45 protein-coding genes and 2 rRNA genes (2 of these 47 running past the window's edge) are annotated in these 57671 nt (G+C 36.0%); 27 read left to right on the plus strand and 20 right to left on the minus strand.

What is annotated here, in order from left to right:
- Positions 1 to 534: ribosomal RNA gene (locus tag AC1RNE_RS11970) — 23S ribosomal RNA — on the plus strand; it begins 2293 nt to the left of the window's first position.
- A gap of 105 nt (positions 535 to 639) precedes the next feature.
- A 5S ribosomal RNA gene (rrf, locus tag AC1RNE_RS11975) occupies positions 640 to 751 on the plus strand.
- Between the two features lie 561 nt (positions 752 to 1312).
- Here the strand turns inward: rrf and AC1RNE_RS11980 are convergent.
- Positions 1313 to 5092 carry an SNF2-related protein gene (locus AC1RNE_RS11980; RefSeq protein WP_492801188.1) on the minus strand — a complete coding sequence of 1260 codons (3780 nt, stop codon included), beginning with the start codon at positions 5090 to 5092 and terminating at the stop codon, positions 1313 to 1315.
- A 145-nt stretch (positions 5093 to 5237) separates the two neighbouring features.
- On the opposite strand from AC1RNE_RS11980, the gene AC1RNE_RS11985 reads away from it, so the two are divergent.
- The 10 genes from AC1RNE_RS11985 (at position 5238) to AC1RNE_RS12030 (ending at position 16172) form a co-directional block, all read left to right on the plus strand.
- Positions 5238 to 7397, plus strand: coding sequence for a ComEC/Rec2 family competence protein (locus AC1RNE_RS11985; protein WP_492801189.1), 2160 nt, complete (start codon positions 5238 to 5240; stop codon positions 7395 to 7397).
- Positions 7398 to 7506: 109 nt separating this feature from the next.
- The gene (locus AC1RNE_RS11990; protein ID WP_492801190.1) at positions 7507 to 10068 is read left to right on the plus strand and encodes a zinc-dependent metalloprotease; all 2562 of its coding nucleotides are present in this window, start codon (positions 7507 to 7509) and stop codon (positions 10066 to 10068) included.
- Between the two features lie 84 nt (positions 10069 to 10152).
- Positions 10153 to 11061 carry a DUF72 domain-containing protein gene (locus AC1RNE_RS11995; protein ID WP_492801191.1) on the plus strand — a complete coding sequence of 303 codons (909 nt, stop codon included), beginning with the start codon at positions 10153 to 10155 and terminating at the stop codon, positions 11059 to 11061.
- 373 nt (positions 11062 to 11434) lie between these two features.
- Positions 11435 to 12022: an imidazole glycerol phosphate synthase subunit HisH gene (gene hisH, locus AC1RNE_RS12000; RefSeq protein WP_492801192.1), complete on the plus strand. Its 588-nt coding sequence runs from the start codon at positions 11435 to 11437 to the stop codon at positions 12020 to 12022.
- A gap of 97 nt (positions 12023 to 12119) precedes the next feature.
- Positions 12120 to 12482: a four helix bundle protein gene (locus AC1RNE_RS12005; RefSeq protein WP_492801193.1), complete on the plus strand. Its 363-nt coding sequence runs from the start codon at positions 12120 to 12122 to the stop codon at positions 12480 to 12482.
- Between the two features lie 91 nt (positions 12483 to 12573).
- On the plus strand, positions 12574 to 13296 hold the full coding sequence (gene hisA, locus AC1RNE_RS12010) for a 1-(5-phosphoribosyl)-5-[(5-phosphoribosylamino)methylideneamino]imidazole-4-carboxamide isomerase (protein ID WP_492801194.1): 723 nt from the start codon (positions 12574 to 12576) through the stop codon (positions 13294 to 13296).
- Between the two features lie 216 nt (positions 13297 to 13512).
- Positions 13513 to 14283 carry an imidazole glycerol phosphate synthase subunit HisF gene (gene hisF / locus AC1RNE_RS12015; RefSeq protein ID WP_492801195.1) on the plus strand — a complete coding sequence of 257 codons (771 nt, stop codon included), beginning with the start codon at positions 13513 to 13515 and terminating at the stop codon, positions 14281 to 14283.
- A gap of 126 nt (positions 14284 to 14409) precedes the next feature.
- Positions 14410 to 15009: a bifunctional phosphoribosyl-AMP cyclohydrolase/phosphoribosyl-ATP diphosphatase HisIE gene (gene hisIE / locus AC1RNE_RS12020; RefSeq protein WP_492801196.1), complete on the plus strand. Its 600-nt coding sequence runs from the start codon at positions 14410 to 14412 to the stop codon at positions 15007 to 15009.
- Positions 15010 to 15041: 32 nt separating this feature from the next.
- Complete coding sequence (locus AC1RNE_RS12025) at positions 15042 to 15386, plus strand: phage holin family protein (protein WP_492801197.1); 345 nt, start codon at positions 15042 to 15044, stop codon at positions 15384 to 15386.
- 285 nt (positions 15387 to 15671) lie between these two features.
- Positions 15672 to 16172 carry an energy transducer TonB gene (locus tag AC1RNE_RS12030; protein WP_492801198.1) on the plus strand — a complete coding sequence of 167 codons (501 nt, stop codon included), beginning with the start codon at positions 15672 to 15674 and terminating at the stop codon, positions 16170 to 16172.
- 1 nt (position 16173) lies between these two features.
- Here the strand turns inward: AC1RNE_RS12030 and AC1RNE_RS12035 are convergent, their stop codons facing one another.
- The 5 genes from AC1RNE_RS12035 to AC1RNE_RS12055 form a co-directional block, all read right to left on the minus strand.
- Positions 16174 to 16560 (minus strand): hypothetical protein, encoded by a 387-nt coding sequence (locus tag AC1RNE_RS12035; protein WP_492801199.1) that lies wholly within the window; start codon positions 16558 to 16560, stop codon positions 16174 to 16176.
- A gap of 115 nt (positions 16561 to 16675) precedes the next feature.
- Entirely contained in the window at positions 16676 to 17821 is a 1146-nt protein-coding gene (locus tag AC1RNE_RS12040) for a methionine aminotransferase (RefSeq protein WP_492801200.1), read from the minus strand.
- A gap of 118 nt (positions 17822 to 17939) precedes the next feature.
- Entirely contained in the window at positions 17940 to 19073 is a 1134-nt protein-coding gene (gene nagA / locus AC1RNE_RS12045) for an N-acetylglucosamine-6-phosphate deacetylase (protein WP_492801201.1), read from the minus strand.
- A gap of 25 nt (positions 19074 to 19098) precedes the next feature.
- The gene (locus AC1RNE_RS12050; protein ID WP_492801202.1) at positions 19099 to 19953 is read right to left on the minus strand and encodes a YybH family protein; all 855 of its coding nucleotides are present in this window, start codon (positions 19951 to 19953) and stop codon (positions 19099 to 19101) included.
- Positions 19954 to 19956: 3 nt separating this feature from the next.
- Positions 19957 to 21615, minus strand: coding sequence for an amidase (locus AC1RNE_RS12055; RefSeq protein WP_492801203.1), 1659 nt, complete (start codon positions 21613 to 21615; stop codon positions 19957 to 19959).
- A 138-nt stretch (positions 21616 to 21753) separates the two neighbouring features.
- On the opposite strand from AC1RNE_RS12055, the gene AC1RNE_RS12060 reads away from it, so the two are divergent.
- Complete coding sequence (locus AC1RNE_RS12060; RefSeq protein WP_492801204.1) at positions 21754 to 22191, plus strand: hypothetical protein; 438 nt, start codon at positions 21754 to 21756, stop codon at positions 22189 to 22191.
- A gap of 307 nt (positions 22192 to 22498) precedes the next feature.
- A complete protein-coding gene (locus tag AC1RNE_RS12065) occupies positions 22499 to 23008 on the plus strand; it encodes a D-glycero-alpha-D-manno-heptose-1,7-bisphosphate 7-phosphatase (RefSeq protein ID WP_492801205.1) in 510 nt (169 codons plus the stop codon).
- A 46-nt stretch (positions 23009 to 23054) separates the two neighbouring features.
- On the opposite strand, the gene AC1RNE_RS12070 is transcribed toward AC1RNE_RS12065, so the two are convergent.
- The 4 genes from AC1RNE_RS12070 to AC1RNE_RS12085 form a co-directional block, all read right to left on the minus strand.
- The gene (locus AC1RNE_RS12070; protein WP_492801206.1) at positions 23055 to 25442 is read right to left on the minus strand and encodes a ribonuclease R family protein; all 2388 of its coding nucleotides are present in this window, start codon (positions 25440 to 25442) and stop codon (positions 23055 to 23057) included.
- Positions 25443 to 25546: 104 nt separating this feature from the next.
- Positions 25547 to 26422, minus strand: coding sequence for a transglutaminase family protein (locus tag AC1RNE_RS12075; protein WP_492801207.1), 876 nt, complete (start codon positions 26420 to 26422; stop codon positions 25547 to 25549).
- On the minus strand, positions 26412 to 28985 hold the full coding sequence (locus AC1RNE_RS12080) for a circularly permuted type 2 ATP-grasp protein (protein WP_492801208.1): 2574 nt from the start codon (positions 28983 to 28985) through the stop codon (positions 26412 to 26414). Before AC1RNE_RS12080 ends, AC1RNE_RS12075 begins: the two co-directional genes overlap by 11 nt.
- A 73-nt stretch (positions 28986 to 29058) precedes the next feature.
- The gene (locus tag AC1RNE_RS12085; protein ID WP_492801209.1) at positions 29059 to 29736 is read right to left on the minus strand and encodes an alpha/beta family hydrolase; all 678 of its coding nucleotides are present in this window, start codon (positions 29734 to 29736) and stop codon (positions 29059 to 29061) included.
- A 225-nt stretch (positions 29737 to 29961) separates the two neighbouring features.
- Here AC1RNE_RS12085 and AC1RNE_RS12090 point away from each other — a divergent pair, with 225 nt between their 5' ends.
- Positions 29962 to 30834, plus strand: coding sequence for a glycerophosphodiester phosphodiesterase family protein (locus tag AC1RNE_RS12090; RefSeq protein ID WP_492801210.1), 873 nt, complete (start codon positions 29962 to 29964; stop codon positions 30832 to 30834).
- A gap of 118 nt (positions 30835 to 30952) precedes the next feature.
- Here AC1RNE_RS12090 and AC1RNE_RS12095 read toward each other — a convergent pair whose 3' ends face one another.
- The 4 genes from AC1RNE_RS12095 to gatB all read right to left on the minus strand — a co-directional run bounded on the left by AC1RNE_RS12095 (position 30953) and on the right by gatB (position 38585).
- Positions 30953 to 34357, minus strand: a complete 3405-nt coding sequence (locus tag AC1RNE_RS12095; protein WP_492801211.1) for a transglutaminase family protein — start codon at positions 34355 to 34357, stop codon at positions 30953 to 30955.
- Positions 34358 to 34820: 463 nt separating this feature from the next.
- Positions 34821 to 35642, minus strand: coding sequence for a pyrroline-5-carboxylate reductase (proC, locus tag AC1RNE_RS12100; RefSeq protein ID WP_492803635.1), 822 nt, complete (start codon positions 35640 to 35642; stop codon positions 34821 to 34823).
- A 132-nt stretch (positions 35643 to 35774) separates the two neighbouring features.
- Positions 35775 to 36914 (minus strand): redoxin domain-containing protein, encoded by a 1140-nt coding sequence (locus AC1RNE_RS12105; RefSeq protein ID WP_492801212.1) that lies wholly within the window; start codon positions 36912 to 36914, stop codon positions 35775 to 35777.
- A gap of 213 nt (positions 36915 to 37127) precedes the next feature.
- Positions 37128 to 38585 carry an Asp-tRNA(Asn)/Glu-tRNA(Gln) amidotransferase subunit GatB gene (gatB, locus tag AC1RNE_RS12110; RefSeq protein WP_492801213.1) on the minus strand — a complete coding sequence of 486 codons (1458 nt, stop codon included), beginning with the start codon at positions 38583 to 38585 and terminating at the stop codon, positions 37128 to 37130.
- Between the two features lie 357 nt (positions 38586 to 38942).
- Here gatB and AC1RNE_RS12115 point away from each other — a divergent pair, with 357 nt between their 5' ends.
- The 6 genes from AC1RNE_RS12115 (at position 38943) to AC1RNE_RS12140 (ending at position 43119) form a co-directional block, all read left to right on the plus strand.
- Positions 38943 to 39473, plus strand: a complete 531-nt coding sequence (locus tag AC1RNE_RS12115; protein WP_492801214.1) for an RNA polymerase sigma factor — start codon at positions 38943 to 38945, stop codon at positions 39471 to 39473.
- Positions 39474 to 39475: 2 nt separating this feature from the next.
- Positions 39476 to 40111 carry a hypothetical protein gene (locus AC1RNE_RS12120; protein ID WP_492801215.1) on the plus strand — a complete coding sequence of 212 codons (636 nt, stop codon included), beginning with the start codon at positions 39476 to 39478 and terminating at the stop codon, positions 40109 to 40111.
- 5 nt (positions 40112 to 40116) lie between these two features.
- A complete protein-coding gene (locus AC1RNE_RS12125; RefSeq protein WP_492801216.1) occupies positions 40117 to 40659 on the plus strand; it encodes a hypothetical protein in 543 nt (180 codons plus the stop codon).
- Between the two features lie 5 nt (positions 40660 to 40664).
- Positions 40665 to 41048: a hypothetical protein gene (locus AC1RNE_RS12130; RefSeq protein WP_492801217.1), complete on the plus strand. Its 384-nt coding sequence runs from the start codon at positions 40665 to 40667 to the stop codon at positions 41046 to 41048.
- A 157-nt stretch (positions 41049 to 41205) separates the two neighbouring features.
- Positions 41206 to 42495: an LVIVD repeat-containing protein gene (locus AC1RNE_RS12135; RefSeq protein ID WP_492801218.1), complete on the plus strand. Its 1290-nt coding sequence runs from the start codon at positions 41206 to 41208 to the stop codon at positions 42493 to 42495.
- A gap of 15 nt (positions 42496 to 42510) precedes the next feature.
- Positions 42511 to 43119: a hypothetical protein gene (locus AC1RNE_RS12140; protein ID WP_492801219.1), complete on the plus strand. Its 609-nt coding sequence runs from the start codon at positions 42511 to 42513 to the stop codon at positions 43117 to 43119.
- Between the two features lie 77 nt (positions 43120 to 43196).
- Here the strand turns inward: AC1RNE_RS12140 and AC1RNE_RS12145 are convergent, their stop codons facing one another.
- Positions 43197 to 43583, minus strand: a complete 387-nt coding sequence (locus AC1RNE_RS12145; RefSeq protein ID WP_492801220.1) for a MerC domain-containing protein — start codon at positions 43581 to 43583, stop codon at positions 43197 to 43199.
- Between the two features lie 343 nt (positions 43584 to 43926).
- On the opposite strand from AC1RNE_RS12145, the gene AC1RNE_RS12150 reads away from it, so the two are divergent.
- Both AC1RNE_RS12150 and AC1RNE_RS12155 read left to right on the plus strand, forming a co-directional pair.
- Positions 43927 to 44427, plus strand: coding sequence for a tetratricopeptide repeat protein (locus AC1RNE_RS12150; protein ID WP_492801221.1), 501 nt, complete (start codon positions 43927 to 43929; stop codon positions 44425 to 44427).
- 63 nt (positions 44428 to 44490) lie between these two features.
- On the plus strand, positions 44491 to 45069 hold the full coding sequence (locus tag AC1RNE_RS12155; RefSeq protein ID WP_492801222.1) for a tetratricopeptide repeat protein: 579 nt from the start codon (positions 44491 to 44493) through the stop codon (positions 45067 to 45069).
- Between the two features lie 162 nt (positions 45070 to 45231).
- On the opposite strand, the gene AC1RNE_RS12160 is transcribed toward AC1RNE_RS12155, so the two are convergent.
- The 3 genes from AC1RNE_RS12160 to AC1RNE_RS12170 form a co-directional block, all read right to left on the minus strand.
- Positions 45232 to 46170, minus strand: coding sequence for a glycoside hydrolase family 43 protein (locus AC1RNE_RS12160; protein WP_492801223.1), 939 nt, complete (start codon positions 46168 to 46170; stop codon positions 45232 to 45234).
- A gap of 24 nt (positions 46171 to 46194) precedes the next feature.
- Positions 46195 to 46848, minus strand: a complete 654-nt coding sequence (locus AC1RNE_RS12165; protein ID WP_492801224.1) for an HAD family hydrolase — start codon at positions 46846 to 46848, stop codon at positions 46195 to 46197.
- Positions 46849 to 47426: 578 nt separating this feature from the next.
- Complete coding sequence (locus tag AC1RNE_RS12170) at positions 47427 to 48914, minus strand: type III PLP-dependent enzyme domain-containing protein (RefSeq protein WP_492801225.1); 1488 nt, start codon at positions 48912 to 48914, stop codon at positions 47427 to 47429.
- A 251-nt stretch (positions 48915 to 49165) separates the two neighbouring features.
- On the opposite strand from AC1RNE_RS12170, the gene AC1RNE_RS12175 reads away from it, so the two are divergent.
- The 3 genes from AC1RNE_RS12175 to AC1RNE_RS12185 all read left to right on the plus strand — a co-directional run bounded on the left by AC1RNE_RS12175 (position 49166) and on the right by AC1RNE_RS12185 (position 52120).
- Entirely contained in the window at positions 49166 to 50527 is a 1362-nt protein-coding gene (locus AC1RNE_RS12175; protein WP_492801226.1) for a UDP-N-acetylmuramate--L-alanine ligase, read from the plus strand.
- 76 nt (positions 50528 to 50603) lie between these two features.
- Positions 50604 to 51383 carry a tryptophan synthase subunit alpha gene (gene trpA, locus AC1RNE_RS12180; protein ID WP_492801227.1) on the plus strand — a complete coding sequence of 260 codons (780 nt, stop codon included), beginning with the start codon at positions 50604 to 50606 and terminating at the stop codon, positions 51381 to 51383.
- Between the two features lie 95 nt (positions 51384 to 51478).
- Entirely contained in the window at positions 51479 to 52120 is a 642-nt protein-coding gene (locus tag AC1RNE_RS12185) for a transposase (protein WP_492801228.1), read from the plus strand.
- Between the two features lie 45 nt (positions 52121 to 52165).
- Here the strand turns inward: AC1RNE_RS12185 and AC1RNE_RS12190 are convergent, their stop codons facing one another.
- Together AC1RNE_RS12190 and AC1RNE_RS12195 are read right to left on the minus strand one after the other, a co-directional pair.
- Complete coding sequence (locus tag AC1RNE_RS12190; protein WP_492801229.1) at positions 52166 to 53704, minus strand: YifB family Mg chelatase-like AAA ATPase; 1539 nt, start codon at positions 53702 to 53704, stop codon at positions 52166 to 52168.
- A gap of 233 nt (positions 53705 to 53937) precedes the next feature.
- Positions 53938 to 56748 carry a M16 family metallopeptidase gene (locus AC1RNE_RS12195; protein ID WP_492801230.1) on the minus strand — a complete coding sequence of 937 codons (2811 nt, stop codon included), beginning with the start codon at positions 56746 to 56748 and terminating at the stop codon, positions 53938 to 53940.
- Positions 56749 to 57026: 278 nt separating this feature from the next.
- Here AC1RNE_RS12195 and AC1RNE_RS12200 point away from each other — a divergent pair, with 278 nt between their 5' ends.
- Positions 57027 to 57671: the beginning of an ethanolamine ammonia-lyase subunit EutB gene (locus tag AC1RNE_RS12200; protein ID WP_492801231.1), read on the plus strand. 681 nt of this gene lie beyond the right edge of the window; the window shows 645 of its 1326 coding nt (coding positions 1-645); the start codon lies at positions 57027 to 57029; its stop codon lies off the right edge, out of view.

Below are 57671 nucleotides of genomic sequence, written 5' to 3' on the forward strand. Positions count from 1 at the left end.
GACATACAAGTCGATCAGGTACGAAAGTAGGATATAGTGATCCGGTGGTTTAGTATGGAACAGCCATCGCTCAAAGGATAAAAGGTACTCTGGGGATAACAGGCTGATCTCCCCCAAGAGCTCACATCGACGGGGAGGTTTGGCACCTCGATGTCGGCTCGTCACATCCTGGGGCTGGAGAAGGTCCCAAGGGTTCGGCTGTTCGCCGATTAAAGTGGCACGCGAGCTGGGTTCAGAACGTCGTGAGACAGTTCGGTCCCTATCTGTTGTGGGCGTAGGATTATTGACAGGTTCTGACTTTAGTACGAGAGGACCGAGTTGGACTGACCGCTGGTGTATCAGTTGTTCTGCCAAGAGCATAGCTGAGTAGCTACGTCGGGACCAGATAAGCGCTGAAAGCATCTAAGTGCGAAACTGACCTGAAGATGAGTAATCCATATAAGGGCGGTCGTAGATGACGACCTTGATAGGTTGCAGATGTAAAGGTAGAAATACCAAAGTCGAGCAATACTAATTACCCAACAGCTTTATTAATACAACCGTATGATATATAATCTTTATAGTTCTTACTCTTCAACATCTTTCACAATATTATATGAATTACTCATAAAGAAATAGAGCTTAATAGCTCAAAGAATTTATGGGGTTGATAGGACTGGTGTTCACCTCTTCCCATCTCGAACAGAGAAGTTAAGCCCAGTTCCGTTGATGATACTGCAATCACATGCGGGAAAGTAAATAAACCCCAAAAATATTAGAAAAGAGCTACCAGAAATGGTGGCTCTTCTCGTTTTTAAGAACTGCAGGACTTGAAGACTAAAGGATTAAAAGACTATAAGACACAAGATAAAAGACACAAGACTAGGTAAGTACATGTAGGGGCATATTGCATATGACCTTTTGAGAAGAAGAACAAAAAAATAGCAGAGCTACATCTTATTTATGGTGTGGCTCTGCTATTTTCACTTAAGGGCTGACTTAATTGCTATCGATTACCCGCAAGTATATAAATAGCTGATAATCAAGGTTTTTATTTCTAGCGAGTGACTTAAGTCCCTCGCTAGAAATAAATGATTCAAGTAGTCAGGCTGTGACATGAGGAGACCAAAGCTCAGTTTGAAAGGCGATTTAACCCTATTTTAACCCATTTTATCAATAATTACATCTTGATTTCAACTTTTTAAAAGATGTGGGTAATCAGTAGGACTTAAGTCATCCCCTAATAGGAAGGTTTCGTAAAAAAGACTTAAAAACTGTAAGATGATAGCCATCATAAAGTCTTCAAGTTCTAAAGAGTCCTCAAGAAAAACACCTATGAGAATAGATCAATAATATCATCCTGCGATAGTTTTTTCAAGAAACCATCTTCGGTACTAATAATATCTTTAGCAATGTCTCGCTTTTTATCTTGAAGCAATAATATTTTCTCTTCAATGGTATCTTTACAAATCATTCTGTAAGCAAATACACTCTTCTTTTGCCCAATTCTGTGCGTTCTATCGATGGCTTGTTGCTCTACCGCAGGGTTCCACCAAGGATCTACTAGATAAACATAATCTGCTTCTGTAAGGTTAATACCAACCCCCCCCGCTTTCAAACTCATCAAAAATACCCTACAAGTTTCATCATCTTGGAAATGATTTACTCTATCCGCTCTGTCAGTCGTTTTACCATCTAAATATTCGTACTTGATGTTATGCTTTTCAAGATGTTGTTTAATTAAATCCAACATTTTTAAGAATTGGCTAAAAATCAAAATCTTATGATTTCCAGCATTCTCTTCAATCTCACGAATGATTTCTTCTAGCTTAGCTGAATTAGTATCATATTCTGTATCATCGTTTAATAGCGCTGGGCTATCACATATCTGACGAAGCTTTAATAAACCCTCAAGAATCAAGAATGCAGCTTTTTCCCTGCCATCTACAGACATTTTATCCACCAATTTCTGGCGATAAATCTCACGGAAAGTATCATATACCTTTCGCTGTTTCTTGTCCATTTCGCAATAAATAATACTTTCTGTTTTTTCAGGTAAATCCTTTGCTACTTCCTCCTTTGTTCTTTTGAGCATAAAAGGATACACAATTTTACGTAATTGCGAAGCCTTCTCTTTGTCTTGGTTTTTATCAATAGGGTTTGAAAATTCAGCCTTGAAAAACTCGCCGCTACCTAATAAACCTGGATTGATAAACTCCATTTGAGAATATAAATCAAAAGTATTGTTTTCAACAGGCGTTCCTGTCATCACTAAACGGTTGCGTGACCGAAGTAATTTAACCGCTTTAGAAATCAAGGAGTCTGGATTCTTGATAGCTTGCGACTCATCAAGAATTATATAATTAAAATCAAACTCACGAAAAAGCTCAATATCCGAGCGTACCATTCCGTAAGTCGTTAAAATAATGTCATATTCTCGCCAGTGATCATTGATTTTTTGTCGAGTACCTCCACGGTGAACAAACAGTTTTAAATCTGGACAGAATTTTAGCGCTTCAGCTTGCCAGTTGAAAATTAATGTTGTTGGCAAGACTACTAAATTTACTCCTTGTGGGTTACGATTTTGTTGTTCTTGAAGAAATGTAAGCATTTGAAGCGTCTTACCAAGCCCCATATCATCGGCAAGGATGCCACCCCAAGAAAATTCATCCAAGAAATTCAGCCATTTAAAGCCTTCTACTTGATAGTCGCGTAGTTGAGCATTGATGTTTTTAGGCAACTCAATCTCTGCCATTTCTTTGAAATTGAGCAGCTTTTGTTTTTTCTCATACAATTCCTGCTCAAACTCAAAGCTATCAATGTCTTTGCTCAATTCATCAATCAGTGAAAAGTGCATTTTCGAAAGCTGTAACTGATCACCTTTTACTTTCCCTAGCTTCAATACACTTTCATATCGCTTTAGCCATTCTTCTGGTAGCATTCCTAAAGAACCATCTTTTAATTCAACGTAGTTTTGTTTTTTCAAAACTGCTTTTTGAATTTCTTTGATACCAATCACTTGGTCACCAAACTGTACTTCTATTTTCATATCAAACCAATCGATACCCGAACCTGCTTTGATATTAAATGCTGCTTTGTGTGGATTATACCTGAATTTCTTTAAATCTTTAAAACCCAAAATCGTGATATCATGGGCTTTCATGGCTTCGAAAAACTTATAAAGCCAGCCGTCTTTCAACACATTATTGAATGAAAGGAAGAAGAAAGGATATTGACTTTGATTTTCAAAAGAAGGATGCTGTTCTTTTATAAGACCATAATAGTTTTTCTCAGCATCATAGTTTCTATGCAGAATAGTTATTTTTTCGTTCTCAAAATTTATCTTGTTTGTTTTTTGATCATGAGAAAACTCTACCCCGTTTTCATATTCATACATAGGTACAAAAAGCAAATTACCATCGTCTTCTTTGAGATAGATTTTTATCTGCTGATAATTCACGTATTGATTTTCAATTTCCTGATTGATTTGTAAATCAACGGTGAATTTATCGGCAAGAGGCAACACAAAGTCTTGAAAAAAACCACCAAAATTAGATTTCTTTACTTTCAGTACTCCATTTTTAGGAAGATAACTTAATAAGTTGGCGACCTCAGGATTTGCCAATTTATACAAAACATTGCCGATACTACGCACCCAATAACTATTAGGATTGACCAACGATGCAAGCTTCGTTTTTTTCTGATTAATGGTAGTAAAACCTTCTAATACAATAAAATCGTCTTCTTCCGACAAGGTAAAGGCGGGGAATATACGTTCTCTACCAATTTTTATTTCTTCCACATCAACTTGACTGCTCACAAAAGAAGTCTTGCTAGTATGAACTTGTTTGTCGGTTAATAAATTAAAAATTCTATCAAGTTTTTTGTTAATATATTCTTCTACAATCGGTAAGTCGTTAGCAGATACTTCATCACGATTCAGGTAATCATAGAAATAAGGCAAACGTAAATCTTTTTTCTTACCAAAAGCTTTCAGTCCATCATCCTTAATGCTATTGATTAAACCTATCACTTGGCTATCAGCATCGGTCAATACTGGAAAACTTTCGAAGTCACTATCTTTCAGCGAACGGATATAGGCCATTTTGCCATTTGCTCCTGCTTTATAGGAATAGGTATCAATCGCTACATCGTTTACAAACTCTATTCCCTTGAAACGAAGGACATATAAAATTTGTCGAAGCTCTCTATCAACGTCATCGTTGTTGATTAAATAAGAATTCTCAGGTGTACGAAAAATACGATTATTGATATTTCTCCAGTTCTGAAATTGACTGATTTTTTGAATACTTTGGTCGATACGAACTAATTGAACAGAGCCATCTGCCTTTAGTTTAAAATCAAATTTATCTTGTAAATCATCTTCTAAAGTAAAGCCATATTCAGATAATAGTTTGTTTTTTTCTATAGTATAATCACGCATTCTATCGAATGGATTATTCGGACCATAGGTATCACGGATAGCAATCAAGGCACCAATTTTATGAATACATAATTGGTTTTCGATATCTTGCGCACAAGAACAAGAGGTGGCTACTTCGCTATTGAAACGGAGCTTTTCAAATTTTAGGTGAAAAATCTCTTTTTTATATTCTACATCTACAATGGCGATGCCATCAATTGCTGAAATAATTTGTACATTTTGAACACTAGCCCTATTTTTCCAATCATCTAAACTAGAATGGCTTTTCAATGACCAGTCGTCGAAAGTACTAATTCTGATAATGTGGTATGATGTAGGATATGTTTTCTTTAAAGGAAGTGTTTGTATAACAGTTGGTTTGCGGGTAAGTAAATCTTGTTCTAAAAATAATAAGGCTGCTACTCTGTGTTTACAAATACCACCCCAGTCGTAATCGCAAGAACAACTTGAGCTTACAATGGCTGTGTTCCAATTGCGAATATGAACGGTATAAAATTTTGAACTAGAATCACTTTTTACTTTAATAGTAGCTTCGCCTTTATCAGTGTAGGATATCTTTTCAAATGTAGTACCCCCTTTTTGATAAATAATCTTACCACGAGAAACACTTTGCGGTAAGGCATTTGATTTGAGGTATTTTCTTAATTTTTCTGCAAGGATTATTGACATTTTTCTGAATGCTTTGTTTGAAATCGGCTAATCCGCAAAGATACAGATAAAAGAAGTGGAAAAGTTAATTAAAAGAGAAAAGGTCAATAATTTACTTTTCATATAAATTTATTAATTTAGGATACTATACCTTAAGTCGCTATAGATGAACTACTTCTCCACATTCCCATTTGTTCGTTTTACAATTGCCTTGATTTTGGGCATTGTGATTTACAATTTTTTTACTCCTTTCAATATCAAGCTTATATTTGGGCTTTGGCTCTTGCTGATATTAGCTTATATAGCCTTATATCTTTTCAGGCAACAAATTAAGAACCATCTACTTACAGGCATTTGTGGGTTAACCACCTTAGTTTTCACGGGTTACCTGCTTGCTTTTCATTCAACCGAAAATAATTATCCACAGCATTATTCACACTATGTTTCAAGACTTAGTCACTATGAGATAATTGTGGATAACTTGGTCGAAGAGAAAGAAAATTCATGGAAAGCTATCGCTGAGGTTCGTTCGGTGATTATCGATAAGCGTATATTATCAACTTCTGGGAAAATACTGCTCTATTTTGATAATCAAACTGTGGAAAAACCAAAGTACGGAGACATCTTTTTGATTAAAGGAATACCACAGGCAATTTCAGCACCAAAAAATCCCGAAGAGTTTGATTATCGTCAATACATGGCTTGGCAAAATATAGGTTTTCAACAATATTGCCGTGCTTCAATGATTGAACAAGTATGGCACTTGGAACAAAATATCATAAAGGCCTTAGCCATCAAAACCAATGTATTGGCTGATTCTATTTTAACCACCTTTGTAGAAGGTAAACAACAGTATGGAGTAGCAAATGCCATGATTTTGGGTCAGCGAGATGATATCGATAGCAATTTAATGCAAGCTTATTCAGCTACAGGTGCAGTACATGTATTATCTGTTTCAGGTTTACATGTAGGTATAATTTATGGTGTTTTGGTTTTCATACTTAGCTTTTTAAAGAAATGGGGCAAAAATGGAAAACTCCTTATACTAAGCATTACTTTAATCACCCTATGGTTTTATGCTTTCATTTCAGGATTGTCGTCGCCAGTACTCCGTTCTACCTTTATGTTTTCCGTGATTTTAGTTGCCAGAACGTTTCAAAGGAAGGATAATGCCTATAATACTGTAGCTTTCTCGGCTTTCTGTTTGTTGTTGATAAACCCTTTTTTTCTATTTAATGTAGGTTTTCAATTATCGTATTTAGCCGTTTTTGGTATGATTTATTTTCAGCCAAAACTTAGTCCTTTTATAGTAATCGATAAAACAGAAAGTTGGCTACATTGGCTTGGTTTTCATCTTTGGCAAATAAGCACCGTTGCCATTGCAGCACAAATTGCTACTTTCCCAATTGCTATTTACTATTTCCACCAATTTCCTAATTATTTTCTGTTGGCTAATCCGTTAGTAATCTTACTTTCTTCATTCGTGCTGATAGCTGGGCTATTCTTTGTGTTTTTAGCAAAATTGCTATTAGTCTTTCACCAACAGGAAATTATCTATGTTTTAGGTCAAGGTTTTAAGTTTTTGATTTTAGCATTGAATAAAACAGTATTATGGTTTGAAGGTCTTCCTTTTGCCATTACTAAGTTTTTGTGGATTTCACAGTGGGAAATGTACTTATTATATGCGCTTATTTTTGCCCTGATAGTTTTGTGGAAAACACAGTTGTTTAAGTGGGTACGCATCAGTAGCCTAATTGTTGGCTTATTAATAGTGTTTATTATCAGTAAAAATATGAGACAACGAAGTCAAGATTTTTTAATAATTCATGCTATTCCAAAGCATAGTGCTTTTTCAATCATTAAAGGTAAAAAAGCAATAGTATTGGCAGACAAATCACTTTTAGAAAGTAGAAAAGACATTGGTTTTAGGTTGAATAACCTGTGGGCGAAATGTGGAGTAGTGGATACAACGAAAATAAACTTAATGGACAATCAGCACTTAAAAGATTTCGACATAATTTCCCAAAGCAAAGATTCAATAACAATAATGGCTTGGCACGACAAGACCTTTTTATGGATAGGGAAAAATTTAAAGAAGAAAGACTTTGATGTTCAAAATCAGTTTTTCGATTATGTGATTCTTGCCAACAAATCTGTAGTTGATTTAAATCAGCTTGTGGGTAAAGTGCAATTCAAGCACTTAGTCATTGATGCTTCTTATACAGATTGGTATGCTGATAAGCTGAGCAATCAGGCAAAACAATTAGGGATAACTTATATTAATTTGCGAAAAAATAATGCGTATCAAGTGGGCATTGGCGATTAATACGACAAAGTATTAAGTAAAGTATTACCACTCATCAAACAAAATTTCCAAAATAGAGCTTAATCACTTAATTTAGACCCCTTAAAATTCTTAATAATTTAAAGTCATCATGCTAAAAACTCAAACAAAACTTTCTCTGATTGCTTTGTCATGTTTTGCTTTTACAGTAAATGCACAAGACAAAAAAGGAGATACTAAAGCCCCAGCGGCCGCCACGACAGCAACAACTCCTAAACCAGCAGAAGCGCCAAAGACTGGCCCTAAGCCTTATAAGGAGGTAATTACGGATAAAGCAAAAACTTCAAAAGGGCTTTTTACGGTTCACAAAATTGAGGATAAATATTTCTTCGAAATTCCAGACTCATTGATGGGAAAAGAAATCATGAGTATTACGCGTCTTGCTAAAACAGCAACGATTCCAGGTACTTATGGTGGTGAAATGTTGAACCGTCAAGTAATTCGTTTCGAGAAAGCACCAGAAAATAAAATTTTCTTGCGTGCTGTTCAGTACATCAATGTCTCAGCAGATTCTACAGCACCCCTTTACAAAGCTGTTAAGAACTCTAACGTAGAGCCTATCGCTCAGGCTTTTGATTTAAAAGCTATCAAAAAAGATTCTGCAAGCAAAACGAGTGCTTCGGTTATTGAAGTAACAGACTTTTTTAAAGGAGATAATCAGATTTTTTCTTTACCTCCTTATGCAAAAACAACGTATAAGTTTACATCAATAGCCCTTGATCGTTCTTATATTCAGTCAATCAAGTCGTATCCAATCAATACGGAAATCAGAACGGTTAAAACATTTAATGCTGTTCCGCCAATGCCAGGGGGCGCACCAAGCCCAATTCCTACGGTAAATATTCCAGCGGCAGCAGCTACGGGAGCGGTTACGATAGAATTGAATACGTCGATGATTTTGTTGCCAAGTACGCCAATGAAAAAACGTTATTTCGATAACAGAGTTGGATACTTCGCTACTGGATATACTGTGTTTGATGATAATTCACAACGTACAGACGACCAAACTTTTGCGGTTCGTTGGAGATTAGAGCCTAAAAATGCAGAAGATGCTGCTAAGCAAAAAAGAGGAGAATTGATTGAGCCTAAAAAACCAATTGTATATTATATCGACCCTGCAACACCAGAAAAATGGCGTAAATATTTAAAGTTAGGTGTGGACGATTGGCAAAAAGCTTTTGAAGCGGCTGGTTGGAAAAATGCTATCCGTGGAGAAATCTTGACAGATAAAGATACAACGATTAGCTTAGAAGATGCTCGTTATTCAGCGATTCGCTATTTCGCTTCTGATATCGAGAATGCTTATGGCCCTAACGTAAATGACCCTCGTTCTGGAGAAATCCTAGAAAGCCATATTGGTTGGTACCATAACGTAATGAAGTTATTGAAAAAATGGTATATGACTCAAGGTGCGGCGGTTGACCCACGTGCTAGAAAAAACAAGTTTGATGATGAGCTAATGGGTGATTTGATTCGTTTTGTATCGTCACACGAAGTTGGTCATACTATCGGTTTACGTCATAACTATGGTTCAAGCAGTACTATACCAGTTGAAAAACTTCGTGACCCGAAATGGATTGCAGAACATGGACATACTCCCTCAATCATGGACTATGCTCGTTTCAACTATGTAGCACAACCAGAAGATGGTGTGAAAGATTTATATCCACGCATTGGTGAATATGATACTTGGGCTATCAAATGGGCATATCAAACATTAGAGGGTGCAACGCCTGAGGAAGACCAAAAGACACTTAATAAACAATATATTCAAGAGTTTGCTAAAAACCCAAGAATTTGGTTCGGAACAGAAACAAACCCTTATGACCCTCGTACGCAAAGCGAATGTTTGGGCGATGACAATATGTTGGCAAGTGATTATGGTATCAAAAACTTGAAGAGAATTGTACCAAACTTAACAGAATGGACAAAAGAAGAAGCGCAAGATTATGATATGTTGGCGGAGTCTTATAACGAAATAGTTACGCAGTATCGTCGTTATATTGGTCATGTAAGCAAAAACATTGGTGGTGTTTACGAAACTCCTAAAACGATGGATCAACAAGGAGCAGTATATGAACCAACGCCTAAGGCTGTTCAGAAAAGTGCTGTATTATGGTTGAACCGTCAGGTTTTTGATACACCATCTTGGTTATTAGATGATAAAATTATTACAAAAATTCGTCCAGACTATGGTGTTGATGCTATCAGCCGCATTCAGGAAGCTACTTTGAATAATTTATTTACTTCAGACCGTCTGCAACGTTTGGTTGAAATGAATGCTAAGAACCCAGCGAGCTATGGCTTAGATGAATTCTTTACAGATGTTCGTTCGTCTATTTGGTCTGAAGCACGTACACACAAAGCAACAGATGTTACACGTAGAAACTTACAAAAAGTGTATGTTGAAAAAATGGTTAGCATCTTAAATGGTACTGCTATAGGTGGACAAGCGGGCTTTAGCTTTAGAGGAACTGTTGTTCCTGCTGCGGTTGATCCTCGTAAAACGGATATTACTTCAGTAACTCGTGGACATTTATTGGCATTGAAAAGTGAGTTGAAAGCAGCGTTGCCTTTAACAACCGACAAAATGACGAAATACCACTATGAAGATGTATTATTCAGAATAGAAAAGGGATTAGATCCGAAATAAGGATAGACCATTTGTCTTGATAATGAAATCCTGCCAGTACTGGCAGGATTTTTTTATTACCTTTAAAAATTAACAATTAAGCAGATGGATTTCGGTAAACTTCCTATACAAGAAATAGACAAAGTAAATTTTACCTTTCAGGCAGACAATACTTTCAATGAAAAAGTATTGGGTAATACACCTGTCAAAAAACCTATCGTACACGTTGGTTGTCCAGTTTGGTCAAACAAAGATTGGAACGGAAAAATTTACCCACACTCAGCCAAAACGGTTGACTATTTGTCGCTTTATTCTAGACAATTTAATACGATTGAACTGAACGTTACTCACTATCAAATTCCAAGTGAAGAAACAATTGAGCGATGGAAAGAAGAAACAGCAGACAACTTTACTTTCTGTACTAAGTTTCCTCAAATTATTTCGCATGATAAAATGCTTCAAAAGGCAGAAAGCTTAACAGAGGCTTTTTGTAGGAAAATATTGGATTTGGATGAAAAACTGGGAATGCCATTTTTACAATTAGCGCCTTACTTTACACCAAAACAATTTTATGCATTAGAAAAGTATCTTAAAGATTTACCTGCTGAATTGAGAATAGCAGTAGAGTTTCGTCATGAGGATTGGTTTAAAAATGAAAAAATCTGGCAAGATGCTTTGTCATTGTTAAATCATTATGGGCATGGCACTGTTATAACGGACGTAGCAGGAAGGAGGGATGTAGTACATCAGAGTTTATCAAACAAAGTAGCAACCATCCGTTGGGTAGGTAATGAACATTCTTCCGACCGCCAGCGAGTAGATGAATGGATACAAAAATTAAAAATGTGGTTTCATCAGGGTTTAGAAGAAGCCTATATTTTTGTACATATTTGCGAAAGTACCTTTGCACCAGAATTAGCCCTTTATTGGATTCAGCAATTGAATAAGCATTGTGGTTTAACCCTAAAAGAACCAAAGTTCTTACCAAAGGTGGAACAGATGAGTTTGTTTTAGTTGTGAGCAATGAGCTGTCAGCAATGAGCCTTTTTTGTTTTAACTCAACCATTATTTAAAATTAAAAACTCATAGCTGATAGCTCAAAGCTCACAGCTAAAGAAAATTTTATCCTATTTCACACTAAATACCAAATGTTTAGGAAGTAAATTTCAAAATAATAACTATTTTTGCATCATGATTTTCAAAGGCACACATCATTACCATCATGTAATTTCCTAAACAGGGAAGGCTGATGAGTATTGTGCCAATAGCAACGACACAAGTATTCGATATAAATAGAAGCCTGATTCCTGAAAAGAGTCAGGCTTTTTTTGTGCTAACCGCTGCTTTTAACGAGAAAATAACAGCGATTTACCCTTAATTCTGAAAAATGAAAACAGTAATAATCAAATATAATGCAGGGAATGTTCAGTCGGTAATGTATGCCTTGGATAGAATAGGGGTAAATTATCTCTGGACAGATGATGAGGATGAAATCCGTTCGGCTGATAAAGTTATTTTTCCGGGTGTAGGCGAGGCAAGTACTGCGATGGCTTATCTGCGTGAAAAAGGATTAGATAAGGTCATCCCTTCATTGAAACAACCTGTTTTGGGTACTTGTGTGGGTATGCAATTGATGTGTCGCCATTCTGAAGAAAACGATACTACCTGCATGGGAATTTTTGATATTGATGTAAAACGTTTTGATGCTACATCCTTCAAAGTACCTCATGTTGGTTGGAATAATATTTACAACCTTAAAAGCGATCTGACAGATGGCTTAAAGGAAAGTGCTTTTATGTATTTTGTGCATAGCTATTATGCTGAAATCAGTCAATACACTGTAGCAGAATGTGATTATGTTCAGCCTTTTTCAGCAATGCTCCATAAAGATAATTTCTACGCCGCCCAATTCCACACTGAAATCAGCGGGAAGGAAGGGCAGAGGATTATTGAGAATTTTTTGAAGATTGATTGAGACTTTAGAGGCAAGATACAAGAGGCAAGAATAGTAGTTGTTGCGAGTATGAATGAAAGAGTTGATAAAGATTTTATAACCTTAAAACTTTCAAAATATGCTTTTACACAATTTTAAAGAATTGAAAGTATGGCAACTGTCTATTGATTTTGTAAATAAAATATACGAGAAGTCTGCTACATTTCCACAATATGAAATTTATGGTCTTACTTCTCAATTACGTAGAGCTGCTTTATCTATTCCTTCAAATATTGCAGAAGGTTCAGGAAGAGGAAATAAAGAGTTTGTTCGATTTTTATCTATAAGCATTGCTTCGGCTTTTGAAGTAGAAACACAGTTGATTGTAGCTAAAAACTTGAATTTTATCTCAGTGAGCGAATTAGAAATACTACTAAATCAAATACAAGAAATACAGAAAATGATACATGGATTGAGCAGAAGTTTGGAAGCAAAAATTTGAATAATAAAATATTTGATAGGTAAATATCTTATTGTTCTTTTCTAAAATCTTGTCTCTTGCTTCTTTCATCTTGTATCTAATAATTAAAACAATGATTCAAATAATACCAGCCATAGATTTAATTGATGGGAAGTGTGTTCGTCTTACGCAGGGCGATTATGCTCAGAAGAAAATCTATAATGAAAATCCATTAGAAGTAGCCAAGTCGTTCGAAGATGCTGGCATTCAGCGTTTGCACTTAGTTGATTTAGATGGAGCAAAACAAAAACGTATTGTTAACCACAAAGTATTAGAACTGTTAGCGACCAAAACCAATTTGCATATTGATTTTGGAGGAGGTGTACAGTCTGATGAAATGATTGAAATTGCCTTTAACTCAGGAGCGAAGCAAGTAACAGGCGGAAGTGTAGCCGTAAAGAACCCTACTTTATTTGAAGGATGGCTACAGAGCTACGGTGGCGAAAAAATTATTTTAGGTGCCGATGCTCGCAATGAAAAAATTGCCATTTCAGGTTGGGAAGAAGCTACGACTACTTCTGTATACGACTTTGTGGGAAACTATATAGAAAAAGGAGCAAAATATGCTATTTCAACCGATGTCGCTAAAGACGGATTATTAGAAGGACCCAGTTTTGAATTATATAAAAATTTACAAGACCAATTTCCATACTTACACATTATTGCTAGTGGAGGAGTTTCTGTAATGGATGATATTTTGAAATTAGACGAAATGAATATTTTCGGAGTGATTGTCGGCAAAGCAATTTATGAAGGAAGAATCAGCTTAAAACAGATTGCAGCATTGCATCAATAGCTGTGAGCTTTGAGATGTCAGCTTTCAAATTTTTCTTTATTTTTTAAGAAGGAAATATTTTCCACCCGCAGATTTTCACAGAAAAAATACGCTGATGTTGCAGACTATATAAGTCTAAATTACTATTAATATCCTTTAGTCTTAAAGTCCAGTTTTGTCTTAAAATCCAAATAAAAAAGGCTCAAAGCTCATTGCTCAAAGCCGATAGCTATAACAATGCTTACAAAAAGAATAATACCTTGTCTTGATATAAAAGATGGTCGTACGGTAAAAGGTACCAACTTTGTGAACCTGCGTGATGCTGGTGACCCCGTAGAATTAGGAGCAATTTACGCTGAACAAGGAGCAGACGAATTGGTGTTTTTGGATATTACTGCTACCGTGGATAATCGAAAAACATTAATAGATTTAGTAAGGAACGTAGCCAGAAATGTAAATATACCTTTTACGGTAGGCGGAGGTATTTCATCTATCGAAGACGTATCAGCATTACTCAATGCAGGAGCAGATAAAGTATCTATTAATTCCTCGGCTGTTCGCAGACCAGCGCTGATTGATGAGTTGGCTTTACAGTTTGGCTCGCAATGTATTATCGTGGCAATTGATACGCGCTTTGTTGAAACGGATAAAGGTATTACTGAACATATCGTACATACGCATGGCGGGAGAAAACCAACAGAATATCGTACTTTAAATTGGGCGAAAGAAGTAGAAAATCGTGGAGCAGGCGAAATCTTGTTGACATCAATGGATACGGATGGTACCAAAGCAGGTTTTGCCAATGAATTAACGGCGACCGTCTCGGGTAATTCTTCTATTCCTATTATTGCCTCTGGTGGGGCGGGTACTATGGAACATTTTAATGAAGTGTTTACTATCGGTAAAGCTGATGCTGGATTAGCCGCTAGTATTTTCCATTTCAAAGAAATTGATATTATTGCATTAAAAGAATACTTGAGAGATAAAGGTATTTCGATGAGATTATAATGAATGATATTCATTATTTACTAAAGTTCAAGAGAGAGTAACTGGAGTTGTTTTAATTCTTTTAGGAATTAGGATTGCTATTATTTCAAGAAAATAACCATAAAGAACCAAATTGGTTTGAAAAAAATGAAAGTAGACTTTGAAAAACAGGGTGGACTAATCCCTGCTGTCATACAAGATGCAAAGACAGAAAAAGTATTAATGCTTGGTTATATGAATCAAGAGGCTCTGGAAAAAACAGCGCGTGAAGGAGTAGTAACTTTTTTTAGTCGTTCTAAGCAACGTTTATGGACTAAGGGTGAGACTTCTGATAATTTTTTACATGTTGTAGAAATTCTGAAAGATTGCGACGAAGATACTTTGTTAATTAAGGTAAATCCTGCAGGACCTACATGCCATACAGGAGCCGACACTTGTTGGGGTGAAAAAAATGAACCTGGACAAGCAGGATGGTTGAATCACCTAAAGGCTGTAATTCGTGACCGCAAAAATAACCCTTCAGATAAGTCCTATACTGCAAGTTTATTCGAAAAAGGAACTAATAAGATTGCTCAGAAAGTAGGAGAAGAAGCAGTAGAATTAGTGATTGAAGCGATGGATAACAACGATGAGCTATTCAAAGGGGAGGCTGCGGACTTATTATTTCATTATTTAGTCCTATTAGAGCAAAGAGGACTTGACTTTGATGAAATTATTGATGTACTTCGTTCGAGACATTCAAGATAAATGAATTTTTTAAAAACAAATTAAATTGTAAAATGATAAACTTCATTATCAAGTATTTAGTCCTTGCCATTGTCATAATGTTTAGTACTAGATATATAAATGGAATTTTTATTGATGGTTTTCAGACTTCCTTTATAGTTGTATTGGCAATGGGTTTTGCCAACACCTTTGTGAAGCCTATTTTAAAACTTATCAGTTTCCCAATTACTATTCTTTCATTGGGTTTGTTCTTGTTAGTCATCAATGTAATAGTAGTATATATAGTAGATTATTTTATTGATGGCTTTACAGTAAGAGGTTTTATTCCTCCTCTGATTTTTAGTTTTGTGTTATCAATTACCTCTACCATTTTAGGGTGGTTTTTTGATAAAGATTAATATTATATAAGTATTTTATATTACCCGAATTATGCTATAACCATTTGTTTTCCAATTATATATAAAATTTCATAGAAAAATTTATATATAATTGGAAACATCAAAAAAACATTTAAATTTGTACTCTCAAATCTTATCATAAGTTAATAAAACAGTTGAACGAGAGACTTTAATTTGACTGCCTTAAATATTAAGTATTATTGGATTGTTTGTTCAAAAAAGTACCCTGAGAATTAATAGAGATTAGCCTGTTTTTAAAATTATAAAATTCCTAAGTAGACAATTATGAAAACTTTTACACTATTGGGATTAGTCCTTTTATTAGGGATTAATAGTGCCCGAGCACAAAAAAGTACCATCTCGTCAGCTTCTTTTTCAGAAAAAGATAGAAATCTTATTGCCAGTGTTTTAGAAACACATGTAAGTCTTGTCAACAAAAAAGACAGAGATAATAGGTCTTATTTTGAGAATATGACCCTTGATTTAGACTCAACTTATTATGAAGTTGAAACGCTTGCAAAATTCTCTGAAAGTAATGATGAATTAAATAAATTTGTTTATCAAAACTTAGTACGTCCAACGGATGCTAAAGGAGAAACTGTTTTAGTAAGATTTAAAGTGGAACGTTTTGGTGAAATCAGTAAGATTCACGTGTTGGATACAGGTATTTCTCCGACATTAAGTGCTGAGGTAATAAAACTAATGAAGAAAATGCACAATTGGATTCCTGCTCAGATACGAGGAATATCGGTTGCTTCATTTTATGTTTTGCCGATAAAGTTTTAAATTATTCCTCAGGCATTCCTCGTTGAAAATTTACTTCTGTAGCCATACCCATAGCACTGAACCTAACAGCCATCATTTGTGCAGTAGATTTCTTTTTGACGTCATTACAGTGGTTGCCAGGTTCTAAGAAATAAATATAGTATTCTTGGCTACGGTCTGCTAATTGTTGAATATCGGGCTTGCCTAAATAATCATCAATATCATTAGAGCTTACGCCTTTTATTTCGTCTTTTAAAGATTTTAGTTTTTCAACCATTTTCAATCTGTCGCCTTTACAACCACCACGATCAGCGCACCATTTTTCAAGATCCAGACCATCTAGTTTAGGCTGTTTGGTACAGGCAATGCAACTAACAAATAGTAATATTATATAAATTGAATGTTTCATGTTTTTGGAAAATCAGTTTAACTTAAAAATTTAACACAATCTAATCACCAGCCCAATTATAAAAAAGTGCAATGCCCATTAATTAATTATCGGAACTTTATAGCCGAGTAGGTTTTTAAAGTTTCGATAATTTCTCACCAGCCTTCTCTAGTGTTTCATCATCTTTCGCAAAACAGAATCGTAATATTTTAAAATCATTTTTTTGATTATAAAATACAGAAACTGGAATGCTAGCAACACCAATTTCTTTGGTAAGCCTAATCGCTAATTCATAATCGTTTTCATCCGTAATTCTTTCATAATTTACACATTGAAAGAAACTGCCATTCGCAGGTGTAAAGGTAAAGCGAGAATCTTTAATACAAGTTAAAAACTTATCACGCTTTTCTTGGTAGAATGAAGGAATCGAAAGATAGTTTTGAGGTTCTTGTAAAAAATCAGCCAAAGCGTATTGAATAGGCGTTACCGTAGAGAACGTTAGCCATTGATGTACTTTCCTGAATTCATCGCTCAATTGTTTGGGAGCCAAACAATATCCCACTTTCCAGCCCGTCACATGAAATGTTTTCCCGAACGAACCACAAATAAAACTTCTTTCTTTTAAGATAGGATGGCGAAGCAAAGACCAATGAGCAAGTCCATCGAAAATAATATGTTCGTAAACTTCATCGCCAATCAGGAAAATATTGGTGTCTTTAACGATTTCAGCCAAACTGTTTAAATCTTCTTGAGAAAGAACTGTCCCTGTAGGATTATGAGGCGTATTCAGAATAATTAATTTTGTTCGTTCATTAATCTTTCCTTTTACAATATTCCAATCAATCTTATAGCCATTTTCAGGAGTTAAGGTCACATACACAGGAACGCCACCATTTAAAGTAATGGCAGGGGCGTAGGAGTCATAACAAGGCTCAAGCAGGATAACTTCATCGCCTTGATGAACTACCGCCGTAATGGCAGCATACAGCGCTTCTGTAGCACCACAAATTACGGTTACTTCACTGTCTGGATGGTAGTGAACCTGATATAAATCGCTTACTTTCTGGGCAATTACTTCACGAAGTGCTTGAATACCCGCCATTGGGGCATACTGATTCATCCCTTTTTTAAGGTAATGATTCACTAGTTCTGTTAACTTAGGAGAGCAATCAAAATTAGGAAAACCTTGTGATAAGTTCAAAGCTCCGTATTCGGAAGCTAATTTGGACATTACCGTGAAAATAGTAGTACCTGTATTGGGTTGTTTAGAAATCAAATTCATTTTTAAATGCTTTCGGTATTCGGCTTTCAGATGTCAGATTTTATCTTATTTGTTTTGATATACAAAAGAGAATGGCAATAATCACTAAATCACAATTCACTCACTCATTCACCATTCCCTAAAACCACTCTAAGCACCCATTTTCAACTAAGCCTTTAATATTGAGGGAATCATCAAAGATAATCATGTTGGCTTGATACCCATTTTTGATTTGTCCCAAAGAATGGTCTAGTTCTAAGACTTCGGCTGGATAAGTAGAAGCCATGCGGAGGGCTTCTTGTAATGGAATATTTACTTTTTCAACACAATTGATAACAGCTTGAATCATCGTTAAGGCAGAACCTGAAAGCGTTCCTTTTGTATCGGTATAATGTGTACCAGCGTGAATAAATTTATAATCGCCCGAAACATCATTCGTTACTGCATCGGTAATGATGAATAACCTTTTGCCCATTATTTTTTTAGAGATTTTCACACTGGCAAAATCAACATGAATGCCATCAGGAATAATACTTGCCCAAGCTTCAGAATCATAAGTGGCACCCACCAAGCCAGGTTCACGTCCTTGAAAAGCTGACATCGCATTAAATAAATGAGTTACTCTATTAATTCCCTTGTTGAAAGCATATTTAGCTTGCTGATAAGTAGCCGAACTATGACCAGCCGCAATTTTAATATCGCTTTGTAAGAGTAAGTCTAATTGTGTATCTGTAAATTCTTCAGGTGCGATGGTCATGTAGGTAGGCAGACCCACACAAGCTTCAATAATAGTTGTTAGTTCTTCGTCGGTGGGCTTTCTGATAAATTCAGCGACATGCGCACCCCTTTTAGGAAAGCTAAAAAACGGGCCTTCTAAATGTAGTCCTACTAATCCTTGTCCACCGTTTTTGATATAACTTTTAGCTACTTCTATTGATTCAAGAATTTTATCAAGAGGGGTTGAGGAAAGCGTAATCTGAAAGTTCGTAGTACCAGCTTTACGAATTTCTAGATAAGTATTATGAATGGTCTCTTCCGTTGTTTTTGAATTATATAAACTTCCTCCACCGCCATAAATCTGAATGTCAATCAATGCAGGAGCAATATTGAAGCCTTTTAAATCAATAAGTTGAATTTCGGGAAAAAGATTGTCTAAGTCTTCAATGTCTTCTTCATCCAATATTCTTGCAATTTTATTAGCTTCTATCACTAATATCTTATTGTTAAGGATTTCTTCAGAAGTAAATATCTGGCAATTTTTTAAAGCGTACATAATGGGTAAATTGAAATATGCTAAATTAAATACTAACGATTTCTAAGGTGATTTTCCAAACGCCCTTTGCTTCTTGACGCCACATTCTTAAATAACTTCCTGAGGTGCCTTTTCCCGATACTGTTCCATACACACAGACTAAATCGCCCGACGCTGAGGCAATCGCTTTTAAGCCAGTATAGATAAGTTTTTTATCATAGCTTTTTTTCAGAAAGGCACTAGCAACATCTTTTCCTATAATTGGCAATTGGCTATTTCTGTAAACCCTAACATTTTGAGATAAATGAGGCTCAAATGGATTGAGTGCTGTCTTCGCATTTTTCCAAAAGAAATGATCCTGCATAAAAACAAAACGTTCGGCTAAGGTAGCAGGATTTTTTAAATCGGCAGGTTTAAAAACAGGATAATTCTTGATGATTTGCGTGCTTTTACTCGCATTATCTGCATGGCTTACGCCAATATCAGCGGCAACTTTCCAAGTATTATCACTTTGCTTTTTCCATAAAGTAACGAAGGTACCAAAACCAAAAGATTTTCCGTCTGCTGTTTTATCATGAATTTGCCAATTCCCTGCGGTATAACCTAAATCGGCAGCACCTGAAATTTCTGCGAAATAAGGTTGCCAAGTCAAAACTTGCTGAAAATCCAGATTTTGCCATTTTTCCAGTCCATTTATGGGCATACCTTTATCAAAAACTATGGCATCTTTCCCCAAAAAGGCTAAAAAAGCATTTTTTGTGCCTTTATCGATAGATGTTTGTGCAAAGGCTTTTTCACTTTCTACCATTTTTTGTAGTGCCTCTTCTTGCTTAACATCTTGCGAGAAGGTGGCTAAGGGAAAACCCAAAGCCACTGATAAGAACAATCGTTTAAAGTACATATCTTATAATTTAGGATGCTTCAGATGGAAATCTGTGGCATCTTGATAAATTTTTGCTACTTGTAATAATTTGCCTTCGCCAAATAGTTTACCCATAAATGTAATGCTTGTAGGGCGACCTTCTGCACGAAAACCATTGGGCAATACTACACATGGGTGACCTGTAAGATTCGTCATTGTTAAATTTCTACTCGCGAAAGCTGGTGATAAGTAAACGTCAATTCCTTTCAGCCTATTGTTGAATTCTTGAATCAATAAAGTTCTATGACGATTCGCCTGTAAATATTCAACGGCAGGGATAAGTCGGGCAGACCTGAAAGCATTTGGCCAAGCATTTTTAACTTGACGAACCATTAAATCATCTTTTCCAGAACGTGTTAACTCATCAAAAGCCGCTGCTGCTTCTACGCTTAGCAAGAAACTAATGTCGTTAGAGGGTAAGTTTGGTAATTCTAAAGGAATTAATTCTGCTCCCAATTTTTTCATCACGACCAAGGTAAGTGAATCTTGCTTCTTATTAGGATATTTCCCTTCAAAATCTTTTTTCAAGTAGGCTATTTTAATGCCTTTCAAGTCATTTTTGTTACCATCAAACTGAAACGGTGCATTTATCACACTTTGGTCTTGGTCGTCTTTTCCGAGAATAGCATTAAATACGATGGCACAGTCTTCAACGGTTCTACAGATGGGGCCTAATTTATCCATACTCCAACTTAAAGCCATCGCACCCGTGCGAGGTACGCGTCCGAAAGTAGGACGTAAACCTGTATCACCACATTCGGAAGAAGGAGACACAATAGACCCTAACGTTTCTGAGCCAATGGCAAAGGGCAATAAACCAGCCGACACTGATGAAGCAGAACCAGCCGAAGAACCAGAAGAACCACGCTTTAAATCCCAAGGGTTTTTGGTAGTTCCTCCAAACCAAACATCACCCATGGCTAATTCTCCTAATGTTAGTTTGGCACATAAAACAGCTCCGGCTTTTTCTAAACGTTGAATCACTGTGGCATCGTAATCCAATACTTGGTCTTTGTAGGGTACAGAACCCCATGTAGTTTTATAACCCTTTTTTGCCAATAAATCTTTTGCTCCATACGGAATGCCGTGTAATAAACCTTTGTATTTTCCAGCAGCTATTTCAGCATCTGCTTTTGAAGCCTGTTTCAAGGCTAAGTCTTCAGTAAGGGTGACTACACATGCTAACTGAAGGTCATACTTTTTCAGCCGTTCTAAAAAGAATTTGGTCAGTTCCAAAGACGTAATTTGTTTACTTTGAATCAAAGCAGCCAATTGCCTTACCGAATAAAAAGCCAACTCATTTTTATCTTTGGGCAAAGAGATTTTTGCAATACTAGATGCTTTGAAATAGGAAGCACCTTTTTCAAACTCGAATCCTTGGGGTAATGGATTAAAAACAAGGGCAGGAACAACCTCATTTTTTAACTCCACTTTTCTGTTTTCTTCAAAATTTTTGCGTGTGGTAGTAAGTTTAGCAAGCATTGAATCGGCTTCGGACTGAGTAAACTCTAAACCAATAATTTTTTCGGCTTTTTTTACGATGTCAATCGTGATGGCTTCATTTTCAAGAGATTTAGTAACAAATGCACCTAAAGCCATACTCCCGAGGCAAAGGGCTGAAATAAATAAAGTTTTTTTCATGAAATATTATTTTGTGGGATGAAGTGAGGAAAATGGGTAAGCTAAAGTTCTTAATGATGTTTTTATAAAATTACACTATAAACGAAATCTTTGTTTATTATCTTTGGGAAAAATTGGCAATTCAAAATCCTAAAATTTATGTATGAAATTTTTCAGTTAATCCATAAGACACTTTTCTTTGTCGTAATCATTCTTGGGCTAGTCGTTTTAGTACGTGCAGCGATGGGACTCACTTCAAAAAGTGAATTCACGGACACAGACCGTAAGTTTGGTCTTTTCTTCCTTATCTCGAACCATACTCAACTATTAATCGGTTTAGTATTGTATTTGTTCTTGAGCCCGTTTGGTATCAAAGCATTTACAGACTTTGGTTCAGAAGTAATGAAAATTGCTGAATACCGTAAAATTGCTGTTGAACATATTCTGACAAATATCATTGCGATTGCTTTGATTACAGTAGGATACTCAAAGAATAAACGTGCTACTGATTCAATCGTTCGTCATAAAAATGCATTGATTTTCTTTGGCTTAGGCTTAATTTTATTGTTAAGTCGTATTCCATGGGATAAGCTGTAGTATTGGCTTTCGGCTGTCAGCTATCGGCTTTCAAATAATCAATTGCTGAAATCCGAAATCCGATAGCTGATACCCGCAATCAATAAATTCTTATATTTCTAATAGATTTTTTGTTAAAAACGCAGACTTATCAGAAAGTCTGCGTTTTTTTGTGAAAAATCTGAATACTATTTCATTAGATAAAAAAATAAAACTAATTGTGCAAAAAAATAACAAAATAGTTATATTGTGTGATAGTTTTAGCTTTGAACCAAATCATCCTGATTTTCAAAGCCGTTTTGTTATCTATTGACTAAATTTATAAGTGATGAAGAAATGTATTTTTTTAGACCGTGATGGCGTATTAAACATAGACCGTGTAGATTATGTGTACCGACTTGAGGATTTGATTATTCCCGATGGCGCCATTGAAGCATTGAAAAGATTTAAAGAAGCAGGCTACTTATTAATTGTGATTACCAATCAATCAGGAATTGCCAAAGGAATTTATACGCGCGAGGATGTATGGAAATGTCATAACTATTTTCAAGAGCAATGTGGGAATTTATTAGATGATATTTACTTTAGCCCACATCATGAAAAATTTAACTCGGCATCATTGACGCGTAAGCCAGATTCATTAATGATAGAAAAAGCGATTGCTAAATATAAAATAGATAGGGATTCCTCTTGGATGATTGGCGATGCTCATCGTGATATTAAAGCAGGAAAAAAAGCAGGCGTAAAAACGATACATTTAACGGAAAAACCAGAAGAATCATTTTCAGAACTAACAACCAGTAATTTGTTAACAGCAAGTGAGTTGGTTTTACAATAAATGCAAAGAGATAGCCAATGGCTATCTCTTTGCATTATCAATTATCTTATCTTTTTTTCTTTCTATCTCTGCTCTCTCCTCCGCTACCTTTTGTGCGTCTATCGCCTCTTGGTGCCGATTTAGCATTTTTAGATTTATGTCTTGAGTCTCCACGGTGCGACGGCTTTGTTTTTCTTTTACCATCACCGTCATTGCCTACTAAAGTCAAATCCATGCTTCTTCGACCTAAATTACATTCTTTTACTTTTACTTGTAATTTGTCTCCAAAAGTAAATACTCGTCCATTTCTTTGTCCAACAATTCTGTAGTTATCGCGGTCGAAATCATAGAAATCATCTTTCAAATCATTCATTCTGATTAGGCCTTCCGAAGCAGTTTCGGTAATTTCTACAAAAATTCCGAATTCAGTAACGCCCGAAATAATACCATCCCATACTTTGCCTTCTTCCATCAAGCTCATAAATTCTACTTGCTTGTATTTAATAGAAGCACGTTCAGCTTCAGCCGCCATTTTCTCCATCTCAGAACTATGCTTACAACGGGCTTCCCAAGGAGCACGTTCTAAAGGCTGTCCGCCATCTAAATAATGTTGGAGCATTCGGTGCGCCATCATATCTGGATAACGACGAATAGGGCTGGTAAAATGTGAGTAAAAAGGAAATGCCAAACCAAAGTGACCGATTGGGTCGGTGCTGTATTTTGCTTTAGACATTGTTCGTACCGCCAAATTCTCCAGAATATTCTGTTCAGGTTTACCTTCTACATCATGCATCAAAGCATTGAACGAAGTACTTATCTGCGATACTTCCGTTTGTACGTTGTATCCAAAACGTTTGGCAAATGTCGAGAAGTTTTTCAGTTTTTCTGGGTCCGGTGCGTCGTGTGTACGATACACCATCGTATTTCTAGGTTCTGTTTTACGCAAATTGAATACATATTCTGCTACTTTCTTATTGGCAAGTAGCATAAATTCTTCAATAAGCTTATGAGAATCCTTTCTGATTTTCTGATAAATTCCTAGCGGTTTCCCGTTTTCATCTAAGTTGAATTTTACTTCAACAGTTTCAAAATTTACGGCTCCCTTGGCAAAACGTTCGTCACGAAGTTTATGTGCTAATTGATTCAGCGTTAAAAGCTCTTTAGGGAAAGTCGGTAAGGAAGCAACTTCGGCAGTTTTCGTTTTACGTCCTTTTTTCTTAGGCTCTTCTTCGGATATTTCAACAGGTTTTGCATCCTCTATAGCAATAGTTCCGCCTTCTACTTTATCTAAAACCTCTTGAGCTTCTTCGTAAGAGAACCTTCTGTCAGAATGGATAACTGTTCTACCAAACCATTCGCCAACTACTTTGGCATCAGGAGTGATTTCAAAAACAGCCGAGAACGTCAATTTATCTTCATTAGGACGAAGAGAACATAACCCATTAGATAACTTCTCAGGCAACATCGGTACTACTCTATCTACCAAATATACCGAAGTAGCTCTTTTAAAAGCCTCTACTTCAAGATTAGATTCTGGTAGCACATAATGAGTAACATCTGCAATATGTACACCCACTTCATAATTACCATTTTCTAAGAAGGCAAAACTGAGGGCATCATCAAAATCTTTGGCATCTACAGGGTCAATCGTGAAAGTGGTAGTTTCTCTAAAATCACGACGGTTTTTGATTTCTGCCACTGATATTTTTACAGGAATATTTTCGGCTTCTTCTTCAATATTTTTAGGAAAACTAATTGGTAAGCCAAATTCTGCTAAAATAGCATGCATTTCAGTATTATTCTCACCAGCTTTTCCTAATACCTCTATTACTTGGCCTTCCATTTTGCGCTCTTTTTCGGCCCACGTAGTAATTTTTACAATTACTTTATCGCCGTTCTGAGCATCGCCAACATCATACTTTGAAACAAAAACGTCTTGGAATATTTTCTTGGCATCAGGAGTTACAAAAGCATAGTTTGGTAAAATTTCAATAGTACCTACTAATTCTTTTCTACCTCTTTCTATAATCTCTACTACTTCGCCTTCTGCACGAGTTGTTCCTTTTTTATTTTTTGGAAATACCAATACTTTTACGGTGTCGCCATCTATGGCTCCATTTAGTTCACGGGTATTAATCCAAATGTCATCTTCTCTGTCTTCAACCACTACAAAAGCAAAACGAGCATTTACATGGTCGATTCTACCGACTACAAATTCTGTAACAGTGTCTACTATATAACTTCCGTTTTGTTGACGAATGATTTTTTTATTTTTATGAAGTTCTTCAAGCAATTCTCCATATAAAGTTTTTGTACTACGGTCACGAACGGCAAAGGCTTTATGTACTTGGTTTAACGACCAAGCTGTATCTTCATTTAGGCGAAAGAACTCAAGAATTTCTTCTTTTATCCTATCACGAAAAGTTTGTTCTTTAGATTGTTTTGGTTTAATCATTTAGCAATTAATATGTTTTTCTCAAATATACGCAAAAACAACCCGAATTCTCAGGAATAGCAATAATACTATATTTATGTATAATGATTAAAATGAAATGTATATCATGGTTCAAATAAGGGTATTACATCTACAGAAACGGATAAAGTATGTTTGCCAGAGCTAAAAATAATGCCTTTTAGGGGTGGTACGTCACTATAATCTCGTCCATAGGCTGTAATGATATGCCGTTCTTGAGGAACTAAATCATTGGTAGGGTCAAATTCGCACCAACCAATGTTGGGAATAAATACTGAAATCCAAGCATGGGATGCATCTGACCCTTGCAGTTTTTTCTTGCCCGGAGGAGGCAAGGTTTCTAAATAACCACTTACGTACCGAGCCGCAAAGCCCATACTTCTGAGACAAGCAATGGCTAAATGTGAAAAATCCTGACATACGCCCTTGCGTTCTTTCAACACTGTTTTAATAGGCGTATTGATATTGGTAAAATTAGAAACAAAGTCAAACTCTGTGAATATTTTATGACAAAGGTTCTTTACACTTTCGTAAAGAGATTGGCTGTCGGGAAAAGAAGCCTCTGCAAAGGCACGGATTTCTTCGTCCCACTGAATAAACGGACTCGGTAATAAATACTGTAAAAGCTCTATTTTTAAAGCACTGTTGGTTTTAAAAGCCACTCGGGCTTCTTTACAAGATACCGAAAAGTTAGTATTTAAAAACTTAGGAAAGGTTTCTACTTTACTTTCAGTCTTAACAATCAATTCTCGATGAGCCGATTGGATAGAAAAATAATGAATAGTATTACCAAAAAAGTCTACCCTTTCTACAATTTCAGACGGTTTTGGAGTGACCAACAACGAAAAACTATGACATATCTGTGTAGATATGTTCTGGGGTTTTAAACACACTAAACTATGATAGCTGTTTACAGAATCATGATATTTATATTTTGTTTGGTGGGAGAGTCTATATTTCATTGGTATCACTATTTTCTGGATTTTCCATTAATGAGTGTTGAATGACAGTATGCGTAAAATACACATCTGTCAGACAAACAGTAACAGACGAAATCAAACTAAAAACATTGGCGAGTAAGTTATCTAATTTTTCTCGGTATAAAGTCTCTGCATCATAAGCGCCAAGTGTTGCAATATCCGTTAGCTTAATCTTAGTCGAAGCTTCCAACACCGCTTTCTCAGCTTTAGTTAACCTTTCATTGCTTGATGTTTTAGGCAGTTTAGAGAGACATTCGGCTAAGGCATCTAATTGATAGCTGAGTGAATAAGGTAAACTTTCTTCCAACAAAACCATATCAAGCATGGATTCTAAACTTATATGCGATTTATACAATAATCGATAATGAACCAATAAATGGTGATTGATTAATACGGCTTCAATTAAATCGTTTTCTACGTTAAGGTCATTTTTAAAACTAAAAGTAGAACGAATAATGCTAATTCTTGATAAAATTCTTTCAATTAGTTTCCCTGCTTCTAATAAATAAAAACCGCTGTCGCGTGGCATAGATTCTGAAATGATTCCATAGAAAGTAAATAAGCGTGTATGGAGCTTGTCTAAAATCTTTTGAATCATGTTCGGATTGTTGGCATCAGGGTCCGAGCTCTTAATCTTTTTTAAACTATTTTCTATTAAATTAATGATTCTCCATGTATCATGGCTCCATTTATCACTTACTGTAATAACACCCCTCAAAAACGATTCTACACTATAAGCGACTGTTCCTGCTTTTTTAGCATTAAAAACTAAATCATGAATGCCAGGATAAGGCTTTTTCAATAACTCAGGATTATCCTCATCAATAAAGCCAGGATAACTGAGCGTAAGGTGCGTAAGCGACTTTAATAATATATCAATGTGCTCTGATTTAACAGAACCTCCAAAGTTGACATTTTCTTGTAAAGCATTAATCGTAATTTTCAAAAACTTTGTGGCGGCCATTGTCCTTTCACAGTATCTACCTACCCAAAATAGGTTTTCTGCACTTCTACTAGGTAACGACGTATGATGATGAACCGATGCCGCCGTCGGAATGATAATCCGCGGAGGAGGCTGTAAAACGGTATCAGATACAATCCAAGTGTCTTTGGAAAATCCACCATACTGATGCGAAATCTCAAAGCGGTCTCTTACGGCTGAACTACGGGTTAAACCGCCATCCATCACATGATAATCTTTACCATCTGACACTAAATAAGCACGCAATGCCGCAAAACGAGGTTCAATTTTTCCATCAATCAAGGCTGGCGTAGTAGAAAGACTTACTTCTTCTTGAGCAACATATTCAGTGGGGTTTTGGATAATAAGCTTACGGAGGTCATTTAATTGTGCTTCCGATAATAACTTTCCATAAACCGACCTTATTTTTTGTTTACGATTGGTACTTTTTATAATCAATTTCGGCAAATTCGCCAATACATGATTCATCTCTTTGGCTTGTCCACACCACCAAGTAGCCACAGAAGGCATAATCAGGCTTTCACCTAAAAAGAACCTTGAAGCGGCATTCATAAAGGGCAACAAACCATTGTTTTCGAGGACACTTGCCCCTGGGGGATTAATAACGGAAACATTTCCTGAACGAATGGCATGAAGTAGCCCCGGAATTCCTAAACGAGAATCTTGTCTAAGTTCCAGAGGGTCGCACCATTCATCATCAATCCTTCTGATGATAACGTCCACTTTTTCTAAACCATCAATAGACTTCAACCAAACAAAGCCATCACGTACCAACAAGTCATCACCTTGTACTAAAGTGTATCCCAAATAAGCCGCCAAATAAGCGTGTTCAAAATAAGTTTCGTTATTTGAGCCTGGGGTTAGGTAAACAATATTAGGATGGTCTTTGGCTTTGACGGCCAAAGAAGCTACTGTTTGTTGAAGACTGGTAAAAAAAGGAGAAAGCCTGCTTACATACATTCCTTTGGTAAGCTCAGGCAATATTTTACTCATTACACTTCTGTTCTCAAGGGCATATCCTGTTCCAGAAGGTGCTTGTGTTCTATTATCTATTACCCACATCCTGCCGTCAGGCCCACGAGCGATGTCGGCAGCATATAGTGTTAATTGATTTTCGGAAGGTAGCTTTATATCATTACAAGACCTAAAAAAGCCTCTATTACCATATACTAATTCAGGCGGTAGGATGTTTTCTTTGATTAACCGTTGGCGACCGTAGATGTCTCTCAACATCAAATCTAGTACTAACGCTCTTTGTTTAAGTCCTTTAGCAACAACGTTCCATTCTTTTTGTTCAATAAGAAACGGAATAGGGTCTAGTTGCCAAGGTCGATTTAAACTTCCCGAGTTTTCATAAACATTATAAGTAACACCATTTTCACGAAGCTTGTTGATAATTTCAAAATTTCGAGAATGGAGTTCCTTCATCCCTATTTTTTCTAAAGTAGAAAAAAGTGTTTGCCAATGAGGTTTTACTTGACCGTTTGCTCCCAAGATTTCATCATAAGAGTTAATTTCTCGCTGATAGGCTTGAAGTAAATTAGGTGATTTTTCTGTAATCATCGCTCATTGGTTGAAAATGAAGTATTTTAAAATTTATTAAAATTAAGGCTTTTGTAGGAAAACCTTGCACTACTCATTTGATAACTTCATCAATTTTAGCATATAAAACATTCCAAGTACTATCGTCGATATTAAAATTATGGTCTGTATCTACAAAAAATAGATTGACTTGTGGACTCAAATGATACTTTTCCTTAATCTCAATACCTCCATATTCATCATTAATTCCCTGAATAATTAACATCGGAGTTTGTAAGTTTGCTAAATGTAAATACCTTTCTGGTTCTACACCATTATTAGGATTTTGAAATGGATAGCCCAAACACACAATGTGTTTAATCTTCAATTCATCTGCGATGAGAGAAATAGCTCTTCCTCCTGATGACCTTGAAAAAACAATTAATTCATTGTTAGCACTCAGGTTTTGTATCCGCTTTTTTAGTCTGGGACATCTAAATTCGATAAACTCATTAGGACGGTTGTATAAATATACAACATAGCTCCAATGAGTAAGCATATACAATAATTTAACAAGCTTAAGATTTAATGCTTTGACAGGTTTGGGGAGCCATTTTAGATGACTTTCAATGGACTGAAGTTTATAGATAAAACTTCCTGCGGGGTGTTCCCACATTATTTGGTAGTTATTCTTTTTTAGGTAGTTTCTTAAGATATGATTCAAATGAGTGTCCTTGTGCCAATCGTCTCTTCCTACCAGTAAAACAACTTTTTTAGGAGATTGAGTTTTCATCTTCTTTATTATTCGCAGTTAGTAGTGGTTATTACTAAAATAAAATTAATAAAAAAAATATCAAAAAATATTAGTATTATCCTGTAATCTTTCCGATTCAATGGTTTCACATTGCTGTTTTCAATAAATAATCCTTTATAAATATTTAATCTATTGACAATTGCAAGCGTTGGAATACATTGTTAAATTGACGACTATTCGTATATTTTAAAAAATCATCATCAAATGAAATTATCAATTCACTTATTTTCTGCCATTTTGCTATTCATGGTTTGTATAAACAGCATTAATGCACAGAAAAAAGATACAACAATTTACGTCAATCAGCATTTTAAAAAATCATGGTACAATGGACCACTTATCTGTGGACATCGTGGAGGATTTGATGGGAATTTTCCCGAAAATAGCCTTTCTCGTTTTAGCATGAGTGCTAACGCATTTAAAAAATCAGCTGTAATGTTAGAATTAGACATCAGACAAAGTGCAGATGGCGACTTGTTTATCATGCACGATGAAACCATCGATAGAACGACCAACGGCGTGGGGACTATTAAGCAATTGTCTTCAAAATATTTAGAAAGCTTATTTCTAAAAACACAAAACGGAGAGCCTACTCAAGAACGCATCCCAACCTTTGATGATGTGTTAAACTGGTTATCAACTCATAAAAACATTTATCTGATGGTAGATGTAAAAGATGACTTATGGCAAAAAACAGTGCAAAAGATACAGCAAAAAAGACTAGAAGACCGATGCTTAATCCTGACGTTTTCACCCATCAATACACAGAAAGTATATCAGCTTTCGTCTACGATTACTATTTCAACATTAATTAGTAGTGAGGAAGATTGGGAAAGAATTAAAGCCTTGAATATACCTTTCAGTAATTTGGTAGCTTATATTAATGCTAAAACGCCTTTGCAAGTAATAGATAAACTCAAGCAAAATAACATAGTGCTGACAAGCGATGTTAGCGAGAATGTTCAAAAACATCCTGATGCTTTTGAGAAAGGATATTATACCGAATTTTTAAAAACGAAGCAGGTAGCTATATTAATAACGGATTATCCTTTTGCGGTGCAGGAGTTGTTGAAATGAAAATTAACTTTGAAGAAAATCAATTTACGATTAAATTCAAATCCTTCTAAATATGACTAGCGAGGGACTTAAGTCCCTCGCTAGTCATATTTAGAAGGATTGAAAAATTAAATTTATATTACCTTCTTTTCCAATACTTTCTTAAATCTAAAGTATTTGGATATTCTGGATTGATTACTTCTATTGGCGTATCGGCTTTGAGTTCCTTCTTGTTCTCTGCCACAAACCTAGAAATCGTTGGCGTATTTCTGATTGGTGCTGCTTCTTCTGTTTCTGGTGCATCTGGTGTATGCCCAAAACCCCAGAAACGGCTAATCATTCTTGATTCTGCCTCATAACTATTAATTGGATACGTATCAAAACTTCTACCTCCTGGATGCGAAACAAAGTAGGTACAACCTCCAATTACTTTATTGTTCCAAGTATCCAAAATATCAAATACCAATGGTGCATCTGCCCCAATAGTGGGATGCAATGCCGAAGGCGGATTCCATGCTTTGTAACGAACACCTGCCACAAATTCACTCTTTACGCCTGTACTTCTTAACGGTACTCTACAACCATTACAAGTTAAGATATGACGACCTTCTATAAAGCCCGTTACTTTTACCTGTATTTTCTCTAAAGAAGAATCTACAAATCGAGCAGTACCCGAGTTTGAGAGCTCCTCACCTAGTACGTGCCAAGGCTCAATGCCCGAACGTATTTCTAGTTGAGTACTATCAACAGTAATACCGCCGTAATAAGGGAAACGAAATTCAAAGAAAGCATCAAACCAAGAGATGTCGAAATTATACCCTGCATCCTTCAAATCATTCACAACATCAAGCATATCTAAATAGGCGTAATGTGGCAAAAGGAAACGGTCATGTAATTCTGTACCCCAGCGCACTAATTTTTTCTTGTATGGTTGTTTCCAGAATTTAGCAATCAAAGCCCTAATCAATAAGGTTTGTACCAAACTCATGTGTTTATGAGGAGGCATATCGAACCCTCTGAACTCTAAAATTCCTAAACGACCCGTTGATGAATCAGGAGAATACATTTTATCAATACAGAATTCTGTACGGTGTGTATTACCCGTCACATCAACCAAAAGGTTTCTGAAAATTCTATCAACCATCCAGAATGGTACTTCTTCTCCCTCTGGAATTTGGTCGAAGGCAATCTCCATTTCATACAATCGCTCTTCTCTACCTTCGTCAAAACGTGGTGCTTGACTCGTTGGGCCAATAAAAGGACCAGAGAATAAATAACTTAATACAGGGTGATGTTGCCAGTAGGTAATCAAACTGCGTAGTAAGTCTGGACGACGCAAGATTGGACTATCCTCTGGTTTGGCACCTCCAATAGTTACGTGGTTACCTCCGCCAGTACCTGTGTGTTTGCCATCTACCATGAATTTTTCTGTACCCAAGCGAGCAAAGAAAGCTTCTTCGTATAAAGCAGTGATATTATCAACTAAATCCTGCCAACTTTTGGCTGGATGAATATTTACTTCAATTACCCCTGGGTCTGGTGTAACATTTAGTTTTTCTAAACGGTAATCAGACGGAGGAGGATAACCTTCAATCCTAATCGGTAGTTGAAGCTTTTCACAAGTTGCCTCAATACAGGCAATCAAGTCTAAATAATGCTCTAAATACTCAGTAGGAGGTAAGAATGCATATAAAATACCTTCTCTCTCTTCAATTGTTAAAGCTGTAGTGAACGTAGGTACTTCGAAAATAATCTGCTTTTCATTTCCTTTCTCGTCTCCGCTTGCTTTTTTAGCAGGAGGGAGCTGATAGTCTGGAGCAACAGCACCATAGCGTTTTTCCACGATTCCGCTAAAGTCACCTAATGGTGCTAAATCTTCAAACGGGCTACGTTCGGCTGGAAACTCTTTTCTGTCGTCTGATAACGCAGGTAATGAGTCCAGTGGTAAACGATATCCAATCGGAGAATTACCTGGAATCAGGTAACAATGATTCCTTCTGAAGCTCCAAGCACAGCTTGTCCAAGTATTGATACCTTTATCCCATTTCAAAGGAAAAACAAAGCCAGTAGGATTGTTCAGTCCTTTTTCCAACAATTTGGCTAAGGTGCGTCTTTCTACCGAATCTTTTAAATTTACTTTTAGAGGGTCAATATTAACGGGAATCTTACCTTCTTCTAACGCCCAATAGATAGGGTCTTCATAAGCAGGAATGATATTGTTGGTATTAATGCCTAGGTATTTGGTAAGTTCAAAGGTAAACTTCTCAGCATCATGGAATGTAAGTTTTTGGTCGTTTTCTTTAGCAACCAATTCATCATTTTTCCAGATAGTGTGTCCGTCTTTTCTCCAGTAAAGGGCATACTGCCAACGTGGAATCAATTCGCCTGGATACCACTTACCTTGTCCGAAATGCAATAATCCACCATGAGCAAAACGATTTTTCAGACGCAATGCTAAATCATAGGCTAATTTTCTTTTTAAAGGACCATCCGCAGTAGAGCTCCATTCTGGCGATTCATAATCATCTACTGAAACGAAGGTAGGTTCGCCTCCCATCGTCATACGTACATCGCCTTCTTGTAAATCTTTTTCTACGTCATAACCCACTTGCATGATGTCTTCCCACTGTTGGTCAGTATAAGGCTTCGTTACTCTTGGGTCTTCATGAATTCTGGTAACTTTATTATCAAATTCAAACGTAACATTACAAACATCGGTAGCGCCTGTTACAGGGGCAGCACTTGCATAGTCTGGCGTACACGACAAAGGAATGTGTCCTTCGCCCGCAAAAAGCCCAGAAGTAGGGTCAAGACCAATCCAACCTGCACCAGGGATGTATGCTTCTACCCAAGCGTGCAAATCAGTAAAATCAGCTACTGGTCCAGAAGGCCCATCCAAAGATTTAATATCGGAAGTAAGTTGTACTAAATAACCAGATACAAACCTAGCTGCAATGCCGTGTTTTCTTAGAATTTGGACTAACAACCAAGACGAATCTCGACAAGAGCCGCTTAGAGAAGTTAGTGTTTCTTCACAGGTTTGTACACCTGTTTCCATTCTAATGTTATAGTGTAAGCCATTAAATACCCTTTGGTTGAGGTGTACTAAAAAATCAACCGTATTAATGTTTGTATAAACTCTATTGTTTTCAATCCAATTCAATAATTTTTCGCCAGACTCTCTTTCTTCAAAATAGGGTCCCAGTTCTCTTCTTAACTGTTCGTCATATTTGAAGGGAAACTTTTCAGCATATTCTTCTACAAAAAAATCAAAAGGATTGATTACCTGTAATTTGGCAATAACTTCTACCTCTACATGTAATTCCGTGGTTTTTTCAGGAAAAACTACTCTGGCTTGATAATTACCAAATGGGTCTTGTTGCCAATTGATGAAATGATTTTCAGGAAATATTTTGAACGAGTATCCCTCAATCACTGTTCGTGAATGTGGCGCAGGACGTAATCTAAAAATGTGTGGAGATAGACTGACGCTTCTATCAAACTTGTATTTCGTCTTATGAGAAATGGCAACTTTTATCGACATATAGATTGAAATTGAACGTTAGTTTTATGATTTATGTAAAAAAAGCGAAAATTAGTGTTAAAATGAAGGGGATAGCTATAAAATTATATTTTTGCTTGAAATAGTTTATTTAAAAGTGAAAGTAATTGAAGAAGGCTTTTAACTTTCAGCTTTTGTACATCAGATTTTGGTGTTAGGAAATAGACTTTTGGATATTTGAGAAAATTCAGTGTTTAAAATTTGAGAAGAATTGTGATATGAGAATGCTTAGAAATTGACTAACCATTTAGTATCATTAATGGTTTAATTCATAAAGTAAAGCGTTTACATTCAAGCCTTATCACTAGCGAGGGACTTAAGTCCCTCGCTAATGATAATAAAAGATTTGATAATAATATTGTTAAACAAATAAGGACGAATGCAATTCGTCCTTATTTGTTTTTTAAAAGCTTACAGCCTCTTGCTTACAGCCTAAAGCTTGTATCTATTTCGATAATTCCGTCGCTCTTTTCTGAGCAGCGAAAATTCCTTCTTGTAAGTTTTGTGCTAAAAGTCCTTCTTCAAAACGTTTCAAGGCAGCTTCTGTTGTTCCGCCTTTTGATGCTACTGCTTTGATTAATTCATCTAAACTTTTTTCAGCATTATTAATTAAATGGAATGAACCTAACATAGTTTGCTTTACTAATAAAGCTGACATAGATTCTTCAAAGCCCATTTGTTTTCCAGCTTCAATCATCGCTTTTACTAAATAGAAAAAGTAAGCTGGTCCGCTACCGCTCAATGCTGTTACAGCATCTAATAAACTTTCATCTTCTAAGAAAACCGCTCTACCAGTTGAATTAATAAGGTTTTCTACCTTTTTTAATTGACTTAAAGTAATATCGCCAGCAGCCGAGAAAGCAGTCATACCCATTCCTAATAATGCAGGCGTATTGGGCATAGCACGTACTACCAAAGGATGGTTAAGGGTGCTAATGATTTTTTCAATAGAAATCCCTGCCATGATGCTTAATATTAATTGCTTAGGCTGAATTACGGCACGAAGTTCTTCTTTTAAAGACGGAAAATCTTGTGGTTTTACAGATAAAATAATTAAATCATACTCTCCGATTTTAGAAGAAATTGTGTCAATAACAACTCCTGCTTTTTCCAGTCGTAGTGCTTCGGCACGTTCTGAGTTTTTTTCAATTAGAAAAAGGTCTTCTTTTTTTACTAAATCATATTGGATAAACGATTTGGCAAATGCCATTCCCATATTTCCTGCTCCGATGATGGCTACTTTCATTTCAAAAATTGATTGTGTGATAGAATCTCTGAGATGTTTTTCTCAACATTCTGTTTTGATTGTTTGGAAGAACAAAATTACATGAAAAATCCCTGACAGTTTTATAAAAAATGTCAGGGATTGAAATATGCAGAATAATATTTTGAGAATTGCTTATTTTAGAATCTCTTCGAGTTTCTTTTCAAGCGCTTCACCTCTTAAATCCTTTGCAATAATTTTTCCTTCTTTGTCTAATAAAAACGTAGCTGGTATGCCTTGAACGCCATAGGCTACGGCTGCTGCTGAATTCCAATACTGTAAATCAGAAACATGATTCCAAGCCATGCCGTCTTTTTCGATAGCAGTCAGCCATGATGTTTTTTCTTGGTCTAAGCTTACTGAAAAAATATCGAAGTTTCTATCTTTGAACTTATAGTATATCCTTACAACGTTTGGATTTTCTCTGCGACATGGCCCACACCACGATGCCCAAAAGTCAAGTAATACATATTTCCCTCGCAAAGACGATAGAGCCAACACTTTGTCATTCGGCGTTTTCATCGCAATTTCTGGTGCTTCCGACCCTACACTTACCCCTTTCAAACGCATTACTTGTTGTAAGAAAGTTTTGATATGAACATTAGCAGAATTCCCTTTTTCAGTCTTGAATTTTTCCGCTACTTGTAATAATGTTTCCTTATCATTCTCAGGATTTAGGAAATTGCCAGCCGTCCATAAAGCCACCAAATTAGTACCCATTTCAGGAATCAATGCCTTTATTTTGTTAAGGTTAGCCTCTTGTGCTGCCTGAAATTCGTTCTGAATTCTTTGAATAGTGGCATCATCTTTCTTTGCTTGTGCGGCAGTTACTTGTAAATTCCAAGATTCTACTTTGGTTTGTAACTCTTGGCTAATCTTCAAAATCCTATTGAAATATTCAATATTTTTAGAATCTCCAGTCAATTGAAAACTCCCTCTTTTGGCAGGCGTATCCATGCCATCAGCAATAAGGTTTACTGTTTCTCCACCTTCCAGAATCAATAATACTTTCTGGCTAAGTTCCATGCCAAAGAAGTTTATTAAATAATAACCACCACCATCAGGTATTTTGCTATTAAATTTAAACGATTTGTCGGCAGCTACTACCGAAGAATCTACCGTTATAGCAGTTCCTCTTCCATTAATTACTTGTAATAATACCTTTTTATCAGGTACTACATTCATTACTTTACCCGTAATATTGACCACTTTATCCTGAGCAAAAGTAGAGATACTTGTCAGTACAAATAAAATGATGATTGATATTTTTTTCATGTTTTGTGTATGATAAGTATATATTAAACCTTTTATTGGTCTTGAGTTAGAAAGAATATATCCCTTTTCTAAGCCTTACTTTTCTTTCCTTGATGAAAGAAAAGTAACAAAAGAAAATCAAGAAATTCCGAAACTCGCTTCGCTCAAACAGCGGAATTTCGAAAAATGCTGACGCACAAATAAATATATAAATACAGGTTATAAATATAATATCTACAGATTGTCTAAAGTTTTTTGCAATAAAGCAGTGGTTACTTTAGGATCAGCCGAACCTTTAGATTTCTTCATGATTTCACCCATGAACATACTTAAAAGCCCTTTTTTGCCATTTTTGTATTCTTTTACTTTTGCTGGATTATTGGCTAAAACCTCATCAACTAACGTTTGAAGTGCATCTGTATTGCTTTGTTGAATCAGATTCTTAGCTTCGGCAATTTGTAAAGGCGTTTTAGTTGTATCAACAATCATTTCTGGAAATATCTGATGCGCAGCCGTTGAATTACTCACTTTACCATCATCAACCAATTGTATTAATTTAGCCAATTGTTCTGGGGTAATACTTAGTTGCCCGATTTCTAAATTATGATCGTTCAGATATGATTTTACCGCACCCATTATCCAGTTTGAAACTGCTTTATAATGTTTGGTAAATTGGCAAGTCGCTTCAAAATATTCTGCTACTTCTCTTGTATCGGTTAATACATGAGCATCGTATTCAGGCAAGCCATATTGTTTCGTAAATTTCTCTAAAAGTTCCCAAGGCAAAGCCGGCATTGATGCTTTTACTGACGAAAGCCATTCTTCCGAAATTACTAAAGGAACAAGGTCTGGCTCAGGAAAATAACGATAATCGTTCATTGATTCTTTTTCACGCATACCCGATGTACGTCCAGTGGCAGGGTCGAAACTACGGGTTTCCTGAATGATTTTCTCGTTATTTTCAACGGCATCTATTTGTCTGACAATTTCATATTCAATGGCTTTTTGGATAAAACGCATTGAATTCATGTTTTTGATTTCGACTTTTGTCCCGAAAACTTTACTACCTACAGGCATTACCGAAATATTGACATCGCAACGGAGCGAGCCTTCTTCCATGTTACCATCACAAATACCGAGATAACGCACTAGTTTACGCACTTCGGTCATAAAAGTAGCAGCTTCTTCGGCTGACTTAATTTCTGGTTCAGTTACCATTTCAATCAATGGCGTTCCAGCGCGGTTATAGTCTAATAAACTATCGCTTGAACCATCAGTATGTAATGATTTACCTGCATCTTCTTCTAAGTGAATATGATGAAAACGAACTGTTTTTTCACCTGTCGAAAGTTTCACATGCACACCACCACCCATGCAGATAGGGGTTTTGTCTTGGGTGATTTGATAACCTTTTGGAAGATCTGGATAAAAGTAGTTTTTTCGGTCAAAATACTGATTATTAGTTATTGAAGACTGGCAGGCAATACCCATTTTCATGGCAAATTCTACCGCTCTTTTATTAAGCTTTGGTAGCGTGCCCGGATGCCCAAGGGTAATTGGTGAAATATGGGTATTAGGAGAAGCACCAAATGACGCAGCATCGGCTGCAAAAATTTTACTCTCAGTTTGTAACTGAGCGTGTACTTCTAAGCCGATAACGACTTCGTATTTATCTCTTATTTCTTGATTCACAGAAGGTACAATTTCAAATTTTAGAATGCAAAGATAATAAAAAGCAAATAGTTAGTGGCTTTAGAACAGATAAGTAAGTGGTGACAGAGAAAAATATAATTTTTTTTAGTTCTTTTCCAACTGTTTAATAAGAATAAACGTCTTTATACAAAAGCTCCATAAAACTTAGTTATAAAGTAAGTAGATGAATAAGTGTTTATGTGATGAGGTTATCGGGTTAACCGTGGCTGGTCTCTTGACCAGTCCATCAATGCGAAAGCAATTTAGCAGACTAGATGAGGTCTGGTGAAGACACCAGCCTCGGCTAAAACAACAATAAAATATACATAAGCCTCTTTAATTAAATATTAATAAATTTTGGAAAACGAAGAACAGCTCATACAGGCCTGTCTGCAAAATGACCGTAACGCCCAACGAAAGCTATACAATGCTTACGCTGGTAGAATGTTGGTGGTCTGTGCTCGTTATATGCAAAATAAAGAAGAGGCCGAGGATGTATTGCAAGAGGCATTTATTAAGATATTTCAGAATTTAAGTAAGTTTAGAGGTGAGAGTACATTAGGAGCTTGGATTAAGCGAATCGTTATTAATGTAGCTATCAATCATATTCGGGCACAACAACATTTTCAAGGAATGGATAATGTACAGGAATATGAAAATCAATTTAGCGATGGACTTACAGGTATTGAAGGCATTAATTTTCAAGAATTAATCGAAATGATTCGAAAATTACCAAAGGGCTGTCAGTCTGTTTTTAACCTTTATGCCATAGAAGGATATCAACACAAAGAAATCGCTGAGATGCTAAATATTACAGAAGGAACATCAAAGTCACAATATGCACGAGCTAGAGCCATTTTACAAAGTCAATTATCCGTAAATAGCTAATGATGAACGATTTTACAAATAATTCATTTGAGGAACAATGGCAAAAAGCCTTTGACGATGCCTCTTTGACTCCATCTGACGCCGTTTGGGATAAGATAGAGCAAGGCTTGAGCATTGAGGCTGCACCAACGGCTCCTCAAACCCCTAAAAATACTTTTCCATTCTATTACATAGGTACTGTTCTGGTAACATTACTAGGGATAGGATATTGGGTTTTTATTGCCAACACTGACATTACCAAAGACATTGAACCTGCTGTGCAGGAACAAATTAAGTTAGAAAAACAAATATTGGTGAAAAGTCCTACGCCTACTATCAATGAAAACGAGGTAAGAAAAATTCAACCTCTAGACCCACAATTACCAGTTAAAACCAAGCCTCTTCCGATAGAATTATCGGAAGAACAACCTTTGGAAAATTTGCCAGAAGAACCTATAGAAAGAACTAAACTGGCAGATAGTATTGAGACGATAACGCCGTTATCAACAAAAAATACTACTCATGCATGGCAACAACCTAATATTGTTGTGCCAGTAGAGACAACACCCTATTATGAACCAGCAAAACCAAAACCTCCTAAAAAGTCAATTTTTAAAAATGTAAAAGTATCAGTTGGAGTAGGAGCCTATCAACAATAATTAACATGAAAAGATTAGCTTTATTTTTAGTCTTCCTAACGACTTTAGGAATGCTAGCGTGTTCAGAAAATGAACTACAAACACCCAAATCTTCTGAAGATGTCAGTGCAGAAAAACTTGACAACTACCTAGTTTTTAGTCATGTTGGCTTAGGCTGGGGATGCAGAGCATCTGTTATTTATATGGTAACTAATAGTGGAAGAGTGTATGCTGATACAAGTGGTAATTTCTGTAAAGACCAAGAGAAATATTCCTTTGTAGGTTATCAATTGCCTGATAGTGAGTATGCTAAGGTGAAAAATTTGCTTACAGGATTTCCAGTTGATTTGGCTAATCAACAAGGTAAAACGTATGGTTGCCCGGGTTGTGCTGATGGAGGAATGTTGTTAATACAAAGAAAAGAAAAAGGCAAGACTATTAAAACATGGAGGATTGATGATAATATTTTTTATAGTGAGACAGATGTAATCGGGCAAAAATTTCCAAGCTATTTATCTAACTATGGAAAGACATTAGGTACAGCTTTTACAAGCCTTAAATTTAAATAATAGCCATGAAATTATCGAAAATGCTTTACATGATTCTTGCTTTTGTACTATTTTTTTCGTGCAAGAATAAAGACATCCTCGGTAACGAAGAGGAGGATAATTTGAAGTTAGCACAAATAGCTTCTGAGGTGGAAGCCTTCGCTATCAACAAAGCTTGTGCTGGCGATGACTGTAGAGTAATGCCAATGGGAGCAAAGGCATGCGGAGGGCCTACCCGTTTTATTGTATATTCTTTGTCGAAAACAGATGAAAAGTTATTGACTGAGAAAGTGAAAGTTTATACAGACTTTCAAAAAGAATTGAATATAAAGTACAACAGATTTTCTGATTGTGCTATGATGATTATGCCTACTGTCGACTGTGTAAACGGACTTTGTACAACTAAATAATATCTGATTGCGTAAAGCTGTTTAACCTCATAAAAAGAGTTGTGGATTTTGAGTTAAAATTGTTGATATACACAATTTTAAATTCAAGATTCTCAACTCACAATTCAAAACTTCCAACTTTTCACTCTTATTTAACGCCTTTTTAGGCCTTTTGCTCATGAAAAAAACTTTACTCCGAGCAATTCACTTCTTTGCTTTGTTAATTGCTTTTGTTTCTTGTAAAGACCATTGCCAAGAAACCAATACTTACAGAGGAACTGAATCTGTGTTGATTTCACTCAATGAACTCAGAAATAGTGTAAAAGCTTTGCCTGCACAAGACTTAGTGAATCCTGGAAAAATTTATGTAAAAGATAACTATCTGTTTATCAATGAAATAAAGAAAGGATTCCATGTAATAGATAATTCAAATCCATCGTCACCCAAAGCTATTGCTTTTATTCAAGTATTAGGTAATATTGATATTGCCGTACAAGATAATATCCTATATGCCGATAGTTACACCGATTTTGTAGCTTTTGATATTAGTAATCCTACTGCTATCAAAGAGGTATCGCGGGTAAACGAAGTATTTACTTATGGAGTAGCCGATGGTATTAGTTGGAGTTATAATCCGAATAATCAGACCATCTATGATTATAAATGGAAATGGTACACCACGACTCAAGAAGTATCATGCGATCCTTCTTATTACCCAGTTGTGTATTATGATAGTTGGGGACTATATTCAAGCTTTTCATCAAGTAGTTCTACAGGTTCAGTGGCGAAAGGAGCAGGGGTTGGAGGATCGACAGCAAGATTCACTATTACGAATAATCACCTCTATGCTGTTACGCAAGATGAAATGAAACTGTTTAGCTTGGCTAATCCTGAAAAACCGACTAAAGATGCCAGTATAAAACTTGGTTTTGGTATCGAGACAATCTTCCCTTATAAAAATAAATTGTTTTTAGGTACTACCACAGGAATGCAAATCTGGAACAATGAAAACCCTAGTAATCCAACGTTTTTATCACGTTTAGACCACGTGAGAGCTTGCGACCCTGTAGTAGTTGAAGACGATATCGCTTATGTTACCCTTCGTTCGGTAAATAATTTTAGTCGTTGTGGGGCTGCTATTGCCAATCAATTAGATGTTATCAATGTTTCAAATCCAGCTACGCCCGTGTTGCTAAAATCATATAATATGGATAGCCCTTATGGCTTAGGAATTGATAATAAAAAATTATTTATCTGCGAGGGTAAAGGGGGGCTAAAGACCTTCAATGCTACCAATTCAATGGATATTAAGCTAATACAGCATTTTACAGACATGAATACTTATGATGTAATCCCTTTGAATGGCACTCTAATGCTTATTGGCAAAGACGGTTTATATCAATATGATTATAAAGATGCCAATAATTTGAAATTGTTGAGTAAGATATTGGTAAAACGAGAAAACTAATAAGCCCTGAAGAACATGAAAAGTATATTAACAATAATAGGTTGCCTCATCTTTTCTGTGGCTTATACACAAGAAGAAAAATCGAGCAAGAGTTTCTTGAAAGATAAATACATAAACTATACTGAAATAGGAGGGTTGTTTGGAAAGTCTTATCAAATAACCCAGATGTCTTATTCTACTCCCGTTGAGGGACGGACTAATTTTACTATTCAATCGTACAATGGATATAAAATTTCGGATAAGCTTTCAGTAGGTGTTACTGTCGGGGTCGACTGGTTTCATGCTATGCAGATTGTTCCTGTATCGTTAGGGATAAGAAATACTTATGGAAAATCATCATCCAAAAAAGTAAAACCATACATTGGCGTTGATGCAGGATATGGCTTTACGTGGCTCAATGATGATTCATCTGATAACCAAACTGCCAAAGGAGGCTTAGCAATTAGTCCCGTCCTAGGATTATTGATTCCAACGGGTGGACAAGCCAACTTTGTATTGAGTATCGGTTACAAGCATAATGCTTTTACTACGACTAACAATACTGGTACTGATGATTACCCTTCTAGCAGAACAAAGGAATATGAATTAAACAGAATGGCGGTAAGATTAGGCGTGAATTTTTAAATAGAGTAGCCTATTCATAAAAAAATCCCTTTCAGTATTTTCTGAAAGGGATTTTTTTATGAATTATTAATTGTAAATCAACAATCGCAAGCTTTTTCTTTGGTTTTCCAATTGATATAATAAGCCGAAGCAATTAATAAACCACCCGAGCCACCAGTGATAAGTTCATACTTATCTGCAAACCAAACTATTTCACTAAGCTTTATCACTAAGCTTAACATTAGAAGCAAAAGTGGAATAGCATTCAAATGTTTTTTATAATCTCTTATTAAAATAATATTTGCTAAAACAAGACTCACTCCGATGAACCATAACTCCCAAGTATGGTCAGCAAATAAGCTTCCACCCAAAAATGGAATCAGTGTAATTAACAAAGGAGTAGCTATGCAATGTATCGCACAAAGAACAGAAAGGTAAAAACCAACCTTCTCTATTTTTAGAGTATGACTATGAGTATGTTCCATTGTTGTAATCATGTTGCAAAAGTAATACAATGCAACGTTATTGCAAATAAAATAGACGCTTTTTTATTATTTGGCTGAGAAATAAGCAAACGAGAATTTAAAATTTACGCATCAATATCCATCCTTTTTATTTTATCGATTTCTCAGAAGCCTTACAGTATTTAATTGTAAATATAATTGTCTAATAATCAATTAATTATGGTTGTTATTGGATGATTATTTTAATGATTAATAAAATGAAAAATATTAATAAAAAATCAACTTAAATATTAGTTTTCACTTTGAAAGGACAAATTTATAAACTATTTTTATAGTTATATAACTATGTTTTTAAAAGATGAAAATGAGAACATTATACTTAATATTATTATTAATGGTAATCAGCCTGAGGACAGTGTTGGCTCAAGCAGAAATGGAAAGCCAGAACTTAATTCGCCAATATCAATTTGAAAAGGCAATTATAAGTTTAAAAAACTGTTCGTCACTTGCTTGTCGTTTAGATTTAGCATTTTCTCAGGTAAAAGTTGGTAAGCTAAAAGAAGCCATTGAAAATTATCAATCTGTTTTATCTCAAGACCCCAACAATACTTTGGCAATGCTGAGTTTGGCAAGTCTCTATGAAAAGACAGGGAAATTATATCAAGCCCAAAAAAGCTATGAGGCTTTACTTTCTATAGATTCTACGAATGCCTTTGTATATAAAAGCTATGCGATGCTTTGTTTAAAACAGGCTAAAGATTCTCTCGCAAAAATACATTTCAAAAAAGCTATCTCTATTAGTCCGTCCGATGCTGAGAGTATGGTAGAACTAGCGAAACTATTGGTAAAAGTCGATAGTTTGTAAGAAGCAAAAGTACTAATCAAAAGAGGACTCCTTTTAGATTCCACTTATATATCCCTTTGGCAGTTGAATGCCAGAGTAAATTATCGAGAAAACAAATTTAAGCCTGTCGTATCATCTATTAAAAAAGCGATGGCTTTAGGAGATTCTACAATTGGTTATCAACAATTATTAGGATATGCGTATTTTTATTTGGATAGTATTCCACAGTCAATTGCTTGTTTTGAACGAGTATTAGAAGTAGAAATAGAGTCGGAACCCGCTTTTTTTTACCTTGGTTTATGTTACACTAAACTAAAAAAGGAAGATTTAGCGATTCAATACTTTCAACAAGCTATTAATGCAGGGTTGTCAGATGATTTACCAAAGTACTATGAACGAATAGGCTTAATTGATGAAAAGAATACTAGGTACAACAATGCGTTAGAAGCTTATCAAAAGGCTTTTGAGTATTCAGGAAAAGCAGATTATTTATATTTAATAGCACGAGTAAATGACTGGAAGTCACCAAACAAGACAAAGACGCTGAAACTGTATAAACAGTATATGCTATCAAAAAACAAAAAGAATAACGAATATATTACTTTAGCTACCGAGCGAATAAAAGAATTGGAAGCAGTGAATATTGCGAAGGCTAAACCGTAAAGATAGGATTTATTGCTAACGAGGTAATCAAACCCTTATCCATATCCATAGCGAGGGACTTAAGTCCCTCGCTATGGATATGGATAAGGGTTTGATTATTAGATGTTTATAATATTGTGAGTAGGCTGTATTAGTCAAATACTTTGACTTAAAACAAACATTTTATTCAGCTTGTAATTTCTCAAAAACAGCTTTTGATACTTCAACGACAGTTCCATGACGAAGTCCTTTAGGGAAAGTCATTTGGTCTGAAACATCCTCCCAAGTCTTGTAATCTTTAGAACGGATAGCACCATACTTATGCTGTGTATATTTATCAAAATAGACATAAGTATATTCACCGATTTTTACGCTTGTCGGTCCTTCTGCCCAATAATTTCCAGTGATTGGTGCTGATACTTCAGTAGGATAGGGGCCTTCTGCTTTTTTAGAACGTGTAATCCTGATATTTTTTTCTGCTGGCTTAGGATTCTCGTTTTTCACAAACATATAATACCATTTCCCATCTTTCAGAATAGTCGCATCAATGGCACTAAAAGTAGGGTTAAAGAATAACTTTGTTTCACTAAAAGTCTTAAAATCACGTGTTTTTACATAATAAATACGGTGATTTAAGCCTTTTTCACGCTCAGTTTCTCCAATTTCTGAATGTCTTCCTGGAATAGTAGTTGCCCAAAAAATTAAATAATTCTTAGTTTTATCATCATAAAAAACCTCTGGAGCCCATGAGTTTTTGGCAGTAGGTTCATGTTCCATCACGGGAATGGCTTGTTGTTCAGACCAATTGATTAAGTCTTTAGACGAAGCATAGCCAATAATTCTATCGTTCCAACCACTTGTCCAAACCATTTTAAATTCGCCATCTGCCCCTTGAATAATACATGGGTCACGCATTAATTTATCTTTGCCCACGTTTGGTTTCAAGAACGACTTGCCCGCTTTTAGGGTCTTCCATGTTAAACCATCCGTACTTGCCGCAAAATGCAGTCCGTCTTGTCCGTTATCCACAAAGTAAGAAAACAATAAGAATTTATCTTGAGCCTGTGTTTTTGAATAAACAATTGTAAAAAGGAGTACTAATAAAAAGATACTTTTTTTCATGTGAGGTAATAATGCTAAAGGGTGTTAAAAAAGGTTTTTGACTTGCTCAATTGTAAGATTTGTATAGTCTTTTATAAATAATTTAATGTTTGAGAACTTTTCAAATTCGACTTCTTGATGAGTAGTAGTTAGAATAATAGCTGTACAACCCGCATTTTCTGCTGTTTTAGCGCCTGTTGGCGAATCTTCAAATACAAGACTTTCTGCAAGAGAAACACCTAACCCTTTGGCTACTTTTTCAAAAACTTCGGGGTCTGGCTTGCCTTTATCCACCATGCCAGCATGGACTACGCATGAAAAATAGTCGCGAATACCTAAATTATCTAATACAAAATTGATGTTTTCGATAGGTGCAGCAGTACCAATTCCCATAGCGATATTAGCACCCTTTGCCTCTTCTAAGAATCCCTCAAGTCCGTTTATCAATTTTAAATCATCTTTGAATACTTTACGGTAATGCACTTCTTTATCAAAAGAAATCTGGTAGCGTTCTTCGGGTGTATATTTATTAGGAAAGAGTCTCTCTATGATTTCTTCGTTCTTTCCATGACAACGTTCTTTGACTTCTTCGATAGTTAAATCAAGTCCTAATTCCTTTAATTTTAGTTGCCATGCACGGTGGTGTACCATCATATTGTCCACCATTGTGCCGTCCATATCAAAAATAAATGCTTGCATACGTATTGTTTTACAGTAAATTATAATGCTTTTGGAAGGGAAAATCTTACGAAAAGATAAATCGTGTAAACTTAACACGATTTATTGAGTTGAACAAAGTTTCAATAAACGAAAAAGCAACAGTAAAGAGAATAACCTTTACTGTTGCTTCAAATGCGTTAGCGGAAAGTATTAATTTCGTCCTTTATAAGTTGGTTTGTCAATACTTGTGCTTCCATATGCGGGGCAATTATTTTTCCTTGCACATGATGCTAAAGACAAAACTGCCATAAAACCAATAATAATAGTAGCTTTTTTCATGATTAATATTTGAATGTAAGTGGTACATAAAGGTACTCTTACGTTAAATTACGAAAAAAAAGAATAAATATTGTTTCGCAAATGATTAATTTTCAAAGGATTGTGAGATAGCTATCGGCTTTCGGTCATCAGATTTCGGATTTGAACTAACAGCCAATCTCCATTATTCCTAACGAGGGAATTAATTCCCTCGTTAGAGATTTTTTGTCTTGTATTAATTTGAAATTACTGTAAGAAAGAACTCTTCATTCCACACTCAAAACTCATCACTTATAAAACTACTGTTCAACCATTGAAAGGTTTTCGGCCAATGTCAATTCATCTTGGCTAAGAATAAAAACTTTTTCTTCTCCTTCTTCATTAGCTTTTTCGCCATATCCTAAGATTGTCATCATGCCTTCTTTGCCTTGTTCGTCAGCAAAGAGGCGAGTTGTAATCGTTCCGTTTTCTAGTCGGTCAACAATTACGTGCTTTGGTGCTGGAATCAAACAGTGTTGAATACCACCATAGCCACCCAAAGATTCTTGATAAGCACCCGTATGAAAGAATCCAACAAACTGGCGTTCTTGTCCTTCTTCAAAGATTGGTAAATACAAATCTGAACTGTGGGCTTCAGTATTATAGAAATCCATCGAATCGCAAGTAAGTCCACCTAAATTTACTTTTTGGTATGGACTTCCCCAGTTATTCACTGGCAACATGATGTATTTTTGGTTCATACCCCAAGAATCTGGCAGTTGTGTAATGAAAGAACCATTAATCATGTACCATAATTCTTTATCATTTTGTAGCTTCTGGTCGATGATTTCGTATAAAACCGCACCACTTTCACCTACAGTATAAGAGCCAAATTCAGTAAATAGATTTGGTACAGGTACATTGCTTTTATTACAAATCCATGAGATAGACTCTACAATTTCATCAATCATCGCCTGATAATCGTAGTTGAATTGTAAAGAAGTTTGGATAGGTAAACCACCCCCTAAATCGATAGAATCTAGTTCAGGACAAACCTTTTTTAGTTCACAATATTTATAGATAAAACGGCTTAATTCTGACCAATAATAGGCACTATCTTTAATACCTGTATTGATGAAGAAATGTAACATTTTTAATTTATAGCGCTCACTATTTTGGATTTTGTCTTTGTACAATTCCATTACATCTGAATAGCGTAAACCCAAACGAGAAGTATAGAAAGCAAAGTCTGGTTCCTCATCCGTTGCGATTCTGATTCCTAAATTTACGGTTTCAGTCGTTACAAATTTGTCATAAAAGTCAATCTCCTTAAGGTTGTCTAGAATTGGAATACAATTAAAGCCTTCGTTAATTAACTCGCTGATATACTGCGTATAAAGAGGTAGCTTGTATCCGTTGCAAAGAATATAAGTAGACTTAGAAATCTTATTTTCTCTGTACAAATCACGAATAAGTGAAATGTCGAAAGCAGAAGATGTTTCGAGGTGCACATTGTGACTCAGAACCTCCTCGACAATAAACTTAAAATGGGATGATTTTGTACAATAACAATAAGTATAATTTCCCTTATAGTTGTACTTTTTGATGGCGTTCTTAAACATCCTTTTGGCATTCTCGATATGCTCGCCAACTTTGGGTAAGTACGTAATTTTCAAGGGAGTACCATATTGCTGGATAATGTCCATGAGCGGAACATTATTGAACAAAAGTTCATTGTCTTGGTCAATGTTGAATTCCAGGGTTGGGAATTCAATGGTTTGGTCAATTAGGTCAATGTAATTTTTCATCCTACTGCGAAAAGCATAAATGCGGGGTTTTGATTAAAAATACTTATATCTTCGTGAAACTTAATCTCAGAAGTTTTTTTAGTAAAGGTAAATTTTTGTTGTTTACTATTAACGAAACTGCTACATAAAAAGCGTGCAAAAGTGCAATAAAAGTATGACCTTTGCAAGCATAAAAATTGGATTTATTCTATATTTAACGTTCCGTTTTTAGAATTAGTTTCTACGGGGAGTACTTTCCGTAAACAGGTTTCATGAAAAAAATACATTTTATTGCTATCGGAGGTGCAGCGATGCACAATTTAGCCATTGATTTACATAATAAAGGCTATCGTATTACGGGTTCGGATGATGAAATCTATGAGCCTTCACGAACCCTGTTGGGGGAAAAAGGTTTGCTCCCTGCTGAAATAGGTTGGTTTCCTGATAAAATCACGAATGATTTAGACTGTGTAATTTTAGGAATGCACGCTCGGGTAGATAATCCAGAATTAGCTAAAGCCCAAGAATTAGGCATAAAAATTTATTCGTATCCTGAATTTATTTATAGCCAAAGTTTACATAAACAAAGAGTAGTTATTGCGGGAAGTCATGGAAAAACGACCATTACTTCTATGATTTTGCACGTACTGAAATACCATCATCGCAAGTTCGACTATATGGTGGGTGCCAGAATAGAAGGCTTTGATACAATGGCGAGCCTTTCGGATGCTCCTGTGATTGTAATTGAAGGCGATGAATACTTATCATCACCTATCGACCGTCAGCCTAAATTTTTACATTATCATCCCCACGTGGTATTGATGTCAGGTATTGCTTGGGACCATATCAATGTCTATCCAGATTTTAATGATTACGTACATCAGTTTGAATTATTAGCAGACTTACTTCCCAAGGCAGGTAGTTTTATTTATGATGAAACAGACAAATTGGTCAATAAAATTGGAGCAAAAGAATACGAAAGCGTTAGAAAATTCCCTTATTCAGCCCATCCACACAAAGTAAAAGATGGCAAAACATTGTTGATTTTGCCCGATAAGAAAGAATTAGCCATTGAAGTATTCGGAGAGCATAACCTTAAAAATTTGACTGGCGCTAAGTTAGTGCTTTCGCAGATTGGTATTGAAGAGGATGAATTTTATCAAGCTATTCCATCTTTCAAAGGTGCTGCCAAACGCTTAGAATTGGTCGCTGAAAATGCGGAAACGATTATCTATAAAGATTTTGCTCATGCACCGTCTAAGGTAGAAGCAACGACCAAGGCCGTAAAAGCACAATTTCCTAATCGTAAATTAGTAGCCTGTTTAGAATTACATACTTTTAGTAGCTTGAACAAAGACTTTTTAGGAGAATATGCCAACAAATTGAATGCGGCAGATGTTGCTATTGTATATTTTAGTCCGAAGACGCTAGCACATAAAAAACTGCCAGCAATTACGCCAGAGGATATTAAGACTCATTTCAATAACCCTAATTTATTAGTTTTCACAGATAATGCTTCCCTCAAAGACTTCCTATTAGCCGAGCGATGGCGTAACAGTAATTTGTTAATGATGTCATCAGGGACTTTCGATGGACTTGATTTTAAAGAATTATCTCAAGGAATTTTACAATAAAAAATAACACCTCACCCCCAGCCCTACTACGCGTCCGCTCTTTTCAGAGAGGGGCGGGGGTGAGGTAAACCATATCATGAACCGTATTACAGCACTTTTTTCAGTAAAAAAGAATAATCTACTTAACGTATATTTTACAGCAGGCTTTCCGAAAATCAATGATACTAAATTGATTTTGAAATCATTACAAGAAGGCGGAACAGACTTAGTGGAAATAGGAATGCCTTATTCAGACCCAGTGGCAGATGGCGAAACGATTCAACAAGCTAACCAAGTATCGCTCGACAATGGAATGACGGTAAAGCTTTTGTTTGAACAACTAGCAGGCATCCGTCAGGAAGGCATTAGTGTGCCTATCTTATTGATGGGTTATATTAACCCAGTCTTACAATTTGGGGTAGAAGCTTTTTGTCAGAAATGCCAAGAAGTAGGTGTTGATGGCTTGATTTTGCCAGATATGCCTGCTAGCGTGTATGAAGAAGAATACAAAGCTGTTTTTGATAAATATGGTATTCTGAATATCTTCTTGATTACCCCACAAACTAGCGAAAGTAGAATCAGACATATCGACGAAGTATCACACGGTTTTATCTATATGGTTTCTTCGGCAAGTACTACAGGTGCAAAATCAGGGATTTCGGATGCCCAAGAAGAGTATTTTGAAAGAGTAAACAGCATGAATTTAAATAATCCACGACTCATTGGGTTTGGTATTTCGGATAATGAAACCTTTAAAAAGGCTTCCTCTCATGCAGCGGGAGCTATTATAGGTAGTGCTTTTATTAAAATGCTAAGTACTTCAACAGATTTAGATGGAGATACCAAAGCTTTTGTAAAAATGGTGAAAGGTTTATAACAATTCTGTAGCACGAGTTTCTAACTCGTGCTCTTTATAGTATTTTGTGCACGAGTTGAAAACTCGTGCTACAGATACAGTTCTACTCAAAGAATATGAAAAAACAGTTCTATAGAAGAAGTCTACCTCATTTGCAACCTCTTGGTGGAACATACTTCGTTACCTACAATCTCTATGGGAGTATACCTCAGTCAGTATTAGAACAATGGAAAGAAGAATACGCTCGGGCAAAAGCTAATATTATTCAATTTCCCAAAAATTATGAAAATGATTTAGATAAACTAGGAAGACTAGACTTTGCTAAACGAGATACCTTTTATGATACTTATCAAGAGGGAAATCATTACCTGAAAAGTGATGCTATGGCTCAAATAGTCGCAGACTCTTTACATTTTTGGGATAATAAAAAGATAGAATTATATGCGTATTGTATCATGTCCAATCATGTCCATATTGTAATTCGTTTATTTGATGAATCAGAAACTGATACTCCATTTTATTTAGAAGATTTTATGCATTCCGTCAAACGTTTTTCGGCTTTTGAATGTAATAAAATTTTAAACCGTACCAGCCAGTTTTGGCAAAGAGAAAGTTATGATAGACTGGTACGTAATAGAGATGAACTTCATCGAATTTTAAATTATGTATTAAACAATCCTGTCAAAGCAGGTTTATGCCAAGCGAAAAAAGACTGGAAATGGTCTTATATCAAAGAGATTTACAATGATATTATGTAATATATGCAAATGAATATATATACACTATATGTAGTTTGCCTTTTATTACCCCGCCCAGTTCTCTCTATCCAAACTTCTATACTGTATCGCTTCGGCTAAATGTTCGGCACGAATATCTTCTGTGCCTGCTAAGTCGGATATTGTACGGGCTACTCTTAAAATACGGTCGTAAGCACGTGCCGAAAGTTGTAACCTTTCCATCGCTTTTTTCAATAAAGCAACGCCTGCAGTATTAATTTCGCATATCTCTTTCACCATTTGCGAAGGCATCATGGCGTTACAATAAATGGCAGGATGGTCTTTAAAACGAATAGTTTGTATTTCTCTTGCTTTAATTACCCTCTCTCGAATATCAGCAGAACTTTCAGATTTTCTGTTAGACGATAATTGTTCAAACTTTACGGGTGTTACCTCCACATGAAGGTCGATTCTATCTAATAATGGTCCCGATATTTTATTAAGGTATTTTTGCACTACACCTGGCCCACAAACACATTCTTTTTCAGGATGGTTATAATAACCACAAGGGCAAGGATTCATCGAAGCAATCAGCATAAAGCTTGAGGGAAACTCTACTGCCCATCTTGCCCTAGAAATAGATACCTTTCGTTCTTCTAAAGGTTGACGCATTACTTCCAAAGCCGAACGTTTGAATTCTGGTAATTCATCCAAAAACAATACGCCATTATGGGCTAATGAAATTTCTCCAGGTTGTGGGTTTCCTCCTCCACCAACCAAGGCGGCATCTGAAATAGTATGATGTGGCGAACGATAAGGGCGTGTAGAAACTAATGAAGCTTTCGTCCCTAGTTTCCCTGCTACAGAATGTATCTTAGTAGTTTCCAAAGCTTCTTGTAATGAAAGCGGAGGAAGGATAGAAGGAATCCTTTTAGCCAACATAGTTTTTCCAGCACCCGGAGGACCAATCATAATAACATTATGTCCACCCGCTGCGGCTATCTCTAAGGCTCTTTTAATATTTTCTTGTCCTTGCACGTGCGAAAAGTCAGCATCGTAATTGTTCTGAGAGTTAAAGAAAATATCACGCGTATCAGTAACCAAAGGTTCTATCTGAAGTGTTCCTTTCAAAAAGTCAACCGCTTCGCTTAACGTATTGACACCGATGATGTCTAAATTGTTAACAATAGAAGCTTCTGACGCATTTTCAATAGGAAGAATGAATCCTTTCAAGCCTTTTTTTCGGGCTTCAATGGCAATGGGTAAAACTCCTTTTATAGGTCGTAAAGTACCATCTAAGGCTAATTCGCCCATAATGACGTAGTCTTCAAGACTTTTTAAATTACTTTGTCCAGAAGCATGGATAATTCCTAAAGCGATGGGTAAATCATAAGCAGAACCTTCTTTACGGATATCAGCAGGAGCAAGATTTACAACGACTTTGGTACGAGGAAAGAAAAAATCTGTTTGTTTGATGGCGGATTCCACCCGATGAGTAGATTCTTTAACTGCTCCGTCTGGAAGCCCAACAATAAAGAAGTTTTGTCCTTGGCCTTCGCTCACTTCAACAGTGATAATGGTAGCATCAACACCATGAACGGCACTACCGAAGGTTTTTGCAAGCATAGAATGTGGTTTTTATAGAACTTAGTTGAATAAATAATTGGCTAAACAAAGATAAGATAGTTTTACGTTGTTTGATGGTGTTATTGGTAATAATTATGAATGATTTGTAGCACGAGTTTTCAACTCGTGAAGGGACATACCCACGAGTTGAAAACTCGTGCTACTAAAAAAAATGAGGACAAAAGAATTTCTTCCTTTGTCCTCAACTCTCATAATCTTTAGTCTTCAAAAAATTACTTCTTCTCTGGCAACATAATTACTTTAATGACATTATCAGCGAAGTATTTTTTAGCAGCCGTCTTAGTACTTTCAACAGTTACTTTTTTAAGGGCTTCTTCTTCTTTCAAAATGTATTTTACATCGTCACCTTCTTGATACTGAGATTGTAAATAACCCATCCAGAAACCATTGTCACGCAATTGTGTTTCCGTCTGACGTTTCGTTTCTACCTTAAACTTATCGATATCTGTTTGTTCAGCACCTTTTTCTTTTACTTTTTCAATTTCAGCCAAAGTACGTGCTACCAACTTCTCTACGTTTTCAGGAGCACAGCCAAAAGCAATACGGAAATTATAACGTTTAGCAGGAATCTTAGCTGTACTGCCACTTACACCTACACCATATACTCCTGATTCTTCCTCTCTTAATTTCTCAATCAATTTGATTTCCAATACTTCTGATAAAGCTTCAACCTGTGTTTCGCTTTCGGTAGTACCATCAAAATCACCAGACCATACCAATGTAACACGTGCTTTAGGTTCTGTACCTTTGTAAAGTGTTTTTTCAACCTTTCCTTTTGGTGGGCGAATACCTAAATCTTTATAAGTTTCTTTGCGTTTAGTTGATGGCAATCCTCCCAAGTATTTCTCTAACAAAGGCTTAACCTCTTCATTTTTAAAATTCCCTACAAAGAAAAACGTAAAGTCAGAAGCATCTGCAAAGCGTTCTTTATAAATCTGAAAAGCACGAGCAGCATCAATTTTCTCCAATCTTTCTACTGTCATTGGTAAATTACGAGGAGCATAGTTGCTTAAAATTGCCGTTAAAGAGTCACTATACACTTTCTCGGGCGTCAAAGTTTTTTGTTGACTAGCCAAAGCATCACGTTGATTTGCTAGAAAACCTTTTACTACATCAGCATCAAAACGAGGCTGGGTAAAATAACTATACAATAACTGTAATGCCGTTTCTAAGTCTTTAGGATTACTAGAGCCTGAGATGCCTTCAGTCGTTCCTGAAACAAATGGACTAACTCTCGCTACTTTGCCTGTTAAGGCTTTGCGGAGGTTTACCGTAGAGAAATCCCCTAAGCCACCAATAGTGGCAATAGCAGAAGCTACACGAGCATTATCAGCATCTTTGGCACCATATAAATTTGACCCGCCAAAGCTATAACCACCAATCAAAATTTCATCATTTTTAAAATCTGTTGGTTTTAAAACAGCCTTTACACCATTCGCAAAAGTATATTCTGTAAGACCTACTTCTGGAATTAGTTTAGTAGCAATTACTTTAGAACCCGTCGGCAATTTCGCAATCAAAGGCTTATTGACAGTTTGGTCAACATAGGCTGTTACATCTTTTCCAGCTGAATTCAACCATTCTCTGATTTGAGCTTCTGTAGGCAAGGTAGCTTTGTCTTTTTCAGGAGCCATCAAAATCACAGCACGGTTGGTATCAGTAATCAATAAATTACCTAATGAATTGACTTCTTCTAGTTTTATACCTTCCAAATACTGCTTGGTAAACTCATACCCAAATTCAGTTGAAGTTAGGTTTTCATCTTCCAAGAAAGCACCTACCAATCCTTCTACCAATTGTTCAGAATCAGTTTTATCTTTTTCTTTATAAGCCTGTTCTTGACCTACCATGTACTGAGTTTTGGCTCTTTGTAATTCAGAGGCATTAAAACCAAATTTCTTAGCACGAGATACTTCTTCTAAAATTGCTTTCAAGCCTTTCTCTATATTTCCACCTTTTGCCACAACCACGGTGTTGAAAGCATCTAGGTTTCCTAAAAATCCGCTATAACCTGCATAACCATATTGAAAAGGAGGATCAGCTTTTTGCGTAAGCTCTTGAATACGTCCAGAAAGCATTTGATTGAACAATGATCGAAGCATTCCTTCACGACGGTCTTGATAAGTAACGTCTTTGCGTTTTTCTTGCTTATTCATAATCTGAACAATCGTATTAGGTTGCTCAGGGTCGGTGATGATGGCTACATCTGTACTACCGTTCAAATCAATTTTATACTTTGTTCTTGGTTTTTCATTGGCAGGATTTTGAAGACCGCTAAATTTCTCGATAATCATTTTTTCTACCATTGCGACATCTACATCACCTACTACGGCTACGGCTTCTAAATCTGGACGATAAAAATCTTGGTGAAATTGTTTCAGCACTTCATACTTGAAATTCTGTAGGATGTCATCTTTACCAATAGGCAAACGTTTGGCATATTGCGAATTGTTTAGAATGATAGGAAAGAACTTATCACGCATACGTGCCTGAGCGCCTTTGCCTGTACGAGATTCTTCCAATACTACGCCTCTTTCTTTGTCGATTTCAGTAGGGTCTAATGTAGCATTATGAGCCCAGTCTTCCAGAATCTGGATACCTTTTTTGAATACCTCTATCGAATCCGTTGGAACAGGCAACATATATACCGTTTCATCAAAACCTGTATAAGCATTTAAGTCTGCTCCAAAACGGACACCAGATTTTTGAAGAAAATCAACTAACTCGTTTTTCGGAAAGTTTTTAGTGCCATTAAAATTCATGTGCTCCATAAAGTGAGCAAGCCCTTGTTGTGCATCATTTTCCAATACAGACCCCGCCTTTACTATCAAACGCAATTGTGCTCTATTTTTAGGCTCAGCGTTTTTCATGATATAATACTTAAGTCCGTTTGGAAGAACCCCTACTTTTACTTTTGGGTCCATGGGAAGGAGCTTTTTACTCAAATCTTCTTGAGCTATTGCCGTAAATCCCGAGAAGTAACTCAGTGCTACAACAGCGATAAGGGTTGTAATTTTTTTCATGATAATAGATAATTCTCTAACCCCGTAGAGAAGATGCTTATTTTAATGTTTATTCTATTTTGGGGCTACACAAATAATAAACACAAATTTGATGAAAGATTTAATAAAAATGCAAGATAGCATTACCGATGTAGAATAACGGGGTTGATATGAAAAAATTATCATGGGGCGAATGATAAAATAACGTTTCTTTGTATTGACTAAGCTAAAAATGATAATCTATGTATCAAGCCTGTATTCGAAACCATATTTATCACTTTGCAACCCTAAAAACCTTAATGGCAAAGGCCAGTCCTTTGCGTTCTGGGGATGAACTAGCAGGCGTTGCAGCCCATTCAGCCGAAGAACGTGTAGCAGCACAAATGGCCTTAGCGGAGGTGCCTTTGAAAACGTTTTTGACAGAACACCTAGTCTCTTACGAACAAGATGAAATTACACGGTTAATCATCGACACTCACGATATAAAAGCTTTTAGTACAATCAGTCATTTAACCGTCGGAGATTTTAGGAATTTTTTGTTGGAAGAAACCACCGACACTAAGGTTCTCCAAGCTTTACAAAAGGGATTAACCCCCGAGATGGTAGCGGCAGTTAGTAAATTGATGCGTATTCAGGACTTAGTAACTGTTGCCTCAAAATGTGAAGTAATTACACAGTTCAGAAATACCATCGGCATAAAAGGTCATTTTTCTACTCGCTTACAACCCAATCATCCTACCGACGATTTCAAAGGCATTGCCGCCAGTATGATTGATGGACTTTTTTATGGCAGTGGCGATGCTGTGATTGGCATCAACCCAGCTACTGATAATGTCCCTACGGTGATTCGCTTGCTCGAAATGCTAGATAGTGTTCGTCAACGGTTTGATATTCCGATGCAGTCTTGCATTCTTAGCCATATCACTACGACCATTCAAGCGATA

The organism is Arcicella sp. GW822-FHT02H01, assembly GCF_058802005.1.

Bases quoted from the DNA above. Each gene is read 5' to 3' on its own strand.
- AC1RNE_RS11980 (WP_492801188.1), bottom strand. From the start codon at position 5,092: ATGTCAATAATCCTTGCAGAAAAATTAAGAAAATACCTCAAATCAAAT.
- AC1RNE_RS11985 (WP_492801189.1), top strand. From the start codon at position 5,238: ATGAACTACTTCTCCACATTCCCATTTGTTCGTTTTACAATTGCCTTG.
- AC1RNE_RS11990 (WP_492801190.1), top strand. From the start codon at position 7,507: ATGCTAAAAACTCAAACAAAACTTTCTCTGATTGCTTTGTCATGTTTT.
- AC1RNE_RS11995 (WP_492801191.1), top strand. From the start codon at position 10,153: ATGGATTTCGGTAAACTTCCTATACAAGAAATAGACAAAGTAAATTTT.
- hisH (WP_492801192.1), top strand. From the start codon at position 11,435: ATGAAAACAGTAATAATCAAATATAATGCAGGGAATGTTCAGTCGGTA.
- AC1RNE_RS12005 (WP_492801193.1), top strand. From the start codon at position 12,120: ATGCTTTTACACAATTTTAAAGAATTGAAAGTATGGCAACTGTCTATT.
- hisA (WP_492801194.1), top strand. From the start codon at position 12,574: ATGATTCAAATAATACCAGCCATAGATTTAATTGATGGGAAGTGTGTT.
- hisF (WP_492801195.1), top strand. From the start codon at position 13,513: ATGCTTACAAAAAGAATAATACCTTGTCTTGATATAAAAGATGGTCGT.
- hisIE (WP_492801196.1), top strand. From the start codon at position 14,410: ATGAAAGTAGACTTTGAAAAACAGGGTGGACTAATCCCTGCTGTCATA.
- AC1RNE_RS12025 (WP_492801197.1), top strand. From the start codon at position 15,042: ATGATAAACTTCATTATCAAGTATTTAGTCCTTGCCATTGTCATAATG.
- AC1RNE_RS12030 (WP_492801198.1), top strand. From the start codon at position 15,672: ATGAAAACTTTTACACTATTGGGATTAGTCCTTTTATTAGGGATTAAT.
- AC1RNE_RS12035 (WP_492801199.1), bottom strand. From the start codon at position 16,560: ATGAAACATTCAATTTATATAATATTACTATTTGTTAGTTGCATTGCC.
- AC1RNE_RS12040 (WP_492801200.1), bottom strand. From the start codon at position 17,821: ATGAATTTGATTTCTAAACAACCCAATACAGGTACTACTATTTTCACG.
- nagA (WP_492801201.1), bottom strand. From the start codon at position 19,073: ATGTACGCTTTAAAAAATTGCCAGATATTTACTTCTGAAGAAATCCTT.
- AC1RNE_RS12050 (WP_492801202.1), bottom strand. From the start codon at position 19,953: ATGTACTTTAAACGATTGTTCTTATCAGTGGCTTTGGGTTTTCCCTTA.
- AC1RNE_RS12055 (WP_492801203.1), bottom strand. From the start codon at position 21,615: ATGAAAAAAACTTTATTTATTTCAGCCCTTTGCCTCGGGAGTATGGCT.
- AC1RNE_RS12060 (WP_492801204.1), top strand. From the start codon at position 21,754: ATGTATGAAATTTTTCAGTTAATCCATAAGACACTTTTCTTTGTCGTA.
- AC1RNE_RS12065 (WP_492801205.1), top strand. From the start codon at position 22,499: ATGAAGAAATGTATTTTTTTAGACCGTGATGGCGTATTAAACATAGAC.
- AC1RNE_RS12070 (WP_492801206.1), bottom strand. From the start codon at position 25,442: ATGATTAAACCAAAACAATCTAAAGAACAAACTTTTCGTGATAGGATA.
- AC1RNE_RS12075 (WP_492801207.1), bottom strand. From the start codon at position 26,422: ATGAAATATAGACTCTCCCACCAAACAAAATATAAATATCATGATTCT.
- AC1RNE_RS12080 (WP_492801208.1), bottom strand. From the start codon at position 28,985: ATGATTACAGAAAAATCACCTAATTTACTTCAAGCCTATCAGCGAGAA.
- AC1RNE_RS12085 (WP_492801209.1), bottom strand. From the start codon at position 29,736: ATGAAAACTCAATCTCCTAAAAAAGTTGTTTTACTGGTAGGAAGAGAC.
- AC1RNE_RS12090 (WP_492801210.1), top strand. From the start codon at position 29,962: ATGAAATTATCAATTCACTTATTTTCTGCCATTTTGCTATTCATGGTT.
- AC1RNE_RS12095 (WP_492801211.1), bottom strand. From the start codon at position 34,357: ATGTCGATAAAAGTTGCCATTTCTCATAAGACGAAATACAAGTTTGAT.
- AC1RNE_RS12105 (WP_492801212.1), bottom strand. From the start codon at position 36,914: ATGAAAAAAATATCAATCATCATTTTATTTGTACTGACAAGTATCTCT.
- AC1RNE_RS12120 (WP_492801215.1), top strand. From the start codon at position 39,476: ATGAACGATTTTACAAATAATTCATTTGAGGAACAATGGCAAAAAGCC.
- AC1RNE_RS12125 (WP_492801216.1), top strand. From the start codon at position 40,117: ATGAAAAGATTAGCTTTATTTTTAGTCTTCCTAACGACTTTAGGAATG.
- AC1RNE_RS12130 (WP_492801217.1), top strand. From the start codon at position 40,665: ATGAAATTATCGAAAATGCTTTACATGATTCTTGCTTTTGTACTATTT.
- AC1RNE_RS12135 (WP_492801218.1), top strand. From the start codon at position 41,206: ATGAAAAAAACTTTACTCCGAGCAATTCACTTCTTTGCTTTGTTAATT.
- AC1RNE_RS12140 (WP_492801219.1), top strand. From the start codon at position 42,511: ATGAAAAGTATATTAACAATAATAGGTTGCCTCATCTTTTCTGTGGCT.
- AC1RNE_RS12145 (WP_492801220.1), bottom strand. From the start codon at position 43,583: ATGGAACATACTCATAGTCATACTCTAAAAATAGAGAAGGTTGGTTTT.
- AC1RNE_RS12150 (WP_492801221.1), top strand. From the start codon at position 43,927: ATGAGAACATTATACTTAATATTATTATTAATGGTAATCAGCCTGAGG.
- AC1RNE_RS12160 (WP_492801223.1), bottom strand. From the start codon at position 46,170: ATGAAAAAAAGTATCTTTTTATTAGTACTCCTTTTTACAATTGTTTAT.
- AC1RNE_RS12165 (WP_492801224.1), bottom strand. From the start codon at position 46,848: ATGCAAGCATTTATTTTTGATATGGACGGCACAATGGTGGACAATATG.
- AC1RNE_RS12170 (WP_492801225.1), bottom strand. From the start codon at position 48,914: ATGAAAAATTACATTGACCTAATTGACCAAACCATTGAATTCCCAACC.
- AC1RNE_RS12175 (WP_492801226.1), top strand. From the start codon at position 49,166: ATGAAAAAAATACATTTTATTGCTATCGGAGGTGCAGCGATGCACAAT.
- trpA (WP_492801227.1), top strand. From the start codon at position 50,604: ATGAACCGTATTACAGCACTTTTTTCAGTAAAAAAGAATAATCTACTT.
- AC1RNE_RS12185 (WP_492801228.1), top strand. From the start codon at position 51,479: ATGAAAAAACAGTTCTATAGAAGAAGTCTACCTCATTTGCAACCTCTT.
- AC1RNE_RS12190 (WP_492801229.1), bottom strand. From the start codon at position 53,704: ATGCTTGCAAAAACCTTCGGTAGTGCCGTTCATGGTGTTGATGCTACC.
- AC1RNE_RS12195 (WP_492801230.1), bottom strand. From the start codon at position 56,748: ATGAAAAAAATTACAACCCTTATCGCTGTTGTAGCACTGAGTTACTTC.